This is a genomic window from Hydrocarboniphaga sp., from assembly GCF_028291725.1.
In the GTDB taxonomy this organism is placed as follows: Bacteria; Pseudomonadota; Gammaproteobacteria; order Nevskiales; family Nevskiaceae; genus Hydrocarboniphaga.
On record NZ_JAQGNT010000045.1, the window covers coordinates 57,672 to 109,625 of the forward strand.

At 62.8% G+C, this 51,954-nt stretch carries 42 protein-coding genes and 2 pseudogenes (1 of these 44 cut by a window edge); 13 read left to right on the forward strand and 31 right to left on the reverse strand.

Translation table 11 applies throughout. The features are described from left to right. Positions 1-707 carry the 5' portion of a CoA transferase gene (locus JWQ90_RS13130; protein ID WP_299694661.1) on the reverse strand. Its footprint begins 514 nt before the window's first position, so only the first 707 of its 1,221 coding nucleotides appear in the window; the start codon lies at positions 705-707; the stop codon falls past the left edge of the window. Between the two features lie 2 nt (positions 708-709). Next, entirely contained in the window at positions 710-1,894 is a 1,185-nt protein-coding gene (locus JWQ90_RS13135; protein ID WP_299694664.1) for an aromatic ring-hydroxylating dioxygenase subunit alpha, read from the reverse strand. Between the two features lie 113 nt (positions 1,895-2,007). On the opposite strand from JWQ90_RS13135, the gene JWQ90_RS13140 reads away from it, so the two are divergent. From JWQ90_RS13140 to JWQ90_RS13150, 3 genes are all read left to right on the forward strand, one after another. Then, positions 2,008-2,661 carry a TetR/AcrR family transcriptional regulator gene (locus JWQ90_RS13140; RefSeq protein ID WP_299694667.1) on the forward strand — a complete coding sequence of 218 codons (654 nt, stop codon included), beginning with the start codon at positions 2,008-2,010 and terminating at the stop codon, positions 2,659-2,661. A gap of 85 nt (positions 2,662-2,746) precedes the next feature. Next, a complete protein-coding gene (locus JWQ90_RS13145; protein WP_299694670.1) occupies positions 2,747-3,613 on the forward strand; it encodes an enoyl-CoA hydratase-related protein in 867 nt (288 codons plus the stop codon). Beyond that, positions 3,610-4,308, forward strand: coding sequence for a nitroreductase (locus JWQ90_RS13150; RefSeq protein ID WP_299694673.1), 699 nt, complete (start codon positions 3,610-3,612; stop codon positions 4,306-4,308). Before JWQ90_RS13145 ends, JWQ90_RS13150 begins: the two co-directional genes overlap by 4 nt. Positions 4,309-4,401: 93 nt before the next feature. Here JWQ90_RS13150 and JWQ90_RS13155 read toward each other — a convergent pair whose 3' ends face one another. Further along, entirely contained in the window at positions 4,402-5,826 is a 1,425-nt protein-coding gene (locus JWQ90_RS13155; RefSeq protein ID WP_299694677.1) for an aldehyde dehydrogenase family protein, read from the reverse strand. A 34-nt stretch (positions 5,827-5,860) separates the two neighbouring features. After that, positions 5,861-7,091: pseudogene (locus JWQ90_RS13165) on the reverse strand (acetyl-CoA C-acetyltransferase). A 225-nt stretch (positions 7,092-7,316) separates the two neighbouring features. On the opposite strand from JWQ90_RS13165, the gene JWQ90_RS13170 reads away from it, so the two are divergent. After that, positions 7,317-8,081, forward strand: a complete 765-nt coding sequence (locus JWQ90_RS13170) for a 3-hydroxyacyl-CoA dehydrogenase (RefSeq protein ID WP_299694686.1) — start codon at positions 7,317-7,319, stop codon at positions 8,079-8,081. Positions 8,082-8,104: 23 nt separating this feature from the next. On the opposite strand, the gene JWQ90_RS13175 is transcribed toward JWQ90_RS13170, so the two are convergent. Then, positions 8,105-9,655, reverse strand: a complete 1,551-nt coding sequence (locus tag JWQ90_RS13175) for a long-chain fatty acid--CoA ligase (RefSeq protein ID WP_299694689.1) — start codon at positions 9,653-9,655, stop codon at positions 8,105-8,107. Positions 9,656-9,659: 4 nt separating this feature from the next. Beyond that, positions 9,660-10,727, reverse strand: a complete 1,068-nt coding sequence (locus JWQ90_RS13180; protein WP_299694692.1) for an AraC family transcriptional regulator — start codon at positions 10,725-10,727, stop codon at positions 9,660-9,662. A gap of 339 nt (positions 10,728-11,066) precedes the next feature. Between JWQ90_RS13180 and JWQ90_RS13185 the strand changes: the two genes are divergently transcribed. From JWQ90_RS13185 to JWQ90_RS13195, 3 genes are read left to right on the forward strand one after another with little or no spacing between them, the layout of a single operon-like run. Beyond that, a complete protein-coding gene (locus JWQ90_RS13185; RefSeq protein ID WP_299694695.1) occupies positions 11,067-12,692 on the forward strand; it encodes a GMC family oxidoreductase N-terminal domain-containing protein in 1,626 nt (541 codons plus the stop codon). Positions 12,693-12,731: 39 nt separating this feature from the next. Then, complete coding sequence (locus JWQ90_RS13190) at positions 12,732-14,285, forward strand: AMP-binding protein (protein ID WP_299694698.1); 1,554 nt, start codon at positions 12,732-12,734, stop codon at positions 14,283-14,285. 24 nt (positions 14,286-14,309) lie between these two features. After that, positions 14,310-15,476 (forward strand): aromatic ring-hydroxylating dioxygenase subunit alpha, encoded by a 1,167-nt coding sequence (locus JWQ90_RS13195; RefSeq protein WP_299694701.1) that lies wholly within the window; start codon positions 14,310-14,312, stop codon positions 15,474-15,476. Between the two features lie 54 nt (positions 15,477-15,530). Here JWQ90_RS13195 and JWQ90_RS13200 read toward each other — a convergent pair whose 3' ends face one another. From JWQ90_RS13200 to JWQ90_RS13220, 5 genes are read right to left on the reverse strand one after another with little or no spacing between them, the layout of a single operon-like run. Next, positions 15,531-16,301: an enoyl-CoA hydratase/isomerase family protein gene (locus tag JWQ90_RS13200; protein ID WP_299694704.1), complete on the reverse strand. Its 771-nt coding sequence runs from the start codon at positions 16,299-16,301 to the stop codon at positions 15,531-15,533. Next, a complete protein-coding gene (locus tag JWQ90_RS13205; protein ID WP_299694707.1) occupies positions 16,298-17,806 on the reverse strand; it encodes an AMP-binding protein in 1,509 nt (502 codons plus the stop codon). Before JWQ90_RS13205 ends, JWQ90_RS13200 begins: the two co-directional genes overlap by 4 nt. A gap of 49 nt (positions 17,807-17,855) precedes the next feature. Next, positions 17,856-18,728, reverse strand: coding sequence for a crotonase/enoyl-CoA hydratase family protein (locus JWQ90_RS13210; RefSeq protein WP_299694710.1), 873 nt, complete (start codon positions 18,726-18,728; stop codon positions 17,856-17,858). After that, entirely contained in the window at positions 18,728-19,894 is a 1,167-nt protein-coding gene (locus JWQ90_RS13215) for a hypothetical protein (protein WP_299694712.1), read from the reverse strand. The genes JWQ90_RS13210 and JWQ90_RS13215 overlap by 1 nt, the downstream gene beginning before the upstream one ends. Then, positions 19,891-20,319, reverse strand: a complete 429-nt coding sequence (locus JWQ90_RS13220; RefSeq protein ID WP_299694715.1) for a zinc ribbon domain-containing protein — start codon at positions 20,317-20,319, stop codon at positions 19,891-19,893. The genes JWQ90_RS13215 and JWQ90_RS13220 overlap by 4 nt, the downstream gene beginning before the upstream one ends. A 190-nt stretch (positions 20,320-20,509) precedes the next feature. On the opposite strand from JWQ90_RS13220, the gene JWQ90_RS13225 reads away from it, so the two are divergent. Then, the gene (locus tag JWQ90_RS13225) at positions 20,510-21,148 is read left to right on the forward strand and encodes a glutathione S-transferase family protein (RefSeq protein WP_299694718.1); all 639 of its coding nucleotides are present in this window, start codon (positions 20,510-20,512) and stop codon (positions 21,146-21,148) included. An 18-nt stretch (positions 21,149-21,166) separates the two neighbouring features. On the opposite strand, the gene JWQ90_RS13230 is transcribed toward JWQ90_RS13225, so the two are convergent. From JWQ90_RS13230 to JWQ90_RS13240, 3 genes are all read right to left on the reverse strand, one after another. Beyond that, positions 21,167-22,744 carry a GMC family oxidoreductase N-terminal domain-containing protein gene (locus tag JWQ90_RS13230; protein ID WP_299694721.1) on the reverse strand — a complete coding sequence of 526 codons (1,578 nt, stop codon included), beginning with the start codon at positions 22,742-22,744 and terminating at the stop codon, positions 21,167-21,169. Positions 22,745-22,869: 125 nt separating this feature from the next. After that, positions 22,870-24,060, reverse strand: a complete 1,191-nt coding sequence (locus JWQ90_RS13235; protein WP_299694724.1) for an aromatic ring-hydroxylating dioxygenase subunit alpha — start codon at positions 24,058-24,060, stop codon at positions 22,870-22,872. A gap of 237 nt (positions 24,061-24,297) precedes the next feature. Next, entirely contained in the window at positions 24,298-25,002 is a 705-nt protein-coding gene (locus JWQ90_RS13240; protein ID WP_299694727.1) for a TetR/AcrR family transcriptional regulator, read from the reverse strand. A 187-nt stretch (positions 25,003-25,189) separates the two neighbouring features. On the opposite strand from JWQ90_RS13240, the gene JWQ90_RS13245 reads away from it, so the two are divergent. The 3 genes from JWQ90_RS13245 to JWQ90_RS13255 all read left to right on the forward strand — a co-directional run bounded on the left by JWQ90_RS13245 (position 25,190) and on the right by JWQ90_RS13255 (position 29,782). After that, positions 25,190-26,029 carry a TetR/AcrR family transcriptional regulator gene (locus tag JWQ90_RS13245; protein ID WP_299694730.1) on the forward strand — a complete coding sequence of 280 codons (840 nt, stop codon included), beginning with the start codon at positions 25,190-25,192 and terminating at the stop codon, positions 26,027-26,029. Positions 26,030-26,201: 172 nt separating this feature from the next. Next, positions 26,202-28,535 (forward strand): enoyl-CoA hydratase-related protein, encoded by a 2,334-nt coding sequence (locus JWQ90_RS13250; RefSeq protein ID WP_299694733.1) that lies wholly within the window; start codon positions 26,202-26,204, stop codon positions 28,533-28,535. 23 nt (positions 28,536-28,558) lie between these two features. Then, a complete protein-coding gene (locus tag JWQ90_RS13255) occupies positions 28,559-29,782 on the forward strand; it encodes an acyl-CoA dehydrogenase family protein (protein ID WP_299694736.1) in 1,224 nt (407 codons plus the stop codon). 102 nt (positions 29,783-29,884) lie between these two features. On the opposite strand, the gene JWQ90_RS13260 is transcribed toward JWQ90_RS13255, so the two are convergent. Genes JWQ90_RS13260 through JWQ90_RS13280 form a run of 5 tightly spaced genes read right to left on the reverse strand, consistent with a single transcriptional unit; the run spans position 29,885 to position 35,656 of the window. Further along, on the reverse strand, positions 29,885-31,435 hold the full coding sequence (locus JWQ90_RS13260; protein WP_299694739.1) for a class I adenylate-forming enzyme family protein: 1,551 nt from the start codon (positions 31,433-31,435) through the stop codon (positions 29,885-29,887). Positions 31,436-31,460: 25 nt separating this feature from the next. After that, positions 31,461-32,222 (reverse strand): enoyl-CoA hydratase/isomerase family protein, encoded by a 762-nt coding sequence (locus JWQ90_RS13265; protein WP_299694742.1) that lies wholly within the window; start codon positions 32,220-32,222, stop codon positions 31,461-31,463. A gap of 19 nt (positions 32,223-32,241) precedes the next feature. Further along, entirely contained in the window at positions 32,242-33,192 is a 951-nt protein-coding gene (locus JWQ90_RS13270) for a nitronate monooxygenase (protein ID WP_299694745.1), read from the reverse strand. Between the two features lie 20 nt (positions 33,193-33,212). Then, the gene (locus tag JWQ90_RS13275; protein ID WP_299694747.1) at positions 33,213-34,394 is read right to left on the reverse strand and encodes an aromatic ring-hydroxylating dioxygenase subunit alpha; all 1,182 of its coding nucleotides are present in this window, start codon (positions 34,392-34,394) and stop codon (positions 33,213-33,215) included. A gap of 38 nt (positions 34,395-34,432) precedes the next feature. Then, on the reverse strand, positions 34,433-35,656 hold the full coding sequence (locus tag JWQ90_RS13280) for a cytochrome P450 (RefSeq protein ID WP_299694750.1): 1,224 nt from the start codon (positions 35,654-35,656) through the stop codon (positions 34,433-34,435). Positions 35,657-35,783: 127 nt separating this feature from the next. On the opposite strand from JWQ90_RS13280, the gene JWQ90_RS13285 reads away from it, so the two are divergent. After that, a complete protein-coding gene (locus tag JWQ90_RS13285; protein WP_299694753.1) occupies positions 35,784-36,452 on the forward strand; it encodes a TetR/AcrR family transcriptional regulator in 669 nt (222 codons plus the stop codon). A gap of 14 nt (positions 36,453-36,466) precedes the next feature. On the opposite strand, the gene JWQ90_RS13290 is transcribed toward JWQ90_RS13285, so the two are convergent. The 5 genes from JWQ90_RS13290 to JWQ90_RS13310 form a co-directional block, all read right to left on the reverse strand. After that, positions 36,467-38,977 (reverse strand): TonB-dependent receptor, encoded by a 2,511-nt coding sequence (locus JWQ90_RS13290; RefSeq protein WP_299694755.1) that lies wholly within the window; start codon positions 38,975-38,977, stop codon positions 36,467-36,469. A gap of 624 nt (positions 38,978-39,601) precedes the next feature. After that, positions 39,602-40,411: an enoyl-CoA hydratase-related protein gene (locus tag JWQ90_RS13295; protein WP_299694758.1), complete on the reverse strand. Its 810-nt coding sequence runs from the start codon at positions 40,409-40,411 to the stop codon at positions 39,602-39,604. Next, positions 40,408-41,538: an acyl-CoA dehydrogenase gene (locus JWQ90_RS13300; RefSeq protein WP_299694761.1), complete on the reverse strand. Its 1,131-nt coding sequence runs from the start codon at positions 41,536-41,538 to the stop codon at positions 40,408-40,410. Before JWQ90_RS13300 ends, JWQ90_RS13295 begins: the two co-directional genes overlap by 4 nt. 17 nt (positions 41,539-41,555) lie before the next feature. Beyond that, entirely contained in the window at positions 41,556-41,729 is a 174-nt protein-coding gene (locus JWQ90_RS13305; protein ID WP_299694764.1) for a hypothetical protein, read from the reverse strand. 17 nt (positions 41,730-41,746) lie between these two features. Continuing rightward, complete coding sequence (locus JWQ90_RS13310) at positions 41,747-42,973, reverse strand: cytochrome P450 (protein ID WP_299694767.1); 1,227 nt, start codon at positions 42,971-42,973, stop codon at positions 41,747-41,749. 166 nt (positions 42,974-43,139) lie between these two features. Here JWQ90_RS13310 and JWQ90_RS13315 point away from each other — a divergent pair, with 166 nt between their 5' ends. After that, positions 43,140-43,460 carry a 2Fe-2S iron-sulfur cluster-binding protein gene (locus JWQ90_RS13315; RefSeq protein WP_299694770.1) on the forward strand — a complete coding sequence of 107 codons (321 nt, stop codon included), beginning with the start codon at positions 43,140-43,142 and terminating at the stop codon, positions 43,458-43,460. 19 nt (positions 43,461-43,479) lie between these two features. Here the strand turns inward: JWQ90_RS13315 and JWQ90_RS13320 are convergent, their stop codons facing one another. The 7 genes and pseudogenes from JWQ90_RS13320 to JWQ90_RS13350 form a co-directional block, all read right to left on the reverse strand. After that, positions 43,480-45,228, reverse strand: coding sequence for an acyl-CoA dehydrogenase (locus JWQ90_RS13320; RefSeq protein ID WP_299694773.1), 1,749 nt, complete (start codon positions 45,226-45,228; stop codon positions 43,480-43,482). Further along, positions 45,225-47,342 carry an acetate--CoA ligase family protein gene (locus JWQ90_RS13325; protein WP_299694775.1) on the reverse strand — a complete coding sequence of 706 codons (2,118 nt, stop codon included), beginning with the start codon at positions 47,340-47,342 and terminating at the stop codon, positions 45,225-45,227. Before JWQ90_RS13325 ends, JWQ90_RS13320 begins: the two co-directional genes overlap by 4 nt. A gap of 46 nt (positions 47,343-47,388) precedes the next feature. Next, on the reverse strand, positions 47,389-48,234 hold the full coding sequence (locus JWQ90_RS13330) for a hotdog domain-containing protein (RefSeq protein WP_299694777.1): 846 nt from the start codon (positions 48,232-48,234) through the stop codon (positions 47,389-47,391). Positions 48,235-48,236: 2 nt separating this feature from the next. Beyond that, complete coding sequence (locus tag JWQ90_RS13335) at positions 48,237-49,751, reverse strand: aldehyde dehydrogenase family protein (protein WP_299694779.1); 1,515 nt, start codon at positions 49,749-49,751, stop codon at positions 48,237-48,239. A 45-nt stretch (positions 49,752-49,796) separates the two neighbouring features. After that, on the reverse strand, positions 49,797-50,117 hold the full coding sequence (locus tag JWQ90_RS13340; RefSeq protein WP_299694781.1) for a 2Fe-2S iron-sulfur cluster-binding protein: 321 nt from the start codon (positions 50,115-50,117) through the stop codon (positions 49,797-49,799). 32 nt (positions 50,118-50,149) lie between these two features. Continuing rightward, entirely contained in the window at positions 50,150-51,352 is a 1,203-nt protein-coding gene (locus JWQ90_RS13345; RefSeq protein WP_299694783.1) for a cytochrome P450, read from the reverse strand. A gap of 237 nt (positions 51,353-51,589) precedes the next feature. Next, a pseudogene (locus tag JWQ90_RS13350) lies at positions 51,590-51,954 on the reverse strand (hypothetical protein); the annotation flags it as partial.

Consider the following 51,954-nt stretch of genomic DNA (forward strand, 5'->3'; position numbering starts at 1 on the left):
CTGTTGTAGAAGCCGGGTCGCGTATGCAGCAAGGGCTCGTTCAACACCGCATCGACGCCTTCGGGCAGCCAATGCGCCGCAGATTCCGCTCCGGTGACTTCGATCAAAGCGCCCTGCCCGCAGCGCTGCGCGCGCACCACCGCCGCCAAGGTTCCGAGCGCCGCGTTCAGGCCCATCGCATGCATGCCGATCGGCGCCCAGTCGGTGCGCGCGCGCTCTTCCGGTGACAGTCCATAAGGATTCTTCGATGACAAACCGCCGAATGCGTCAAAAGAGGGCCCATGCGAACCCAGTCGGCAGTAGGGCCCGCTGCGGCCCAGGCCCGAGATCGAGCAGAACACGATGCGCGGATTGAGCTCGCGCAGCGTCTCATAGCCCAGGCCTAGGCGATCGAGCACACCGGCGCGCATGCCTTCAATGACAACGTCGGATTTTTCGGCAAGGTCGCGGAACAGTCTTGCGCCGGCTTCAGTCTTCAGATCGAGACCCACGCTCTTCTTGCCACGATTCCAGCGCAGGTGTAGCAGACTCGCGCCGTCGGCGGCGCCGACCGCGGGCGTGCTGGTATGTCGCAGAGGATCGCCGTCCAGGCCTTCGACCTTGATGACCTCCGCGCCCATGTCGGCCAGGTAGCCACCGAGGCTGGAGGGGCCAAGCTGCGCGACTTCGAGAACGCGGATGCCCTGAAGAAAATCATATCCACCCATGCTCAGCCTCCGTTGCCGGCTAAGTCTGCAGCTAGCTGCAGATGCAGGTGCTGACACGACACCTCACTGCGGCCATAGCGAAACATCCCATCGGGAGCGGCTTCAGCGTTCTGCTGTATGTAGCGTTCCATCGGCCAGTCTTCCTTGGTCGCGGCGTTCTCGAGAATTTCCCAGCTTTTCTGCAGCCGTTTCTCGATCTCTGGCGTGAGGATCTCCGAGCGCACCAGAAAGCGGATTTGCGTTATAGATTTCGACGGACTTTCTATCGAAGGCCACACCGTCCAGAACTCGATGTGATCCGGCGCCGCGATCATCATCGCGTTCGGATAGATCACCAGATTGGAACCGATATACTTGGAGCCGCCGTTGAGTTCGACTCCCGCTTTGATCAGTTTGCGCAGCTTGGTGCGCGCGCCGAAGTGCTGGCCGTGACGGCCGTAGCGGCGATAGACCCCGACATTGGTCTCGATCAACTCGCCGACGCCGCCGACGTGCAGAAAGCGCGGATGCAGGATGTCGATAGCGCCATCCATCACCAGTTTCCAGTTGATGTCGAGCGTGAAAGTCCTTTCCAGATAGATGCTGGATTTCTCCAGCTCCCAAGGTGTGATTTGAGCATCGACCTCGCCGCCGAGGTAGTCGGCTAGCGACCGCTCGCGATCGTTGGACATGTCGACGAAGATCAGGCCGTGCCGTTGCTCGGTCTTGTAGCGATGCAGCCCGTTGCAGCCACGATCTATCTGGTCAAAAGAGCTTTCATAGGGCACGTTGCGCAGTGCGCCGCTGTCGCGCTCATAGGACCAGCCATGGTACTGACACATGAAGACGCGTTTGGACCCCGAAGGCTTGGTTTCAACACGCCCACCGCGATGGCGGCACATGTTCAGATAGGCCTGCACGCCACCGGCGCTCTGTCGCACAATGAGCAATGCAACTCCCAGCACTTCACGCGTCACGAAATCGCCCGCGTTCGGGATCTCGGAGCAATGCGCCACCAGCAGCGGCAGCGTTTTCATTAGTGCGATCTCAGCTTTTGCACGAACCGGGCTGACGAAATGTTCGATCGGCACATGCAGATCCTGATCAGCAAGATCAGTGGTGTCGTCGCGAAGGTGGGTTATCAGCCGGGCCGATACGTCGGCTTGCACCCGCACATCGCGCTTGACCTCGGACAGGTCTTCGGACATTCCACTCTCCTCCATCGTCTGCGACGGTCGCCTTGTGCCGTCGCTTGGGTATCACCGCAAGCTCAAGTTATACAAATTACGTAATTTGTCAACTTGTATACTCAACGACATCAATGACCCAGGAAGCCGGCGGCGTGAGCGCAAAAGTGCAGAGGAAGCAACCGTTGAGCACGGCGGACGAGAAACCGACGACCGCTGAGCGTATCGTCGCCGCGGCCTATCGCTGCTTCGACGATTACGGCATTGCCAAGACCACGATGGAGGACGTTGCCACCGCGGCGGGACTGTCACGCGCCTCGGTCTACAAGTATTTCGGTTCCAAAGACGAGATCGTTGCCCATATAACCGATCTGGAGATCGGCAAGATCAACGCCGAGGTAAGACGGCGCTTCGTGCGCAGGGCGACGATCGCCGAATCCCTCACAGAGTGCCTCTTCCTGGTGGTAAGGGCCGCCATGCGCAATCACTGCCTGCGCATGGTGCTGCAGACGATCGACTATCCCTCGCGTGCCGCTGATCCTGGCAGCGAAGCACACCGCAAACAGCGCGGCTGGTGGGGCACGCTGCTCGACGATGCCTTGAGGACTGGAGAATTCGCCCGTGATCTGAGTGTGGACGACATCGTGTCCTGGCTAACGCTGGCCGAGCAGATGCTCGTAATCAAGGTGGAAGCGGTTGAGATAGGCGACGACGAATTGCGCCGCTTCATCCGCCGCATGGTCATCCTGCCCCTGGTTCAGAAGCCGCGCCAGACTTCGATACAATAGTTAATAATTGTAATGCACCGGTGTTGACCGGGATCTTAAATCGAGGCCAGCCCCTGTTGACGATGGCGCTCGGCCGGGAGCTAGCGTGATCTACCAGACCTTGCTGCTTAGCCATGAAGACGGCGTGGCGGCCCTTACTCTCAATCGTCCACAGAGCTACAACGCTATCAGCGTGACGATGCTGCAGGAGTTGCTGCTGGTCTTGGACGAAATCGAGGCCGACGACAGCTTACGAGCGGTGCTGATCACGGGCGCTGGCCGTGCGTTCAGCAGCGGCGGCGACCTGACTGGACCGCTCGATCCGGAAATCGACGACCCTTCCGTGATCCCGGGGCTGCCGCCAGAGCACCGCGACGCGGTGCTGGCGCGCATCGGCGACAAGATCGGAGCTAACCTGCGTGCCCATCACAATCCCGTCGCGATGCGCCTGCATACGTTCCCGAAGCCAGTCGTGTGCGCGGTCAACGGTGTCGCCGCCGGCGGCGCAATCGGCATGGCGCTGTGCTGCGACATCGTGGTCGCGGCCCGCTCGGCGCGCTTTGTCCCGGTTTTCACTCCAACACTGGCTTTCGTGCCGGATTTTGCGTGCAGCTGGCACCTGACGCGCCTGCTCGGCGCCGCCCGCGCCTCGGCCCTGGCACTCCTCGGAGAGCCCTTGAGCGCCGAAGACGCAGAACGTCATGGCCTGTTATGGAAAGTATTCGACGACGCCGAACTGGTCGCCGGCGCGATGGATATCGCAAGGCGTGTCGGGCGAAACTCTCGCAATGCCAACCGCCTGACCAAGCAGGCAATGCAGGCTGCACAGCGGAATGACTTGTCGCAGCAGCTCGCTCTCGAAGCCGACTTTCAGCAGCACTGCGGCAGCACGCTGGATTTCATCGAAGGCGTACTTGCATTTCAGCAAAAGCGCAAACCGCAGTTCAACCGTAGCCCGGAACCTCATACATGAGCCGCAATCCTTTTGCGCCGGCGGCCAGTGTCAGCGCCGCCCTGGCTTCACGCCGCAGCGTGCGCGCATTTCTCGATCGCAAGCCCGATCCGCAGCTACTGCGAAGCCTGCTGGAGCTTGCGGCACGTTCGCCTTCCGGAGGCAACCTGCAGCCCTGGCGCATCGTCGTCCTCGGTGGCGAGGTACTCGATCAATTCCGCGCGACGATGATGCAGCGCCTGGCCACGTCGCCGGCGCCGGATGCGCCGCAATACCCGGTCTATCCGGCGAGCCTCGATGAGCCTTATCGCAGCAGTCGCTTCCGTGTGGGCGAGATGCTCTACACCCTGCTCGGCATCCCGCGCGACAGCAAAGCCCAGCGCCTGCAATGGTTCGCCAACAACTATCGCTTCTTCGGCGCGCCCGTCGGGCTTTTCTGCTACGTCGACCGTGGAATGGGCTCGGCGCAGTGGTCGGATCTCGGCATGTACCTGCAAAGCCTGATGCTGCTGCTGCGCGAACACGGCCTGGACAGCTGCCCTCAGGAATGCTGGTCTGTCTACCACACGGTGGTCGACGGCTTCGTCGATGCACCAGCCAATCACCTGCTGTTCTGCGGCATGGCGATCGGCTATGCCGATCCACATGCGGCGGCGAACCAGCTGCAATCGGAGCGGATGGCGCTGGCGGAGTTTGCGCAGTTCCGCGGAATTTGAGCGCGATCGGAACCTGCAGGTGCGGATCGCATTCGCGACTGACACCTGCAAGGGCACAGTCGCGGAATGGGTCTGCTCCTACGGCTTCTGTCTTTAGATCTTCTTGACCGACAAGGTCTGCGGCATGGTGTATTCGAGCAAGCCATGCACGCCGTTCTCGACTCCCAGACCGGACTGCTTATGGCCGGCCAGCGGCACATGCGGCGACAGCGCATGAATCTGGTTGACCCAGACCGTGCCGGCCTGCAGACGCTTGGCGATGGCCAAGCCCTGCTGGTAGTCGCCGGCCCAGACCGAGGCGCCCAGGCCGAATTCGCTGTCGTTAGCCCGTGCGACTGCATCGTCGGTATTGCTGAATTTCAACATCGGCAGGATTGGCCCGAACGGCTCCTCGCGCACGATGCGCGAATCATCGGGCGGGTTGTCGATCAGGGTCACCGGGAAGAAGTAGCCCTTGCCCGCCGGCAGTTCGCCGCCGAGCAGAAACTGGTGCCCGTTCGTTTTCGAGTCTTCGAGCAGACCCTTGAGCCGCTCGTACTGCACGCGATTCTGGATCGGCCCGAGCATTGTGCCTTCGGCCATGCCGTCACCCAGCTTCACAGCCTGGCCGATCTTCACGAACGCCGCGGCCAAGCGATCGTAGACTGCTTCGTGAACGTAGAGCCGCTTGATCGCCAGGCAGAACTGCGAGCTATTGGCGAAAGCGCCCCAGAACAGCGTTTGCGCGAGTTTGTCTACATCGACGTCGGGCATCACGATTGCCGCATCGTTGCCGCCGAGTTCCAAGGTCAGCCGCTTGAGATTCTTAGAGGCACTTTCCATCACGCGGCGGCCGGTCGGTGTCGAGCCGGTGAAGCTGATCTTGTCGATGTCGGCATGCGCAGACATCCACGGCCCCAGCGCGTCGCCGCCGCTGATCACGTTGAGGACACCCGGCGGCAACAGATCGCGCGCGATCTCGCCGAACTTCAGCGTGGTCAGCGGCGTAAACGGCGAAGGCTTCAATAGCAGGGTATTGCCCGATACCAGCGCCGGCGCAACTTTCCAGATCGCCAGCGTCAACGGAAAATTCCACGGCACGATGCCACCGACTACGCCGACTGGCACGTGGCGTACCTGAACCAGCGCCGTGTCGCTATCCTCGATGGTCTCCACCGGCAGATCGATCTTGGCAAACTCGGCCAGCCAGTAAGCCGAAGCCTTGATCTCGGCACGCGCGGCGGACAGCGGCTTGCCTTGCTCGCGCGTCAGCAGTTGCGACAGACCGTCAATATTCGCAATCAGCGCTTTCGCCAGTGATGCGACGGCGGCCTGACGCTGCGCGATCGGTGTCGCGGACCAGCCGGCGAAGGCGCGCCGCGACGAGGCCACCGCGAGATCGAGCTGCTCGCGCGTCGCGTCCGGCGGCGTCGCGATCACCTCCTCAGTCGCCGGATTGACGATCTGCAACGTGGCCGGACTTTCGACAGCGCGGCCGTCGATCGTCATTGTGAAGTTCGCAGTGAAATCGACAGCCATGGATCTTGCTCCGCTATAGCCCGCGCTGCTGCGCTTACATGCGCTCGATGATCGTCGCCGGTGCCATGCCGCCGGCCGCGCACAGCGTCACCAGACCGGTGCTCAGGTCGCGGCGCTCCATCTCGTCGAGCAAGGTGCCGAGGATGATCGCGCCGGTGGCGCCGATCGGATGACCCAGTGCCATCGCGCCGCCGTTGACGTTGACGATCGCAGGATCGATATCGAGATCGCGCATGAACTTCAGCGGCACCACCGCGAACGCCTCGTTGATCTCGAACAGGTCAATGTCCTTGAATCGACATGCCGGCCAGCGCCAGCGCCTTGCGTGCGGCCGGCACCGGCGCGTTCAGCATCAGCGTCGGGCTGTCACCGACCGTCGCCAGTGAGCGGATGCGTGCACGCGGCTTCAGGCCATGTGCCCTGGCGTATTCCGGCGAAGCGATGATCACCGCGCCGGCACCGTCGACCACGCCCGAGCTGTTGCCGGCGTGATGTACATGATTGATCTTGATGTCCGGATAAGCCTGGCGCACCAGCTGGGAATAAGTGGTGCCAAGTTCATCCATCTCGCGCTCGTACAAGGCCTGGAACGCGGGCTTGAGCTGCGACAGGCCTTCGAGCGTGGTCTGCGGGCGCGGGAACTCATCGTGGTCCAGTGCCAGCGTACCGTCGCTCTTGTAAACCGGGATGAGCGCGCGCTTGAAGCGGCCTTCGCGGATCGCGATATCGGCGCGGCGCTGACTTTCTAGCGCCAGGCGATCGACATCATCCCGGCTGAAGCCCTCCAGCGTTGCAATCAGGTCGCCGCAGATGCCCTGGTGCGGCTGCGGAATGCGCTTGCGCAGATCGAGGTTGCCCACATCCATGAACGGGATCGGCTGCAAGGTCGAGGCATGCGACATCGATTCGACGCCGCCGGCGACGACCAGCTGCTGCATGCCGGACATCACACCCATCGCGGCTAGATTGACCGCGGTGAGGCCCGAGCCGCAGAAGCGATCCAGCGACATGCCCGGCGCGAGGAAGTCATAGCCTGCGTCCAGCGCCGACATGCGCGCGATGCACGAGCCCTGCTTGCCGGCCTGGGTGCCGCAGCCGGCGAGCACGTCGTCGACATCGGCGGTGTTCAAGTTGTTGCGCTCGGCCAGCGCCTTCAACACGGTCGACAGGATGCGCTGTGGATGCACGTCCGCGAGGGCGCCCTTACCCACTTTCCCGACGCCACGCGGCGTTCTGGCCGCATCAATGATCCACGCTTCGCTCATGTCGAATCCTGTCTGGTGTGCTGGACTGCCCGTCGTCGAGTATTCCACGCCGTTCTGCTGCAGGCACTGACCCCCGCCGACAACACAATCGACCTCAGGCGACTTTTCCGGCCGGCCGCTCTGTCATCTGCGGTCAATAGCAGGCGCGGCGGCGATCATTGTCAGCGCCTGCCGCGCTTATCAGACTCGGCGTCTCATTCGCGATTCCAAACCAGAGCAAGCAAGATGAAGATCGAAAACAGCGTGGCGATCATTACCGGCGGCGCCTCCGGCCTGGGCAAGGCCACGGTCGAAAAGTTTGCCGGCATGGGTGCCAAGGTCGCGATTTTCGATATGAACGAGGAAGCCGGTAGCGCCCTCGCCCGACAGCTAGGCGAGAACGCGGCTTTCTTCAAGGTCAACGTCGCCGACGAGGCTTCGGTGCAGGCTGCGGTCGCGCAGACCGTCGAGCGCTTCGGCGCGCTGCATATCTGCATCAACTACGCCGGTATCGGCAATGCGTTCAAGACCGTCGGCAAGAATGGGCCGTTCCCGCTGGCAGAATTCAACAAGGTGATCCAGGTGAACCTGGTCGGCACGTTCAATGTGCTGCGCCTGGCTGCCGAACAGATGGTCAAGAACCAGCCGGTCGACGGCGAGCGTGGCGTGATCATCAACACCGCCTCGGTTGCCGCGTATGAAGGCCAGATGGGCCAGGCCGCCTACTCCGCGTCCAAGGGCGGCATCGTCGCGATGACCTTGCCGATTGCACGCGATCTGGCTTCGTACAACATCCGCGTCAACACCATCGCGCCGGGACTGATCCACACGCCGCTGTTCAACGGCTCGCCGCAGAACGTGGTCGACGCGCTGGCGGCGCAGGTGCTGAATCCACAGCGTCTCGGCCAGCCTGCCGAAATCGCGCACCTGGCGACCTGCATCGTCGAGAACGCCTACATCAACGGCGAGACCATCCGCATCGACGGCGGCATCCGCATGCAGGCCAAGTAATCAGCCGACGCCAGCAGCCGGGCTCAGACAGAGCCTCGCTGCTGCCGAGCTTGATCGCGCAATACGTATTTCAGGATCTTGCCGGCGCCGGACAAGGGCAGTTCGTCGCGGAATTCGATGCTGCGCGGCGCCTTATAGCCGGCGATCAACTCGCGGCAATGAACGATCAGGTCGGCCTCGCCACAGTCTGCACCGGGTCGCCGCACCGCGACCGCATGCACACGCTCGCCCCAGACTGGATCGGGCAAACCGATCACGGCACACATCAGCAGTGCCGGATGGCGCATCAGCGCATTCTCGACCTCGCCCGAGTACACGTTCTCGCCGCCGGTGATGATCATGTCTTTAATGCGGTCGACCACATACAGAAAGCCGTCGGCGTCCAGGTAGCCGACATCGCCGCTATGCAGCCAGCCATCGCGCAGCGCGCTCGCGGTCTGTTCGGGCTTGTTCCAGTAGCCGAGCATGATCGTCGGCCCACGCACGCAGATCTCGCCGACTTCGCCGACGCCGCGCTCCGCACCGCGGTCGTCGATGACACGGATTTCCGCGGTACTCACCGGTCGCCCGGCCGCACCAAGTTTGCTAGCGAGCGCTCCGTCCAGGCAGTGGTATGCACCGGGCAGTATCGTCACCACCGGCGAGGCCTCGGTCTGGCCATAGGCCTGCACCAGCTGGGTCAGCGGCAGCAGGCGCAGCGCCTGCTCCAGCAGTGCTCGGTCGATCGGCGCCGCGCCGTACATAAGAGTTCCCAGGCTGCTTAAATCGCGCATGGGAAAATCCGGATGATTCAGCAGCAGGCTGATCATCGTCGGCACCATGAAGCTCTCACCGATCTTTTCGCGCTCGATCGTGGCCAGCGTTCTGGCCGCGTCGAAGCCCGGCAGCAGCACGTGACATGACAGACGCAACGCCAACTGAAGCACAAAGCACAGGCCGCCGACATGAAACAGCGGCGCCACGTGCAGGGCCACCGATCGGGAGGGCCGCGGAGCGGCTGCCAGCGTCGCCAGCGCATCGAGCGCCAGATTGTCGTGGCTCAGCATCACGCCCTTGGGCTGGCCGGTAGTGCCGCCGGTGTACAGCACGGCCGCCAGGTCACTGCCCTGCCGCTGCGCATCCGCGACCGGCTGCGCGGACGCGAGCTGGCTTTCGTAGTCGAGCATGCCGTCCGGTGTCGCCATGTCTCCGACGTGGATCAGCGTCACCAGCGCTTTCGAACGCTCGCGCAGCATTGGCGCGAGGCCGACGAAGGCATCATCGATCAGCAGCACTTTGCAATCGCAGTCATCCAGAGAATATGTGATTTCGGCCGCACTCCAGCGATGATTGACCGGGTTGAGGACGGCGCCGGCCCACAGGCTGCCGAACAGGAATTCGATATAGCGGTCGGAGTTCAGGCCGAGCATGCCGACCCGATCGCCTCGGCGAACGCCGACCCTCTGCAGCACCGCGGCGAGCCGCGCGACGCGATCGGCCAGTTGCGCGTAGGTGTGGCGCCGCTCGCCACAAATCGTGGCCAGCGAAGCCGGGCACTCGCGCAACGCCTTGTGCAGCGACTGGGTCAGCTGCACGGCGCTACGCCGACAAGGGCATGCCGACGGGCTGGTTTTCGCGACGTCGCGGCCGCATTTCGGCGTAGGCGTGCGGTGTCATGCCGTTCCAGCGTTTGAACGCGCGTATCAGCGCGCTGGCCTCGGAAAAACCGCAGCGGAACGCGACTTCTTCGATCGAATGCGAGCGCTGCCGCAGATAGTATTCGGCCGCATCGCGCCGCACCTGGTCCTTGATCTGCTTATAGGTAATGCCTTCGGTAGCGAGCCGACGGCGCAGCGTCTGCGGATGCAGTTCGAGCTGCCCGGCGACATCGTCGAATTCGGGCAACTGCGGCAGGTTGCGTGCAACGCGTTCGCGCAGGCGCGTGGTCCAGTCCGCAGTGGCGCGCTGTGGCTTCAGCAGGTTCAGAGGCGCGTCGTGCAGCAGCGCGTCGAGGCTGCGGTGATCCTGGCGGATCGGCTTGTCGAGCAGCAGGCGATCGAAGCGCATCAGCGTGCGCGGCCGATCGAACAAAAGGCTGCCACTGGCGAACAGCCATCGATAATCATCGACAGCCGACGGTGACGCATGCTGGAACTCGACGCTCTTCAGCGGCAGGTCCTCGTCGAGCAGCCAGCAGGCCAGACGGTAGATCGTCGACAGGCTGCGCTCATAGGCAAACGCCTGATAAGCCGCTCCGGTGTCGGCTTGCATGCTGATGCAGGCGCCCATGCCGTCGATGTCGAGGCGCATTTCCTGGCCCCAGTCGAACAGCGAGTAGCAGCGAAGCAGACGGCCCAGGGACTGACCCAGCGTGCCCGGATGCAGCGCCGCATAACAAGCCGTGGACCAGCCGCCGAGCCTGTGCACTCGCGGCGCGTAGCCCAGCGACTCGTCGCGCATCGTCTGCATTGTCAGCATCTCCAGGCGCGCGTAGCTGGCCACTGGCACGCGGGCATCGGCAGCGTGGAGCAGTGCAGGATCAATGCCGCTGCTATGCAGCAGCATGTCCGCATCGATGCCGTGCTCAGCGCTCCGGGCGACCACGCAGCGGACGAAACGGACGGGAACGCGGCCATGCTGACTACCGATATTGCTCAATTGCCACATAGGATTCTCCGCACCGCTTGATTCGCGCTTTATCCGATCGGCTGCGACCGCCCGGCACGCTACACGTTCCACAATATGTAATGCCGACACCCTAAAAGACAACTACTTGACGTGACCGCCAACAGGGCGAGGCGGCAATGGCAGCATCCCGGATATTGTCCGATTGCAGCTTGATCAGCCGGCGGGTCTGAGCTACATTCCTCGAAGAGATACAAATTACATTATTTGTATCATTGATGTGATCAAGCAGCCGGCACGAACCGCCTGCACCGGAGCGAGAACCGTGAGTCCAGCAGCAACATCCGAGTTGTCCGTGCCCGCCGATGCCCGGACCTCGCCATGACGGTGCTGCAAAACGGAGGCAGTGCGGACTACGTCATCGTCGGCGCCGGCAGCGCCGGGGCAGTGCTCGCCTACCGGCTCACTGAAGACCCTACCGTGTCGGTCACGCTGATCGAGGCTGGCGGTGAGGCCAAGTCGCTGCTGGTGCAGCTGCCGGTGGGCTTCGCCAAGCTGGTATCGCATCCGGGTTACGACTGGCGCTACCTGCAGGAGGCCGATCCGACAATCAATGGCCGGCGCTTCATCTGGTCCGCCGGCAAATTGCTCGGCGGCGGCAGCTCGATCAATGGCCAGGTGTACATCCGTGGCACGCGCCGTGACTACGACCGCTGGGTCGAGCTGGGCGCCAACGGCTGGAGCTTCGACGAGGTGCTGCCCTGGTTCCGCCGCTCGGAAGACTGGGCAGGCCCTCCTCATCCGGCCCACGGCCAGGGAGGACCGCTGTCGACGGCGCCGATGCAGGATTTTCACCCGCTGTGCCATACCTTCATGCAGGCTTGCAATGAACATGGCCTGCCGACATTGGCCGATTACCACGGCGGCGATATGGAGGGCGTGTATCTGACCTCCGCTTCGCAGCGCGACGGATGGCGCTGCAGCACCGAGAAGGCGTTTTTGCGCCCCGCGCGCAAGCGACCGAATTTGCGTGTGCTGACCCATACCGAAGTCGAGCGCATTCATTTCGACGGCAGCCGCGCGATTGGGGTCGATGTTGTCAGTCGTGGTCTCAAGCAGCGGATTGAGGCACGCGCCGAAGTCATCGTCAGCTCAGGGACGGTCGGCAGCTGCGCGCTGCTGATGCGCTCCGGCATCGGCGCTGGCGAAACCCTGCGGAAGGTGGGTGTCGACGTCGTCCGCGATCTGCCCGGCGTCGGCCGGAACCTGCAGGAACACGCCAGTGTCGGTCAGAACAAATTCGTGAATCTGCCGACCTTGAATTCCGAGCTAGGCGCCTTCGACATGATCCGTCATCTGCTGCGCTTCGCCGCCGGCAAGAAAGGCCCGCTCGGCGCGCCGGCGGTACAGGCCATGGGGCTGGCGCGCACCCGCCCCGAACTCGACGAGCCCGACGTGCAGTTGCATTTCCTGCCGCTGGCCTACGACATCGCTGCGGATACTGTCTCCACCGCCAGCGCGTTAATGCCGAAAGAGCCGACGGTGACGATCAACGCGACCATCTGCCAGCCACGCAGTCGTGGCCGCGTCGAACTCGACGCTCAGCGCCGGCCGAAGATTCTGCATCGATTCTTCGACGACGAGCGCGACGTCGCAACGCTGGTCGGCGGCCAGAAGTTGATTGCGAAGCTATTCGATACGCCGGCGCTGCGCCGTATCGTCATCGCCGACCGCGCACCGGCGTCGCCGCCGGCCGACGATGCGGCCTGGGCCGACTACGTACGCAACAAGGCAGCGCCGGCATACCACCCGGTCGGCACCTGTCGCATGGGCCGCGATGACATGGCGGTGGTCGATCCGGCAACGCTGAAAGTGCATGGCATCGACGGCCTGCGCGTGATCGATGCCTCGGTGATTCCGAGCATCACCAGCGCCAACACCAATGCCGCGGCGATCATGATCGGAGAACGCGGCGCCGACATGATTTCCCGCGTCGCGCGCCGCTAGCGCCGCGCGACGATCGAACGCTTAAACACGGAGTTCACGATGCATTTCGCGCGCTACCTCAATTTCTGGTTCCGCCGCAACGGCAGCAAGCTGGCACTGGCCTGTGAAAACGACACACTGAGCTGGGCCGAGCTCGATCGCGCCTCGGCCTCGCTGGCAGCCTATCTACGCGACAGCGGCCTGAAGGCTGGCGATCGCTTCGGCTGTCTTATGACCAACTCGCTGCCCTGGTGCGTGGGCTACTGCGCCTCGCTGCGGCTGGGTACGATCTTCGTACCCCTGAACCCGATGTTCGGCAGCTTCGAGTTGCAGCTGATCGAAAGCGATGCACAGTGCGCGGCAATCCTGTCGACGCCGTCGCAGATCGGCAAGATCGGGACAGCGGACACTCGCAGCGATGCCGGCAACGATGTCGATCAGCCGCGCCTCTATCACCGGCGCGGCGGCGTGCGCTCTGAAGCCTACGCCGACATCGTTGCCAAGAACCGGCAGTTCGTGGATCCACCGCTGTCCGACGACGACGTGATGGTGATCAGCTACACCTCGGGCACCACCGGCCTGCCCAAGGGCGCCGCGCTGACCCACCGCAATGTCGATGCGGCGATGCAAGGGCTTATCCTGTGCTTCGGTCTGCGCGGCGGCGAAGAGCGCTCGCTGATTCTCGCGCCGCTGGCCTTCACTGGCGGCGTGATTTCGGCGCTGACGCCGGTGCTGACCATCGGTGGCAGCGCCTGGATCGAAAAGAGCGTCGATCCGAACCGCGCGTTGCGCCTGCTACTGGAACATCGCATCACGATCTTCGGTGGCGTACCCGCGCTGTGGGAAAGAGTCGCGCTGGCGCCGGGCTTCGCCGAGGCCGATCTGTCTACGATCAATGCCGCATTCACCGGTGGTGCACCGGTACCGCGGCCGCTGCTGGAAACCTTTCTGGCCAAGGGCATCACGATACGTCAGCAGTACGGCTTTACCGAGGCCTGCGGCGGCGTGTCGGCACCGGACAAGGAGTCAGCGATCGCCCGACCGTCTTCCTGCGGCCACGCGCTGCCCGGCATCGACCTGGTGATACGCAACGAGCGCAACGAAAAGGTCGAGGCCGGTGAAGTCGGCGAAGTCCAGGCTCGCGGAGCACAGATGATGAAGCGCTACTGGAACAAGCCCGAGGCGACCGCCGATGCATTCAACGGCGAGTGGTACAAGACCGGCGATCTGGCGACGTACGACGCCGAAGCTGCGATCGTCGTCGTCGATCGCAAGAAAAACATGTTGATCTCCGGCGGCGTGAACATCTACCCCGCCGAGGTCGAGCGGGCGATGGCCCAAATCACCGGTGTCGCCGAAGTCGTCGTACTCGGAATCGCCAGCGCGCAATGGGGCCAGGAGGTAGCCGCAATGATCTATGCGCCTACGCTGAGCAGCAGCCACGAGGTGATGCAGCAGGCGCGCGAACTGCTCGGCAGCTATAAGGCACCCAAGCACATTCGGCTCAGCCCGCAGCCTCTACCGAAAACGGCATCGAACAAGATCGCGCGCACCGGTCTGAACGAATTGTTCGATCGGCTTTCCGCCGAAGCCGCCGGAACCGTACAGGCCTGACCAGCCGATTCTCAGGAGCACCGCATGTACTTCAGCTCAGAACGCAACGCCAGGCTCGCCGCCAAGCTGTTTCAGCACATCGAGCAGACCACGACCGACCGTCTCGACGGCCTGCTCGAATACGACCTGGCAATCTACACTTGCCCGGACACCGCCAAACGCGAGCGCGACAAGATTTTTCAGAAAGCGCCGATGATGGCGGCGCACTCCGCACAGATTCCAACGCCCGGCAGCTTCATCACCTTGCAGCTCAATTCCAGCAACGTGCTGCTGACGCGCAAGCAGGATGGCAGCGTCGGTGCGTTTCTGAACATCTGCCGGCACCGCGGCACACAACTGGTCGGCGCCGCCTGTGGCGAGCGCAGCCGCTTCACATGCCCTTACCATGGCTGGACCTACAGCAACGACGGCAAGCTGCGCGGTATCGGCTTCCAGGACTCCTTCGGCATCAAGCCCGGCGATGAGCAAGGCCTGGAACGGGGCTTGGTCGCGCTGCCAGTGGAGGAGCGGCACGGCTTCATCTGGATCGTCGAAGATCCGAAGGGCGCAATCGACGTCAGGGCGCACCTGGGCGACGGCATGGACCAGGCGCTGGCCGAGTACGGACTCGACCAGTGGTTCCACTACAAGACCCATGTGTTCGATTTCCCGCAGAACTGGAAAGTGATGATGGATGGCCTGATTGATGGCTATCACGTGCAGTTTCTGCATGGCAAAACCATCAGTCCGTACTTCTATCCGAACATGATGGGCATCGAAATTCTGGGTCGCAACGCGCTATGGGGCAACCCGCGCCGGGCGATGGAAAAGATCATGCATGAGCCACCGGGCGAAAACTCGCTCGACAAGTTCGCGATCATCGGCAATCTGTTCGTGCCCAATGCGGTGATGGTGATGCATCCACACCACATCGAGTTCTGGACCGTATACCAGGACCCGAACAACACCGCCGCCTGCCGGGTGCATCTGCGTTATCTGACGCCGAGCGGCGACTATGACGAGCGCATCACCGGAATTCTCGAGAAGAACTGGAAAATCGCGACCGACGCGATCATCAACGAGGACGTGCCGGTCGGCAATTCGATCCAGGCCTCCTCGGCCACACCCAACGCCGGCAGTGTCTGCCTGGGGCGCAACGAGGTCACCAACCAGCTGTTTCACCTGGCATATCGTGACTACATGAGCGCCTGATGTTTTTCGGTGGCGGGTCGCGGCCCGCCGCCCGCCGCTCCGTCATCGCGCGAGCTACTTCTTCAGAAACTTCTCGAACGACTGCGCCGGCGGCGCCGGCTTGAGTTCATTCATCATCACCGCATTCTCCGCGCGATAGGCCTCCTCGTAGCCGCGACCAAAGTTGTCGTGCATCAGCGCCTTTACGTGATAAAGCGCTTCCGACGAATGCGCGGCGATCAGCGCGGCGATCTCGACCGCTTTGGCCAGCAGCTGATCGTCGGCGACGACGTGATTCAGCAGGCCTGCCTGCAGTGCCTCGGTCGGCCCGATGTTGCGGCCGGTCATGATGAATTCCTTGGCCTTGGCCAGGCCTACGACCTTCGGTAGCTGCCAGGTGTTGTTGGCGCCGCCGTAGTTGATCGCGGTGAAACGAAAATCGCTGCGGCTGCAGCCGACACGGATGTCGAGTGCTGCAGCGATAATCGCGCCAGCGCCGTGGGCGTGGCCGTTGATCGCACCGATCAGCGGCTTGGGATACTGCGCTATCGCCCAGATCCACGGCTCACGCCGCAACTGCGCCAGCATCAGCGCTTCGGTGTCGAAGTGCTGCATTTCCTTCAGGTCGTAGCCGGCGCTGAAGGATTGATCGCCGGCACCGGTGATGACGATCGCGCGTACGTTCTCGTCGGCCGCCAGGCCACGCAGCGCCTCGTCCAACTGCTGCTGGGTCGCGATGTCCAGCGCATTGCGCGCGGCCGGGCGATTGATCAGCACAAGCGCAACGCCATCGGCCGGCCGCTGTATCAGCAGCCCCGGCTCCGTCGTAGACGTCGCCGCAGTCATCGAACGCGCTCCATCGACGCCACCAATGGCAGGTACTTGCTCCTCAGCGCGGGTTTGGCGATCTTGCCGGTCGCCAGCCGCGGCAGCGGCTCCAGTTCGATGACGACATAGCGCGGCACCTTGAAATCGGCCAGGCACCGATTGCAGTGCGCGACCAGTGCTGCGGTATCGAATACTCCGGTCGCATGGACGATAGCCAGCGGCGTTTCACCGAACTTGGCGTCCGCCGCACCGATCACCGCGGTCTCCAGCACACCTTCGAACTCTGCAATCGCCCTTTCGACTTCGGCGGCGGAAATATTCAATCCGCCCGAGATAATGATGTCCTTCATGCGATCGACGAAGCTCAGGTAACCATTCTCGTCGACACTGCCGAGATCTCCGGTCCTGAGCCAGCCGTTGACGATGGTCTTGGCGGTCGCCTCGGGATCGTTCCAGTAGCCTTTCATGATCGTTGGGCCACGCAGCACAATCTGCCCCAGTTCATTCGGCCCGAGAAACTCCCCCTGCTCGTTGATCACGCGCACTTCGGTGAAGATGCCGCCGCGCCCCGCCTTCTCGGGGTGCTTGACCGCGTCACGCTTGCTCATGATCGTCGACGAGCCGCCAGCCTCGGTCTGGCCATAGATCTGCCGCAGCAGGCAGCCCTTCTTCAGCCAGGTATCGAGCAGCGAGGCCGGCACGCGCGAGCCGCCGACGCTGGTGAACTTCAGGCGCGACAGATCCGCGGTCGCAAAACCCGGGCAGGCCGCAATGCGTTCAAAGAACAGCGGCACCCCTTGGAACACCGCGATCTTCTCGCATTCCAGCAGCTTCAGTGCGCGCTCCGCGTCGAAGCCAGCCTCGAAGTAGATCGTCGCACCCAGCGATACGAACTCGATCAGTTGCACGAAACCGCCCGAGGTGCTTAGCGGAGACAGTGCCAGCGCGTGCGAGCCCGGGCCGGTGAAAGGTTCTTCAATCGCGAATTCGGCGGCGTAGCTGAGCATGGAGCGGTGAGTGAAGACCACGCCTTTCGGGCGCGCAGTCGAGCCGCTGGTGGCGATGATGCCGACCGCATCTTCCGGGTCCATTTCCCAGTCAGTGGCGACATAGCGGGCATCGCGCAGCGCGTTGATGCTCTGCAGTGCCAGCCGCCAGCCGACGACATCGGCCAGGCCGGCATGCTTGCCGAGCTGATCCTCGTCCATGAAAACGATGCGTGGCGTGACGTGCTGGTAGAACTCGCAGATCTCGCGCTCAGATAGTCTGGTGCTCAACGGGGACACGATGGCACCGGCGCGTATCACACCGAACATCAGCGCGCACTGCTCGATCGAGCTGGCGCCCATGACGCCGATGCGATCGCCCCGGTTGATGCCTTTCCCGACCAGGAAACTGGCGATGTTGCTTGCCCAGCGGTCAAGGTCCGCGTAACGGATCGAGGCATCGCCTATGCGCACCGCCTCGTTATCGGGAATTTCCTGGGCCCACCATTTCAGGGCGCTGCTGATCGTCGCTGCCATCTTCTAACTCCTTTAGCCGGAACCCGCTGTGGAACAGTGTCGGCGCACGCTAGCGGTACTGAACTTCTTCCCACCACGGGAAAAAATCGGGCATGTCTTCCGAGACCTTGTCCGGAAACTGGGCCGGACGCTTCTCCAGAAACGAGTTGACGCCTTCGGCCGCGTCGCCGCTGGCACTGCGCGCCAGCACGCCGCGGCTGTCGATGCGATGCGCCTGCATGGGATGATCCATGCCGAGGCCGCGCCACATCATCTGCCGGGTCAGCGCTACCGACACCGGCGACGAATGCTCGGTCATCTCACGCGCCATCGCGTAGGCGGCCGGCAGCAGCTCGGCCGCCGGATACACCGCCTGGACCAGGCCGCCCTGCAAGGCTTCCTCGGCGCCGAACACACGGCCGCTGCAGCACCATTGCAATGCGCGCGAGATACCGACCAGCCTAGGCAGAAAGTACGACGATGCCGCTTCGGGCACGATCCCGCGCCGCGCGAACACGAAGCCGAAGCGCGCGCTATCACTGCACAGGCGCACATCCATCGGCAGGCTCATGGTCGCGCCGATACCGACGGCCGGCCCGTTGATTGCGCCGATCACCGGCTTCAGGCACTCGAAAATCCGCAACGTCAGACGGCCGCCGCCATCGCGCGCCTTGTCGCTGGAGTAGTCCGGTGCAGCACCGCTGCCGTTTTCGACGACGAAGGCGCTGGTGCCGCCCGACAGATCGGCTCCGGCACAGAAGCCGCGGCCTTCACCGGTCACCACCACGGCGCGCACTTCGTCGTCGGCATCGATGCGATCGAAGGCATCGATCAGCTCATGCATCATCGGCACATTGAATGCGTTGAGCAGCTTCGGGCGATTCAATGTCAAAGTCGCGATACGATCCACGACCTCATATTTCACCATTTCATAACTACGCATCAGGGTCGCTCCGTTCCAAAGATCGCCGAACTCACCGTCGGCGCACCGGGGCCACCGGCGAGCAGGCAGGTTTTTGCATTCGGCACCGGATTGCTGGATTCGCCGCGCAGCTGACGTACCGCCTCGATCGCCATGCCGATGCCATGAATGAAACCCTCGGCCAGATTGCCGCCCGAAGTATTGACCGGCAGCTTGCCGCCCGGCGCGATCAGGTTTTCGAAGCGCACGAACTCGGCGACATTCTCGTAGGTGCAGAAACCGTGATCGATCAGCGACGCAACACCCTGCGCGCTGAAATTCTCATAGAGCTGCGCCACATCGATATCGTTCGGCTGCAGGCCGCTCTGCTGCCACAGCCGTCGCGCAACCGATTCGAAGCCGGCCGAAGCATAGTGGTCGTCGTTCTCGAGCAGATCACCCCATCCGCGGCCCGCACCCTGGGTCACACCCAACAAGTACACGGGCTTGTTCTTCAGGTCTTTCGCCATTTCGCTGGACACCATCAGCAGCGCGCCGGCGCCATCGTTCTCGCGCGAGCAGTCGAACAGACGGAAGGGCTCGGTGATCCAGCGCGCGCTGCGATAGGCCCCGAGATCGAGTTCCTTGCCATAGCTGACCGCATTGGGATTGCGTGCGCCGTGATAGTAGGACGCGCGCACCAGTTCCTCGGCAACCGACAGCGGCACGTGGTGATGCTCGAACATGCGCTGCGCGCGCAGCGCACAAGGCTGTGCTGGCGAGACGATGCCGGCCGCGAGCAGATGATCGTTCATGTGATGCGCCATTACCGCACCGGAAAGACGGCCACTGTCACCCTGCACCAGCGTGCGAAAGATGATCACCGCCCTCGCCTGCCCGGTCGCAATCGCCGCCGCAGCGGAACCAAAGGCAGCGGCGATACCGCCGCCTCCGCCGCCCCAGATCATGCTCGACCAGCACAGTTCCTTGGTGCCCAGGTCGGACATCAGCCGCACCGGCTCGTTGTTGCGATCGTCGCCGTAGGAGACGAAGCCATCGACGTCAGCCGGATCCAGGCCCGCATCCTCGCAGGCATCGACGATCGCGCGTATCAACACGCCGCGCTCGGGCATCGGCGCCTTGCCGCGCTTGTACTGACGCAGGCCGATACCGGCAACCGCGGTGGAGCCTGAGAAGGTTCCGATCATGCGCCGCGCTCCGCATTGTTCAGAAACCAGTGCATCGCCGGAATCGGCGTTTCGCCAACCAGGGTGGAGGCCGCGATACCCTTCACTTCGGCGCCAATCGCGAGGTCTCTTTCGTCACCACGCAGTAGGCCGAGCACGCGACGGCCTCCGGCCTGCGGCAGCTCGACCACCAGGGACACGTAGGGAACCGCAATGCCCTCGGCGCCGGCAAACGGGTGCCAGCTTCGTGCATAGCTGAAAACCTGACCCTGCATCGCCAGTGAATGCCAGGCCTGCGACCAGCTCCCGCAGCTGCCGCAGCGAAACACCGCCGGCCAATGCCAGCGGCCGCAATCCTCGCACCGAGGCAATTCCAGGCGGCCCGCAGCCATTGCCTGCCAGTACGGCCCGTCGGCGCCGGTGGTGGGACGCGTCGCGCTCTCCATCCGCTTCTCCTCGGTTGGTTCTCGTGATTTCTTCCGACGATTACCAGTCAGCAGTATGGCAGTCGTTCGCGCTGACTGACAGTCAGCCTAATGTTCGTAGATAATAGTAGCGATGAGCGCTGTCCAGGTCCATTGAAAATGTGAATCCCTGACGCTCAAGCACGCACAGAAACATCACCGAGGAGATGTCGTGATCGAGCTCTATCATTGCCAGGACGCAAGATCGTTCCGCTGTCTGTGGATGCTGGAAGAAATTCAGCAGCCTTATACGCTGAAGCCGCTGCAGTATCCGCCCAAGCTGACCGCGCCGGAGTACCTGAAGATCAATCCGGCCGGCACGGTGCCGCTGCTGCTCGACGAGGACGCGGTGATGTTTGAGTCCTCGGCGATCCTGCAGTACCTGGCGGTGCGCTACGCCCCGGATCAACTCGCGGTGTCGTCGGCCGATGCCGCCTACGCGGGCTGGCTCAACTGGCTGCATTTCGGCGAGGCGACGCTGACGGTGCCACTGGGCACGATGTTCCGCTACGCCTATACCGAGCCGGAGGCGCGCCGCCAACCCGCCGTCGTTGCGGACCAGAGGGCCGTGCATCTGGATCGCCTGCAACTGGTCGCCAAGGCGCTGCAGGGTCACGATTATCTGTGCGCCGACCGCTTCACCGCAGCCGACATCAGCGTCGGCTATGCGCTGCTGCTGGGCCGCACCCTGGGCCTGCACGGCGAGTATCCGGACACGGTGCTTGACTACTGGAAGCGGCTGCAGGAGCGGCCCGCGTTCAAAGCGGCCAAGGCCGCGCAGAAGCAGGCGTTCGCTCCAGCAAGCGCTTGAAGCTGGCGACGCCGCCGCTCAGGCGCGCAGGATCAGGTCCGCGGCGCGCCAGGCCATCGCCATTGTCGGGCCATTGGTATTGCCCGACGGAATCTGCGGGATGATCGAGGTATCCATCACCCGCAGATTGTCGACACCGCGGACGCGCAGTTCCGGATCGACCACCGACTCCGCATCCGATCCCATGCGACAACTGCCCACAGCGTGAAACCCGCAGGAGCCGAACTTGTCGTAAGCGGCGATCAGTTCGTCATCGGTCGTCGCGGCCGGGCCTGGATAGGTCTCGACTTCGATCAGAGCGCGCAGCGGTGTCTGATTCGCATACTGACGCGCGACCTTGATCAAATCGATCATCGTCCGGCGGTCTTCGGCGGTCGAGTGATAATTCGGCTTCAGGATCGGCATGTCGCCCGGATTCTTCGAGCGGATGTTGATCTCTCCGCGCGAGGTCGGCCGCAGAGGATAGGCAACCGTATGGATGCCGTGAAAGGGCTCCAGCTTGGTGCGCTTGGACGCGAAGTCGAAGCTGAAAGGTGCCAGCAGAAACTGCAGATCCGGCCGAGGCAACTCCGGGCGGGACTTCAACCAGGCGCCGACTTCGTAGGCAGCGGACGCCATCATCCCCGTCCTTTTCATGAAGTATTGGGCGGTAACACCCAGCAATCTCAGGCCGCTGAAGTGCAGGTTCTGCGACAGCGGCTCGCGCAGCTTCCACTGCATCAGGAGGGCGCGATGCTCTATCAGGTTCTGGCCGACCTGCGGACTGTCGTGTACGACGCTGATACCGTGCTGCTTCAGCAGATCGGCAGGGCCGATCCCGGAGCGCTGCAGGATCGTCGGCGAAGCCAGCGCGCCACCGGCAATGATGATCTCGCGCTTCGCCGCAAACGTCTGCGACGCATCGTCGACGCTGGCCAGCACCGACGTCGCTCGCTTGCCGTCGAACAGCACGCGATCGACCATTGCATTGGTGATGATGGTCAGGTTCGGGCGCTTGCGGATCGGATCGATGAACGCGGTCGCCGCGCTTTCGCGCCGGCCCTTGTAGATCGTGCGTGGAGCGTAGCCGACAGCGGGGCCGTTGTCGGGCGCGTTGACATCCAGCTTGCGCGGCAGGCCCATTGCCTCACCCGCGGCGATCATCGCCTCGCTGAGCCTGTCCTTCATCACCGGCATCGATACGCGCAGCGGACCCTTGGCGCCGCGCGTTTCCGCGGCGCCAAGTTCATGCGATTCCAGCGCCGCATAGGCGGCACCGATGTGCTGCCACGACCAGTCGTCGCTGCTGCGAGCCGCAATCTCGTCAAAGTCGGCCGGCTGGCCGCGCACGTACATCATGCCGTTGACCGAGGTCGATCCACCCAGCACCTTACCGCGTAGCCAGTACTCGACTTCACCGGCCGTGCCATCCTCGGGCTCGGTCGGGAACGGCCAGGTGAACTTGGGGCTTTGCAAAATCTTGCCCAGCCCTTTCGGCATGTCGATGAAAGGATGCCGGTGACTCGCGCCGGCCTCGATCAGCGCCACGGAGTTTTTCGGGTCCTCTGACAACCGATAAGCCAGCACACAGCCGGCCGCGCCGGCGCCGACGATCACATAATCGAAAGTCTTGATGACGCGCTCTCCTCGTGCCGCGTTTGCCGCCGGGATTTCGTCGATCCGTTGCGGCTGGTATTGATTTTTCTGCGCGCCGGGATGGCGGCACGCCGCGCATCGCGCCGCTAGCGCGACGTGGCACCTTCGGCGTGTACAAACTCTTCGATGATGTCGTGAAAGCGGCGCACGCCCTGCTCCATTCCGCCGAGCGTCAGTGCCTTCAACGCACCGGTCTCCAGGCCTTTCTGGCTCAGTTCCGCGGCCCTGAAATCCTCGTTGCCGAAAGCTTCTGACATCAGCGCATAAGAGCGTTCGTACAAGCTCTCCTGCTCGGGCACGTCGCCCTTGCCGTCAACCATCATCATGTAGCGGATATAGGTGCGGTCCGCCGACACCGGCGAGGTGAACATCAGACTGACGTAGGCTGGACTGGTGACGACGACAACATTCGGAAAGGCGATGTACGCGTAAACCACCGACTTGCGCAGCTCGTCCCAGACCGGGCTGACATCGGCTCGGTTGAAACCGCGGCGGCTGCCGGAGCTTTGCCGCAGATGCCGTCCGATACGCTCGATCGACTGCGGCGCGTCGACGAAGAAACGCGCCAGCGTCTTCGCATGCAGGCGGATCACATGATAGCCCTCGAGAAATGCATCCTCGATGAGCTTCCAGTTGGCGGCGACCTCGAAATTCTGTGCCCGGAAAATACGCATGTCGCCCAGGCCAATCGCGTCGAAATCGCCGATCAGCTCGCGGCCGATGCTGTCGTCGTCGACTGCGACGTCCGGGTCCAGCGATACCCATACCAGGCCCCCGGCTTCGCGACACGGCAGTGCTTTCAGGCTGTAAGCGGCCTTGTCGAAATCGGTGAACAGCTCCTGGCGCGGCACGCCGATCAGCTTGCCGTCCAGGTTGTAGGTCCAGGCGTGATACGGGCAGCTGATCTTCAGAGCGCATTCGCTCGCACCCGGCTCGGCGAGCCGAGCACCGCGATGGCTGCAAGCATTCAGAAACGCCTTGACTTCGCCGGCCTTGTTGCGCGTCAGCACCACGGCGAGGCCGGCAATATCAATGCTCAGGTACGAGCCCGGCTGAGGCAGCTCCTTGGCCGAGGCGACCGCGATGGGCAGCTTGCCGAAGATTCGCGATTTTTCCTGTGCGAACAACTGCGGGCTCAGATAAGCCTCGGCGCTGACATAACTGGTGCAGGCATCGATCGCGCCGGCGTCCATTTCGCTGAGCAGCACCGCTGCGTCGAACTGACCGGCCGAAGCCCGGCGCCGCTCGGCCATGCCCATCACAGCGTCGTCGACCACGGCCAGCTCCATTTACCTTGTGTCATTAGATTATTGCAATCGACGCGGGCGTGGTCAATCGGCAACACCGACAGCCGGGCAGGCATAGGTATTTACACATCTCCAAAGATGGATAGACCCGAGTAGGTTGGGGTGAGCGCAGCGAACCCCAACATCGGCGCGGGACAAACCTTGGGGTTCGCTGCGCTCACCCCAACCTACACGCCTACATGAACCACCCGCGGTCGAAGCGCGCGATTACGCCTTGCGCTTTACCGGCTTCTTCTTTGTGGCGACGACCTTGGACATCTTCTTTGCGGTACCGGCGGGTTTCGCCTTCGCAGTCGCTGCTGTCATCGATGCTGCAACGGTTTCAAGCCCGATCAGGAAGCTGCGCAGCGTGGCCATGAACAGCTCTTCCTCGCCAAGCAGGTTGGCGCGCATCGCAGCGGCCAGATGCGGCAGCTTGGTGCGATCGAACAGGGGCATCGGTTCGATCGAACGTGCACGATACGCGGCTTCGAACAAAGCGGCGCCGAAAGTCAGCTTCTCGGTGCCTTCAAGCATCACCAGGTGAAGTTCCGGCGGCAATGGAGAGGGCGCGAGCCAGTAATCGTAGGCTGCCAGCAGCGTATGGCGCGGGAAGAATTGCAGCAGAAGCAGAGCGGCATTCGGATGCGCAAGGATCGAGCGCCGGGTCGCAACCGACAGCTCGACCATTGCCTCTTTCCAGTCGAGGGTCTTCGGGTCTGGGGCCTTCACGTCAAGCAGGATCAGTCTCGCCACTTCCTCCAGTAGTTCGGCCTTGTGCTTGAAGTGGTAGTACAGCGACGGCGCCTTGACGCCAAGTCGGCTCGCCACCATCTCCAGGCTCAGTGCATCGAGCCCATGCACATCGATCACGCCCAGCGCAGCGCGCGCGGCACGCTCACGCGATATCAGCGGTTTGACAGGTCGACCCAAAACCCAGCACTCCTGGCGATGCCGTCGGCGCTCCGGCGCAGCCGGCAGCCAAGGCGAATGGATGAGTAAACTTGAACATTACGGGATGCAAGCGGATGCAGCCAGCGCGGCCCCGCCAAATTAGTCCGACTAAACTTGCCTCTTCGCTTGCCGGGCAAGCGGACCTGTCGTCCGGCACGATGGTGGCTTGGAGCTTCAGCAGTGGCAGCTTCTTGCGTTAGGCTGCTGCATTACGCTGGTAACGCCGACCGGCAGAGGCCGGGGCGCGCTGCGGTTTCTCAATACAGGACTATCCGTGGGCAGGCCAGCGAAGGCACTCATTTCGCGCGAGAGCGCGGCACGCGCGGCGCTCAAGCTGATCGACGAGCGCGGGCTAGACGTACTCAGCCTGGAGCTGATCGCCAAGCGTCTCGGTGTAAAAGCACCGTCGCTGTATCACCATTTCCATGACAAGGCCGAGATCCTGGCCGAGGTGGCGCGCCTGCTCCTGCTCGACGTCCGCATCCCGGCGTCGACCGGCGACGACTGGAGGGATCGTGCAGTCGAGGTGAGCCTCCGCACCCGGCGCTCGATTCTCGCCCACCCCAATGCGGCGCTGCTGCTGCTGCAGTTCTTCCCCCGGTATCAGCTACTGGGGGCCTACGACTACTGGGCCGGCCAGTTTTCACTACCACCGGATCAGCGCCTCACTCTCATTGAGGGCCTGGAGAAACTGACTTTCGGCTCGGCGCTGTTCGAGGCCAGCAGTATGGCGCGCGGCATCGAGCCGATGCCGGCGGTCGACCCAGTGCAGCTACCGGATCTGGCGGCTGCGGTGAAGGCGAATCAGCTCAGTAGCGAAGGCATGTTCGTCGACTCGATCCGGCGGCTGATCTCTGGCTTCACTGTCGAGCCGGCTGCTGGTCAAAGCGGCGCCGTGGAGAAGATCGCCGGCAAACGCAAGATCGCCGCTACGCCCGGGCGAGCTGCATCAACCCGTGCTTCTACAGGCAAATCCGGCACGAAGCGCTCCGGCAAGACCCGATAACGCGAGCATGCATGCCGGTGACGCATGCTTGCTTGTCGCCGGCAAGGGCCACGGCTAAGATTATCTAATAATCATAGGCTCGAATTCCTTCGCCACGACATTCCGATGTCGCGTTCTGGACCTACCCGCTTTTTCCGGGCCGACATCAGCTAAAGCCGCACAGGAGAGATGCATGGCAGCGCCCGAGACCACAGCGGTGATCGTCGGCATCGGTGAATTCGTCGATCGACCCGAGCGAGCGGCCGACGCACTGGAGCCGGTGGCCCTGATGGCGCAGGCACTGCGAGCCGCCGATGCCGATAGCGGTGGCACGCTGTTGCAGCAGGTCGAATCGCTGGAACTGATCGGCCTGGTTTCCTGGCGCTACCGCGATCCGGTGAACCTGCTGTGCGAGCGGCTCGGCATCCAGCCGGCGCGCCGCGTCAATGCCAGCATGGGCGGCGAAACACCGATCCGGCTCATCCATGAAGCGGCGGTGCGCATCAGCCAGGGTGAGCTGACGACGGCGGCAATCGTCGGCGGTGAAGCGATGCATGCGGTGACGCGCTCGCGAAAGGAAGGCGTGAAGCCTGCCTGGACGCCGCTGGCGTCAAAACAGGACGCGGTGCGCTTTCCGTCGAGCAGCTTCGAGACCAGCCCAATCGCAAGGCAGATCGGCGTGACCGATCCGGCGCAGATTTACCCCCTGTACGAAATGGCGACTCAGGCGGCGTGGCAACAGTCGCCGGTCGAAGCGCAGCGGGAATCAGCGCAGCTCTGGGCGCAGTTCGCCGGCGTCGCCGCGGACAATACTCACGCCTGGATTCGCAGTGCGCCCTCGGCCGATGCGATCGCGACCGTGTCGGAGCAGAACCGGCTGATCAACTGGCCCTACCCGAAATTCATGGTCGCCAATCCGATGGTCAACCAGGCGGCGGCGGTGATCGTCACCAGCCTCGCGCAGGCTCGCAAGGCGGGCATACCGGAGAACCGGCTGATCCATATCTGGGGCGGTGCCAGCGCGAAGGAACCGGAAGACTATCTGAAGCGCGACCGCTACGATCGCAGCAGCGCGCAGAGCGCGGTGTTGAAAAAGGTCGTCGACATGGTGGGCGGCGATGCTCGCCGCTTCGATCGCCTGGAGCTGTATAGCTGCTTCCCGGTGGTGCCGAAGATGGCGCTGCGTACGCTCGGCCTGGATCCGAAACAGCACGCGCCGACAGTCACCGGCGGCCTGAGCTTCTTTGGCGGACCGCTGAACAACTACATGACGCATGCCGTCTGCGCAATGGTGCGCACGCTGCGCGAACATCCGTCCGAGATCGGCCTGCTCTATGGCCAGGGCGGCTTCGTCAACAAGCATCACGCGCTAATCGTCAGTACGCAGCCGCCGGAGACGGCGCTCGCTGCTGACTATTCGGTGCAGGACGTCGCCGATCAGAATCGCGATATCGTGCCGCCGCTGGCCGACGCCGGCTATCATGGCCCGGCCACGGTCGAGACTTATACGATCCTGTATGGGCGCGATGGCGAGCCGCTGCAGGGCGTGGTCGTCGCGCGCAATCCGGCCGGCGAGCGCGTGATGGCGCGCGTACCGACGCGTGACGCCGCAAGCCTGCAGTTGCTGGCTAGCAATGAGCGCTCTGCGGTCGGATCAGAAGGACAGGTGCGGATCGACACCTTCAATCTGCCGGTATGGGAAGCCGGCGCCGCGCCACGCGACCGCCAGCGCATTGAGCGCCAGTTCTGCAAAGTCGAGCGCGAAGGTCCGCTGACCATCGTCACGATCAATCGACCCGAGGCGATGAATTCGCTGCATCCGGACAGCAATGCCGAACTGGCGGAAATTTTCGACGAGTTCGAGTCCGACTCCGAGCAATGGGTCGCGATCATCACCGGCGCCGGCGACCGCGCGTTTTCCTCCGGCAATGATCTGAAGTACATGGCCAAGGCGATGGCGTGCGGAGCCAGCATCGAGCCACCGGCGAAAGGCTTCGCCGGCCTGACCAACCGCCACAGCCTGAACAAGCCGGTGATCGCGGCGGTCAACGGCATCGCGATGGGCGGCGGTTTCGAAATCGCCTTGGCTTGTGACCTGATCATCGCATCGAGCAACGCGAAGTTCGCACTGCCCGAGCCGAAAGTCGGCGTCGCCGCGGTGGCCGGTGGCCTGCTGCGCCTGCCTCAGCAGATCGGCATCAAGCGCGCGATGAGCCTGATACTGACCGGCCGCAGCGTATCGGCAGAGGAAGGCCTGGAGCTGGGCTTCGTCAACCAGGTGACCGCACCCGAAAACCTGATGCAGGAGGCTAGGCGCTGGGCCGGCGAGATTGCGGCCTGCAGTCCGATGTCGATCCGCGCCTCCAAAGAGATCGTGCAGCGCGGTCTCGACGAACCGACGCTGGCCATAGCCTACGAAAACCAGATGACTTATCCGGCCGCACGCGCGCTGTTCCGGTCATCAGATTTTCGCGAAGGGCCGATGGCGTTCGCGCAGAAGCGCGCACCGCGATGGAAAAGCGAATAATGCAGACGAGCAGGAGCCGCAAAATGGATCTGATCTGGAGTGCCGATGACCTCGCCTTTCAGCAGGAAGTACGAGCTTTCTTCGACTGCGAAATGGATGGTGATCTGCGCCAGGCCGGTCAGCGCATGACCAGCGTCTACGCCGACCACCATGCCTCGATCGCGCTGCAGAAAAAGCTGGCCGCTCGCGGCTGGGGGGCGCCGATGTGGGCAAAGGAATACGGCGGCTGTGACTGGAGCGTGGTCCAGCGCTATCTGTTCACGCGCGAACGCCTTGCCGCTGGCGCGCCTCATCCACCTTTCGGCATTCACATGATCGGTCCCTCGCTGATCGCGTACGGAACGGACGAACAGAAAGCCTATTTTCTGCCACGAACGCTGAGCGGCGATATCCTGTGGTGCCAGGGCTACTCGGAACCGGGTTCCGGCTCCGACCTCGCCTCGCTACAGATGCCGGCGATCGACGACGGTGATGACCTGGTTTGCAGCGGCTCGAAGATCTGGACCACGCATGCGCACGTCGCCAACTGGATGTTCGGCCTGGTGCGCACATCCACGGAGTCAAAGCAGCAGCAGGGCATCACTTTCGTGCTGATCGACATGCACAGCCCTGGTGTCAGCGTGCGACCGATCGTGATGTCGTCCGGCGAGCATATCCAGAACCAGGTGTTCTTCGACCAGGTGCGCATTCCGAAGAAGAACGTGCTCGGCTCCATAGGCGGCGGCTGGAGCATTGCCAAGTTCCAGCTCGAATTCGAGCGCAGCAATCTGGCTGCCGCGCCGGAGCTGCAGCTCCGCATCGACGAGCTACGCGCCTTCGCCGCAACGGTGCCGGGCGATGACGGCGAATGGCTGATCGACGAGCCGGCGTTTGCGCACAAGCTCGCGAGCGCGCGCATGCGCGCTTCGACTCTGGAGATCTACGAACTGCGTGCGCTGTCAGCAATATCGAGCGGCGCTTCGCCCGGCCTCGCCGCTTCAGTCATGAAAACCCTGGGTACCGAGCTGAGCCAGCATGTGACCGAGCTGGCGCTGGAAGCCGCCGGCCATTACGGCCGCGCCTATCAGCCGCAGCAGCTGCGTGCGGGAGGTGATGTCGTGCTCGCACATGGCAAGGGACAGACCGTAGGCCCGCTGCCGGCCGCGCTGGCACCGCTGCGCTACCTCAACGACCGGGCCGGCACGATCTACGCCGGCTCCAACGAAATCCAGCGCAACATCCTGGCGAAAGCCGCGCTCGGCCTGTAGACGCGGGCTTGGCTTTGAATCCAATGTAGGGCCTGCTGTGGGGCGACAGTCGAGGTCCAGGATCGAACTTGAAGTTCTCGTGAAATAGCCGACGCGCCAGCCCTACTTGCCGCCAGCTATCGCGCGCGGACAGTCGTGCAAGGATCGATAAAGCGCATCGAGATCGTGCCGGGGCAATTTTCCGGTGGTGGTTCTCGGCAGCGGCTTGGGGCTGAGAATGATTTCGCGGGGCGCCTTGTAATCGCCCAGCAGCCGCCGGCTCTCCTTCAGCAGGGTCTCGGGGTCCAGCGTCGCAGGACCATGCACGGCGGCCACTACGCGCTCGCCCCAGCGCTCGTCGGGCCGGCCGAAAACCAGCACCTCGGATAGCCCCAGTAGTTCTCCCATCGCGCGTTCGACTTCCGCCGGGTAGACGTTGACGCCGCCGCTGATCAGCATGTTCTTCTTGCGGTCGACTACCTGCAGATGGCCCTCGTCGTCGACGATGCCCATGTCGCCAGTCTGAAACCACCCGTCGTTCCAGGCGCTCCGATTGGCGTCGTCGTTTTGCCAATAGCCCTGCATCACCTGCTGACCGCGAATCTGGATTTCGCCGGCCTCGTTCGGCGCACACGCCGTGCCGTCGTCACGGCAGAGCTTCAGGTCGATTGACTGCAGCGGCCAGCCGCAGCTCCATGGCTTGCGACGCGCGACGTCCGCGTTCGGAACCGCGATCAATCCACAACCTTCGCTGCAGCCGTAGACCTGTCGCAGCAGCACGCCTTTGGTGAGCCAGGTCTGCAGCAGAGCCTCCGGCACCGGAGCGCCGCCGATCATCGACGTGCGCAGCTTGCGGATATCGGCGTCCGCAAACCCCTTGCAGGCGGCGATGCGCTCGAACAGCACCGGCACGCCGGCCAAGCAGGTGATGCCTTCGGTCACGAACAGGTGCAGGGCCCGTTCGGCGTCCAGCCCCTCCTCGATATAGATGCAGCCTCCGACGATATAGGCCGGCATAAACACGCTGATCACGCCGCCCGTGAACGCGAACGGCGCCAGCATCAGCACCCGCTCATCGCTGGTCCATTCCAGCGCAGTGATCTGACCCAGCGCGAAGGTCTGGATGTTCTGGTGAGTCAGTACGACGCCTTTGGGCAGGCCAGTGGAGCCCGAGGTGAAGCAAAGCGCGGCGGCATCGTCCGATGCGACGGATGTCAGCACCGGTCCCGTAAAGCTCGCCACTGCTTGCTTCCAGCGCATTGGCGGCACGCCGGGCCTGTCGACCGTGTATAGGCTCACTTCGTCGCAGTCGGATTGAAGATCCGCCTGTTCGGCGCCGAGTTTGCCGATCAGCGATGGCAGCGTCACGACCAACTTGACCGATACCTGCGCCGCGATCTGCCGCAGTTCATGTTCGCCGTAGCGGGTATTGAGAGGAACGATGATCGCGCCTGCCTTCAAGGTCGCGATCAGCGTGATGGCCCATTCCATCGAGTTCGGCAACATGCAGCCCACGCGATCACCCGGCATGACGCCAAGCCTGATCAAGCTCGCGGCCACGGTATCGGCGGCCCGATCGAGTTGTGCCCAGGTCATGACTACGCCCTTGTGCTGCAGGGCCGGGCTGTCGGCGCGGAACCGCGCCCAATAATCCGAAAAGCGGCCAAGATTCATGCGGCAAGATCCGGTTGCAAGTGGGTCAACGTTGGGGGTGTTCTGCAAGGAAGGCCTCAAACAACTTGCCGGGCCGGCCTGGCCGCAGCGGACCGTTCATCAGCGCATTCTCGGCCGCGTAGGCGTCCGGGTAACTGCGCCCGACGTTGGCCTGGATCATCGCCTTGTGCCCGCAAACGGCCGCAGCGGGATTGGACGCGATCAGCGACGCGATCTCGATCGATTTCGCCAGTACCTGATCGTCGGCGACCACGTGATTCAGCAGGCCCGCCTGCAGCGATTCATCGGCACCGATGCGCCGGCTGGTCATCGTGAATTCGAGCGCCTTCGCGTGGCCGACGATCTGCGGCAACTGCCAGGTATTGTTGACGCCGGCGTAGGCAGCCGCGGTGAAGCGGAAATCCGTGCGGCTGCAACCGACGCGGATATCGAGCACCGACGCCAGGATCGCACCGCCCCCGTGCGCGACGCCGTTGATGGCGCCGACCATCGGCTTCGAGTAGAACGCCACTTCGCCCATCAGGTTCTGACGCTCGACATAGTTGACGAGCATGCGATCTTCGTCATAAGACTCAAGCTCCTTGACGTCGTAACCGGCGCTGAAGGCTTTTTCTCCGGCACCGGTGATGACGATCGCGCGGACCTCGCGATCGGTTTTGAGCAGCCGCAGCATTGCGCCGAGATGGCGTTGCAGCGTGGTGGTGATCGCATTGCGGACGGCGGGCCGGTTCAACGTGATTAGCGCCACGCCTTCCGCCGGCCGCTCGAGCAGCAGTTCCTCGTTCATCGATGTCTCTCCGGCTTCGTCATTCGGGTGTTGCGGCCTGGTATTGCTGCTCGACGATCCGTACCAGATCTTCGACGCTTCGGATCGAATCGACGCCCGCAACGCTGTGCCCCGCACTCCAAAGATCCGTCCATCGTCGCGGGCCTTCCGCCGATGCGCCACTGCCGTACATCTCGGCGGCGATCTGCGCGGACGTCCCCTCCGACAACTTTTCCGGATCCAGGCCGCAGGCCACGATCGACGGGCGCAGCATGTTCGTCGGCAAGCCGGTGAATGCGGAAGTCAGCTGCACATCATCCAGCGATCCACTCAGCAGCATCTGCTTGTAGCCATCGGAGGCAAGGCTCTCGGTCGTCGCAATGAACCGCGTGCCCATGTAGGCCAAGTCGCATCCCAGGACGCGCGCCGCTCGCAGCGCGTAGCCGTCACTGATGCCGCCGGCAAGAACCAGGGGACCATTGAAGAAGGCGCGAACCGCACGGGCGAAGGCGAATCCGTTGGCCCAACCGGTCTGGCCTCCGGCGCCCGCGGTCAGCAGGATCAGGCCGTCCGCTCCCGAGGCCAGCGCCTTCTCTGCATGACGAACCGAGGCCACATCGGCGAACACCGTGCATCCGATATCGTGCAGCTGCCGCACGGCGGGTGCCGGGCTGCCGACGCTGGTGATGACCATCTCGACGCGATGGCGCACCAGGCAGGCCAGCTCCTGCCGCAGATTGTCACGCCGCATGATCAGGTTGGGGCAAAACGGGGCCGGCTCGACGCCACTGCGATCCTGTGCCTGCTGCAGGTTCAATCGTATTTGTGCCAGCCATGCGTCCAGTTCGTCCATGGATCGGCAATTGGCCGTTGGAAACGCGCCGATGACGCCGTTGATGCAGGCCGCCGAAACCAGTCCGGGGCCGGACACGCGGAACATCGGCGCCGCGATCAGCGGCAGCCGCAAACGCCGGGCCCAGGTCGACTGCATGGGATCGATTTCCGGACCGGTCAGAGCTTGGCCGGCCGCAGCACGGGGATGCCGACGGCGCGCTCGTACTGCCTATAGAAGAACTGGTTGGCGATCTCGTTGCGGCCCAGCAGCAGCGTGCCCATCTGTGGCGTCGCGGTGCCTGCCTGTACGGCCTCGCCGATCGGGAGGTCTTCATCGCGCACTGCCGACATCAGGATCTGCCAGCTACGTTCGATCGTGGCTTCCTGCTCCGGTGTTTCGACCTTGTCGGGTGTCAGGAACAACACGCGATAGATCGATTTGGTGGTATCGGTCGGATGCGGAGTGAAGGAAACGAATTCGAGATGATTCGGCTCGATGGTGATCTCCAGATTGGGGAACACCAGGTGCCCACCGATCACATAGCGGAAGGCGTCCAGGGTCGGCAGCTCCTCGGCCTGCACCTTGTCGAGCTTCTTGCGTGGGACACACCAGCGCGCGTGCTGCCCGATCGGATCGAAGGCCATGATGCCGCCGTGGAGATAAGGCCCGATGCTGTTGGCGTGGAGGATGTTCAAGTGATAAACGTCCATGTAGCCGTCCATGCCGGCTTTCCAGTTCAGCTCGACGTGCAGCTCGGTGCTGCGGGCGTAGTGATAGCCCGCCACGCCGTAATCTTCGAAGAACTGGCAGAAGCTCGGGCCGAGAAACGAGCGGATATCGAGCTGGCCCTGCGGGTTTTCCAGCACCCAGACGAGCCCGTGGAATTCTTCGACCGGAAGCCGAATCAGGTCGCGCTGCGGGCAGGGTTCCATGCCGAAGGACTGGCGCTGCGGCATCGCCTTCAGGGCGCCATCGTCGCTGGAATAGGCCCAGGCGTGATAACGACAGCGGAACAGAGGCGTATTGCCGCTGGGCTCGAAAACGAGCTTCGCTCCGCGGTGACGGCAGACATTCATGAACGCGCTGACCTGGCCGTCCGGCCCGCGCGTGATGACCGCACTGGTTCGTGCCAGCTGCACGACGATGAAATCGCCGGGATTGGCAATCTGTGAACCATGACAGGCCAACACCGGCATCTTCTGGAAGATGTTCGCGAACTCCAGCTCTGCCAGCTTGGGATCGCTGTAGATCTTAGGGTCGAATTCGACCACGGCGTCGGCCAGATCGGTGGTCTTGTTGTCAATATGCTGACGCAGTCGCGTCGTGTAGTCGCGATTTTTTTCGGCGGTGAACTTCATTTAAGACTCCGTAAATTCTTGGTACGCCGATGCCTGGGCTACCAGCGGGCGTCAAGCCGCGCAACACCGCGCATCAAAGCCGTTTCACGAAACGGCGGATCCAAGGTCTTCAGCTGCAGATCGGGAAGGCGACGCAACAAATGCGTATAAGCAACCTCAAGCTCCATGCGCGCCAGCATGTTGCCCAGGCAGAAATGGCCGCCCCCGCCAAAGTTCAGCAGCCTCGCCGTTGGCTTGCGGCCGAGGTCCAGACGATCCGGCTCCGGATAGACGCTGGCATCGCGATTGGCGGCGCCGATGTAGCCGATCACGAAGGAACCTGCCGGAATCGAAATGTCGCCGAATTGGATATCGGCCATCGCGATGCGGCCGGTGGCTTGGCCGGAGGCGTCGTAGCGCATCAGTTCGGGTACCGCGGTCGTGACCAGGGACGGGTTGTCGCGCAAACGTTGCAGTTCATCGGGGTTGCGATGCAGGGCCAGAAGCCCGAGGCTCAGGGCTCCGGCAGAGGTCTCGTGCCCGGCGATGTAGATCAGGATCGCATTGGATATGAGTTCCTCATCGCTGATGCCCTTGTCCTGATCGGCACATTTCACCAGCGCCGAGAACAGGTCCGGACCGGGCTCGCGTCGCCGGTATTCCTGCAGCTCGCGGAAATACTCGGTCAGCTTCTCGACCGAATCGTTGACCTTCTGCAGGGTATCCGGCGACATCGGCAGCCATTCGAAGACCGCATTCAACGCATAGGCAATGTCGCCGATGCGATCGTGATCCTTTGCCGGTATTCCGAGCATGTCGCCGATCACGCGAACGGGGAACTTGAAGCAGAACTCCGCAACCAGATCGCCTTCACGCCGGTCGATGAAGCCGTCGATGATCTCGTCGGCGCCGCGCTCGATGGCGGAACGCAACGCGGAAATTTGCTTGGGGCCAAAGGCCTGATTGAATAGGCTGCGAATCCGATCGTGGTCCGGGTTGTCCAGCACCACGATCATCTTGCGCAGCGCCTTGAAGTAAGGCTCTTCGAGAACCTGCAAGCCCATACGCGCGGTCTGGGCACTCACGTACTGCAACTGCAGGCGTTCGCCTTCGCCCAGAAACTGCGCAACGTGAGGATAGGACGTCAGAATCCAGACGCCCAGTTCCTTGCAGAAATAGACGGGCTCCCGGTGACGCAAATGAGCATAGTCCAGATAAGGATCCACCCTCAGGTGGGGAGAAAGTGGGTTGAAGCTGAAAGAATCGGGAGGCGCTGAGTTCATCTTTGGCTCCAACGAAGTGCCGCCTGAGTACGGTTGCTAATCTTATATAGGGATGTGACAAATATCAATTTTTGTCTCGAACGGATTGCACTTTCTTTTATGCATCGGAGCGATCTACTGCGTTAAAGTGACCGAACTCGAATCCACCGTCGATCCAATGCCAAAGGTCACCAACGTTCCCTTCACCCGCGATATCCGCGTCGAAGACCGGATCGTCAACGCAGCGATCGAATGCTTCCAGCGCTCGGGGATCGATGGGACGTCGATGGACACCATTGCGAAAGCCGCACGCATGGCGAGGCAAACCATGTATCGATACTTTCCTTCGCGCCATCATCTGGCGGTCGAGGTATTGGTCAGGGAAATTCGTGATCACACCCGGATGTTGACCCCGCTATTGCGACAATATTCTTATCCTCCAAAGGCGATGACCGAGGCGCTGGTGCAAGGCGTCGTTAGTGCGCGTCGGCACCCTTCTACGCAGATCATCGTCAGCGATATCGGCGCCGAACTGATGTCCAAAGTTCCGGGTAGCGACCGCGCCATGCTGGACGCGATGTCGGAGCAATGGCTGCCGACGCTGTATCGGTGGAAAGAGGCGGGATATCTGCGTCCCCAGGTCAAATTCGACGAGCTTCTGTTGTGGATTACGATGTTTCTTTTCATCAGCATCAGCCGAGGAACACTGCTAGGTCTGAACGTCGACATGCTGAGGCAGCTCATCACGAACCAGATGCTACCCAGCCTGTTTGATCTGGAGAGACTAAAACTGGACTTTCCAGCCGAATTCCAGTGATTGAGGGACAGATTCTAAAACTCCCAACTCAGGGACAGGCCATATGAGCGCGGCGGTGCATAGTAGGAATTGGTAGAAAAATCGTTGGGAAAGCGGTTGTAGTAATACTGCGTGTCAGTCAGATTTCTGACAAAAACCTGGATTCGCAGGTTCCACGGCTCATACAAGTAGCTAACCCGAGCATTGGTAAGTCCGTAGGCTTTCTGATTGACGGTGTTCTGGGTGTCGTAAAAGTATCCAGAGTTGTAGTAATAATCAGCGGCGATTTCAATTGGACCTCCAGGGGCTTCGAAGGAGTACGAGAGACCGGTGTTAATTGTCCATTTAGGAGTTCGGGTAATTCTGTTCCCGCTGAAGTCGCGGCCTGGTTGAAGGGTCAGGGAACCTGGGCCAAAGAACAGGCCAGTAGTTTCGTCGAAGCCACTGGCGTTCGGGAACGACCCGTAAATGCCGTGGAGATAGGCGCCACTAAGTGTGGCGACCAGGCCCGGAAGCGTTTCCGGCAGCATCTGCCAGCTCGTGTCGAAGTCGAAACCGCGAATCCGTGCCGATGCCGCATTCGACAATCCTACTGTGCCTCCACTTTGCAGCGAGATGATGAGCGTCTGCAGGTCCTCGATGCGGGTGTCGAATGCGGCGATACCGTATTTGACGGTGCGGTCGAAAAATGCCCCCTTATTTCCCAATTCGAAAGATTGAAGTTTTTCGGGCTTCACATAAGTAGGCGGCGAGTAAATCGCGACCGGGTTGTACGTGCCGCTCTTGTCGCCTCTTTGCGCCGTGAAGTAGAACAATTGGTCGTCCGACGGTTTTACCTCAAGACTGATCTTGGGCGAGAATGTCCGGTTGATGGCATGCGCCTCACCGAAATTCAGCACCGGCAGAACGCCCGTCGCAGTGACCAAGCCGGTGGTCGATTTCACGCGTCCGCGGTTTTCATCCTGGTATCGCCCGCCGACGGTGATGCCGAAGAAATCGCTGCGGTCGAGAATCGTCTTGTCGAAGCTCTCGAGGGGCCTCCATGTGAACTGGCTATAAGCTGCATAAGCCTTGGTGTCGACGACTCCCGAAACCGCCAGCGACGCACCACCCACCGGAATCGGCAAGCCCAGCGCGCTCAACGGGGCCAGTACGCCATCGATGATAGCCTGGGCTGCGGTGCCTACATTGGGATTGGTCACATTTCCCACCAAGGCGCCTAGCGAGGCGGGATCCAAGACAACCAGTCTTATAGGGTCGTAGCCAGCGGATTGTTTGAAGTAGTAAAGGCCCGCGGTGACCGTTAAGGAATCGGGAACCAACCCGCCGGGCTTGGACAGCAGCTGCAATTCGGAAGTCGTGATCTTTGCAAATTGGTAGTCAGGAGCGAATAGGACTGTGGGCTGCTTGGATGCGTCGTAGTCGTATAGCCCGCTGGCTTCCACCTGCTGATGGCTACCCAGCAGCTTGACGTCGAACCAATCGGGCCTCCAGGCAAACACACCATAATAAAGCCGGTTTGTGACATCGTTGGTAGGTTTTACGTTGTCTTCCACCTCGTAAGGACCCAAGGCTCTCACGCCAACTGCTTTGCCCAGAGGCTTTGGGTCCTGCGCCGTGTTGATGAAGCCACCGCCGCCGAACTGGTTGACGAACAACGCATTGAGCTGAAGCGAGAGATCGGTTGTTGGCTCCCAGCGGAGTTTCAAATTTGCGGCTTTTGTCACCTCGTGGTACAGGCTGCGCACGACCGACTCGTCGGTCACATGGTTGTACTGCTCCTTGTTGCTATAGATCGCGGCCAGGCTGACGCCGATCGAGTCGACCGGATGGCCACCGATGTAGGCCTTCGTACTGTACTCATCAAGACTGGTGGCCTCTCCGGACAATTTTCCTGAAAACTCTTCGGGAATGTCCTTGGTCACGATGCTGATAGCGCCGCCGGTCGAGTTCCTGCCGAATAGCGTGCCCTGCGGGCCCTTCAGGACCTCGATTCTCTGCAGCGGCACGAAGTCCTGGGCCAAGCTGAAATTGAATGGCAGATAAATTCCGTCGAGATAGGTGGCGACACTGGTATCGGCCGAGGGCACAAAGACCTCGGTGCCTACCCCGCGCAGATAGATGATGGAGTAGTTGTTCAAGTCCGAATAGGTCATGCCGGGTGTCGCAGCGGCCAGACCCTTTGGATCGGAGATCCCGCGAGCCTCGAGGGCGTCGGCGGAGAACGAGGTGATTGCGATCGGGACGTCCTGTAGCTTCTCCTCACGCTTCTGAGCCGTAACGACTATTTCTTCGACAAAACGGTTGGCGGAACTCGGCGTTCGTTCGATTGTGGGTTCGTCAGCAATTGCTGTCTCAACTGGAATAACGGGAACAGTCTCGGCAGCTTCGGCTTCACGCGCCAGGGCTTCGGGCCCAGGGACCTCAGGCGCTGGGGCTTCGGACGCGGGGGCTTGGGAATCCACCCCCGCAGTGCTTACCTCCGAAGCGTCGGCAGTTGATAACAGCCCAGCCGAAAGCATGGCGCAAAGAATGCCGATCCGCATCGTCTCTCCTCCTCTATCGACCGCATGACAACAACTAACTTGTTGTCGGGTTCTAATTGGTTCGCACGGGATCTACCCATGCGCCGCAATATCCTATATCGGAAGTGACAAAACTACAATATTGTCATGAACCGTGAGAAAATATACGAACCAATCTTCGGTCCGGTGTGGGGTTTGTGTAGTCGTAGCGCAGGCCGAAAAGAAGATCAGGCACCCTGGGATGCCGCCTAAATCGTCTCCGCTCTGGTGGCAAGCAGCAATGCTACAGCCGGTGAAATCTTTCCAAATTGGTCGCCACTGGCCGATCGGACGGAGCCTACCGCAGCAACGTCAACCGGAGTGCGGGCACTCGCGCGGTAGATTGCACTTGCCTTGCTAGACTCCAATCTCGTTGGCACTTAAGAAAACGAAATCGGTCTAATTGTTGTGTGTTACATATTTTTACTATTGTACCGTGCTGAGATCGAGGCCGGCCTAGCCGCTGGCGCGCACAGGAGGAGAGAATCGATGCTGCAGAGCCTCAAAGGCGTCAGTTGTAGGTCGGCAATCCTTTGCCGACATGAAAAGCCCGATGCGCAATCGAGGCCTGGCGTCGGCAAAGGATTGCCGACCGACCAAAGCGACTTACTTCTGCTCGAAGCGTGGTGCGCGGCGCTCGAAGAATGCCTGCATCTTCTCGCTGGCGTCGGCCGTGGTCTGCGACACGATCACCGCGCGGTTCTCCATCTCGATCGCGGCCTCCAGGCTACCGGCACTCTGGTTGAAAACCAGCGACTGCTTGGTCATCCACACACCCATCGGCACGTTGACGATGATGCTGCGCGCCAGCTCCAAGCTCGCGTCCATCAGCAGCGCGTCGTCGACCGCACGCAGTACCAGGCCGATGCGCTCGGCCTCATCCGAAGATACCGGGCGCGCGGTGTACAGAATTTCGGCGGCGCGCTGCGCGCCGACGATACGCGGCAGCAGGTAGCTCAGGCCGAATTCGTGGCCGGTTGCCGCATTGTGTATGGCATTGATGAATTTGGCCGAACGCGCGCACAGCAGCAAGTCGGCGGCCAGCGCGAGCGCGAACCCGACACCGGCGGCCGGCCCGTTGACGGCGCAGATCACCGGCTGCGGCAGGCTGCGCATCAGCAGCGGAATCTGGCTGACTTCGGCCATGAAGAATTTCTTGTAGTGCAGCCTACCGACGCGCTCGTCTATCCACGGCGCATGGCCGTCGATGCGCAGATCGTGGCCGCTGCAGAAGCCGCGGCCGCGGCCGGTCAGGATCACCACGCGCGCCTCGGCGTCGTTGCGCAGTGCACGCAGGCATGCGATGAGCTGCGTGTACATGTCGAACGTGAAAGCGTTCAAAGCCTCCGGACGATTCAGGCTCAGCCTTACGACGCCTTCTATAGGACGGTCGACCTGGACCAGGTCGTTGCTCACGCGGCGGCGCTCCGCTCCAGCCGCGCATGGCGAGCCAGGTGCTGATCGACGCTGCCGAATTCGTGCTCGATCATCGTCGCCCGCTTGAAGTAGCTGCCGACCGGCAGCTCTTCGGTCATGCCGATACCGCCATGTAGTTGCACCGCGTTCTGGCCGATGAACCGGCAGGCTTCGGCGACCGTGACCTTGGCGGTGGAGGCGGCAAGCCCGCGCTCCCTGTCGTCCGCATCCAGCGACAGGGTCACGCGGTAGCTCGCCGATACCGCCATCTCGATCTGCAGATACATGTCGACCAGACGGTGTTGCACAACCTGAAAGCTGCCGATGGTCTGACCGAACTGCTTGCGCTGGCGCGCGTAGTCGACGGTGTCGTCGAAGAGCCGGTGCATAACGCCGACCGCTTCGGCAGATTGCGCGGCGATCGCTACATCGCCGAACCTTTGCAACAGGGGCTGCGCGATGCCGGGCTCGGCCATCAGCGCGCATCTGGGCAGCAGCACCTGATCGAAATGCAGATCGGCGGCGCGACGGCCGTCGACCGTCGGATAGTGATGCGCCGTGATGCCCGGCGTTCTGCAGTCGACCGCGAACAGCGCGATGCCCTCGCCTCCGATCCTGGCGGTCACCAGCAAGGTTGACGCCCAGGATGCTGCGATCACCATCGCCTTGTGGCCCTGCAGGCGCCAGCCATCGCCGCTGCGCGTCGCGGTCGTCGTCGATGCGCGATCGAAGCCGAAGCGCGTCGCCGGTTCGCTCCACGCTAGTGTCGCAACGGATTCGCCGCTGGCGATGGCGGTGGCCAGCGCATCGGCGCGTTCGCTGCGGATGCACGCCAGCAGGCCGGCCGTGAGCACCACCGACTCCAGATACGGCTCGACCACCAGCGCCCGGCCCAGCTCCTCCATGACGATCATCGTCTCGACCGCGCCGCCGCCACTGCCGCCGATGCGTTCCGGCAGCGCGGCTCCGAGTACGCCGAGTTCACCGAGTTCGCGCCACAGCTCAGGCCGCCAGCCGCTATCCGAGCACAGCACGGCAGATCGCATGTCGAAACGATACTGCGCGCGCAGAAATGACTGCAGACTATCGCGCAGCAACTGCTGTTCGGTGGTGAAGCTGAAGTCCAAGGAAGCTTCCTTTGCGCTCAGAAACTTCTGAGACGAGCGTAGCGATTCGCCATCGCTGCGGCCTTGCCGTGCAGCATCTCGGCAACGCGCGCGTACTTCAGATAGCACCCGGCGACACGGGCGTTGGTCATGCCGATGCCACCACCGCCGGTGACGAACACCTGCTTACCGGGGAAATCGAAGCGGATCATTCAGCGCCTGTGCCCGCTCAGCTCTTGGGCGTCCACTTCAGTTTCAGCGATTCCAATGACATCACCATACCGGCGCGGTAGCTCGGCTCGTAGCCCTCGGCCAGAGAGAACTCGCCGACCTGCTCGATCCACTCCTTGTACAGGATGCGCAGCTCGGTACGCGCCAGGAAGTGGCCGATGCACAGATGCGGCCCGGTGGAAAACGTCAGGTGCGAGCGGATCTTGCGATCGATATCGAACTTCGCGGGATCATCGTTCTTGCTGTCGTCCCAACCCGCCATTGGCAGCGCGCACAGCAGCATGTCGCCGGCACGGAACTTCACCCCGAAACGCTCGCAGTCCTTGGTGACCAGGCGCGGCGTATTGACCACGCCGTACAGTCGGATCGACTCTTCCACGAACGGCGCCAGCAACTCCGGTTCACTGCGCAGACGCGCCTGCAAGGCCTTGTCGGTGGCGAGGTAACGTGTCGAGAACGTCAGCGCATTGGTGACGGTGTCCAGGCCTCCGAGGAACAGCAGGAACAGCATCGCGACCAACTTTTCGAACTGGATCGGTTCGCCATTGATCTTGGCGTCCATCATGATCGAGATCAGGTCGCTCTCGCCGCTGGCCTTGGCGCCGCCAGCGCGCGAACCCACCACGCCGGCCAGTTCCTGCACGATCGCCTGCGAAGCGGCGCCGATTTCGGTGGTACCGACGGCGCGGAAGAATCCTTCGGCCAGCGCGCGGAAATCATCGAAGCGCTCGGTGGGCAAGCCCATCATGCGCATGAAGACGGTCACCGGAAACGGCGCGGCGACGTCCTTGACGAAGTCGCATTCGCCGCGCTTGGCGACGTCGGCGACGATGCTTTTCGCGAAAACTTTCAGATCCGCTTCCATCGCCGCCACCGACTTGGGGCCAAAAAACGGTGCGAGCGCGCCGCGGTACCACATGTGCTCCGGCGGATCGAGATTCAACGGGATCATCAGCGGCGGATTATCGATACGCGGAATCTGCGATTCCCGCGCCGAAAAGTGCTCGAAGTCCTTGACCACTTCGGCCATCAGGTCGAGCCGCGTCACCATCCAGTGACCGCCGTTACGCGGCGTGTAGAAGATGCCGTTCGGCGCCTCACGCTGCAGCCGTGAATACGAGGCGTGCAGATCCTTTTTCAGCGCGGCGTCTTCGTACATGTCGAAGTCGAACACGCGCTCCGATGCGACGTGATCCGGAACTCCGGTGGGGGCCTGTGTCTGCATGAGGGGTTCCTCGAACGTAGTGATGTCGTGTTTTTGCGTGGCCGGTTTTTGCGTCGGCGACCGCGATAAATATAATACAATTAGATTATGGAATGTCGGCGGTCGAGCGCACATCAGACGTCGGCGAAATCGAAAAGCAGTCGTCTATAAATATTAGGTAATAGCCATGGTCCATCTCGTTTTCCAGACCCGGAACGGCCAGCAGTTTCCTTTGGAAGCCGCTGCCAAGCAGTCGCTGATGAACGCGGCGGTGGCCGCCGGCATTCCCGGCATCGACGCCGACTGCGGCGGCTCCATGGTCTGCGGCACCTGCCATGTGCATATCGCTCCGCAGTGGCGGGACCGGCTTCCCCCGATCTCCGACATGGAACAAGCGCTGCTGGAATGCGTGCCGCAGCCGCACCCCGACGCACGGCTGTCCTGCCAGATCCCTGTCAGCGAACAACTGCAGGGCCTGGTCGCGCTGATTCCGTCGGCGCAGCGCTGATTCGGTGCTGGCGTCGGCGCTAGTCATCGGCAAACAAAACCTCGTCGGGTAGTGCGAGGCAGCCCTCGCCGCCACGCATCGCGGCGAGGCGATAGAAGCTCTCGGGGAACAGCTGCGCAAAATAGAATTCCGCGGTCGCAACGCAACTGCGGCCTGCATCGGACAGCGGTGCGCGCTGCGCTGCCTCGATGAATCGCCAGGCCATGACAGCGTGGCCGAGAGCGCGAAGAAAATGCGCGGCGACGGCCCCGACCGAAGTTGCGCCCGGCAGCCCGCTGCGCAGCAGCTCCTGCAAGGCCGCGATCAGCGCGGCCAGCTGCGCGCTCATCGCGGCGATTGTTACCGAGCTGCCGACGACTTCGACGGTTTGCAGCATTCGGGTAAGTAGAAGCTGAAGTTTTTGGCCGCCGTCGGCGAGCACCTTGCGGCCCAGCAGATCCAGCGCCTGAATGCCGTTGCTGCCTTCGTACAAGGAAAAAACGCGAACGTCGCGGAGCATCTGCTCGACGCCGTGCTCGACAATGTAGCCGTGGCCGCCGTAGATCTGCACTGCCAGACTGGCGACCTCCAGCGCGTTGTCCGACAGAAAAGCTTTCGCCACCGGTGTCAGCATTGATAGGGCCAGCGCCGCCTCGGCACGCTGCGCCGCATCAGGATGCGCGTTTTCGATATCGAGTTGGATTGCCAGCCAGTAGCTGAGCAGTCGCGCGCCCTCGGTCCAGGCCTTCTGCGTCAGCAGCATTCTGCGAATATCGCCGTGCACCAGCAGCGGCTGCGCATCGCCGGATGTACCGACACGCCCCTGGCGGCGCTGGCGCGCGTAGTCCAGGGAATATTGATACGCCAGCTCCGAGGCACCCAGCGCCTGCAGACCGACGCCGAGACGCGCCGCATTCATCATGACGAACATGCAGGCCAAGCCGCCGCCGGCTTCGCCGATCAGCCAGCCGAGCGCGCCTTCGAACTGCAGCGCGCAGGTGGCGCTGGCCCGAATGCCCATCTTGTGCTCGAGCCCGACCACGCTGATGCCGTTGATCGCAGGGTTCAGACCATCGCCTTGCGGCAGACGGCGCGGAACCAGGAACAGCGACAGCCCGCGCGTACCGGCCGGCGCGTCCGGCGTGCGCGCCAGCACCAGATGCACGATGTTCTCGGCGGCATCGTGATCGCCGCCGGAGATAAATATCTTGGCGCCGCTGATCTGATACGCACCGCCCGCAGCCGGTTCGGCCTTGGTCCGCACCAGGCCCAGATCGCTGCCGGCCTGGGCCTCGGTCAGGCACATGCTGGTGGTCCATTTGCCGGAAGCGATCGGCGGTAGATACCGCGCCTTCAGTTCGTCCGAGGCATGTGCGCGCAGGCAATCGTAGGCGCCGTGGGCGATACCCGGGAACATGCTCCAGGCGGGATTTGCCGAGTTCAGTACTTCGAGCAGCACGCTATGCAACAGCATCGGCAGCCCCTGTCCGCCGTGGCCTTCCTCGCAGGCTAGACCCGCCCAGCCAGTGTCGACAAAAGCGCGATAGGCCTCGACATGGCCGGGCGGCAGCAGCACGCGACCATCGATCAGCCGGCAACCCCTGTCCCCCGACATGCGGGTCGGCGCCAGTACCCTGGCGGCGAAGGCGCCGGCCTCGGTCGCGACACGATCGATCAGCGCACGATCGACACCAGCGTACGGTGGCAATGCCGCCAGCGTGCGCTCTACGTCCATGACCTCGTGCAGCACGAAGCCGATGTGACGCAGCGGGGGTGAATACAGCGTCATTGCGTGGCGGATACCGAAGCCGGCGCCTCGTCCCAGATCGCCAGTGCGTCCAGCGCTTCGACTCGGCTGCCGCTGACCAGAATAGGATTGATCTCCAGCGACACCAGTTGCGGGCCGAGCGCCAGCGCGGCGTCGCCGATCGCGGCAACGACGGTGGCGACGGCCTTGCGATCGATCGCCGGCGCACCGCGGAAGCCATCCAGCAACTTGCTGCCGCGCAGCTCGCCGAGCATCTCTTCGACGTCGGTCACGGTGACAGGCAAAAGGCGCAGGCTGGTGTCCTGCAAGGCTTCGACCCAGATGCCGCCGAGTCCAACCGCGATCGCGGCACCCCAGCGCGGATCGCGCATCGTGCCGACGAAAAGCTCGACTCCCTGGCCGCGCATCGGCAACACCACGATACCGTCGATACGCGCCCCGGGCTGCGCCTTCATCACGCTGGCGAGGATGCGCTCGTAAGCTTCGCCGACCGCGGCGTCGCCTGATAGCCTCAACACCACACCGCCGATATCGGTCTTGTGCGCGATATCGGGCGAGGCGATCTTCAGCACAACCGGCTCGCCGATCGCGCGCGCTGCCTCGATCGCCGCCTCGCGACTGTTGACGATGCGGGTCGGTATCACTGGCACGCCGCGCGTGGCGAGAAATTCCAGCGCCTGCTGCTCGGACTGCGGGCGCTGCGTGGCGGGCTCGATCGCCGGCATCTTCGCTACACCCTGGCGCTGGCGCCGCGACCAGCGCGACGCCGCAGCGAAACCAAGCACCGCCTGATGCAGGCCGCAGGGCAGATAGTTGACGCCGGTCGCGGCGATCACTTCCTGGGTGACGGCGGTCGCCGGCCGCATCACATGGCTGACCGCCAGGCTCGGCAAGACGCTGCGCTTCTGTCCGGCGGCGACGTGCTCGACGATGACGCGACTGAATTTCCCGTCGTCATAGGTGTCCGACGGCGCGTCCGCCACGGCCAGCACTGCCGCAAAGACTGGGTCGGAGGACATCGCGTCAATCGCCTGCTCGTACAGCTCTGGCTTCAGCATCGCCGCGCCGGTGATGTCCAGCGGATTGTGCGGCGTGCCGAAATCCGGCAAGGCTGCGCGTAGTTTCTCGACCGTGGCCGTCGACAGTTCCGGCAGCGGCATGCCCAGCGCTTCGGCATCGTCGGCCGCGATCTCGCACATACCGCCGGACATCGACAGCACGCCGAGGCCGCCTTCACGCAGCGGGCCCGTGCGTGCCATCAATTCGGTGGTCACGATCAGCTGCTCCAGCGTCTTCACGCGCACCAGGCCATAACGGCGACAAGCCGCGTCGAATACGCGGTCGTCGCCGACCAGGGAGCCGGTGTGCGCCTGCGCCGCCTTGGCGGTGACTTCGCTGGTGCCGATCTTCAGCACGACGATGGGTTTGCCAGCCTGTAGCGCGCGCTCGGCAGCGCGGCCGAAGCCCGCTGCATCGCGCACCGTCTCCATGAACAGTGCGATTGCCTGGGTCGCCGGATCGTCGACCAGATAATCGATAACTTGGGCGACGTCGATATCGGCCTCGTTGCCGGTGGAGACCATGTAGCTCAGGCCCAGCCCCTGCCATTGCACGAAGTACGACATCTGGCCGGCGAGCGCACCGCTCTGTGACACGATCGCAAAACGCCCCGGCAGCACCGGCCCGCGAATCGGCACGGTCCACACCGGAATGCGATCGACGAAATTGACGAAGCCGAGGCAGTTGGGACCGAGCAGCCGAATACCGGCGCTGCGCGCCGCGTCCAGCAGCATCTGTTGCTGCAGCTGACCGCCGGCACCTGCCTCGGCGAAACCCGAACTCAGCACCACCGCATTGCGAATGCCGGCGCTCTGCAGGTCGGGCAAGGTGTCGATCAGAAACTCGGACGGCACCATCAGCAGCGCCAGATCCACGGGCTCGCCAATCGCGGTTGCCGACGTCGCGGCCACCTTGCCCAGCACTTCGCCGCCGCGGCGGTTTACGTAATGAAGCTTGCCTTCGTAGTTCAGCACTTTGACGTTAACGCGCGCAGCGCGCGTCCAGATTGAGCGTTCGGTAGCACCGATGAACGCGATCGAGCGCGGCTTGAAGAATGAGTCCAGCGGGTGCGACATGTTGCGCGGCTCCGTGATGATCGCGGCGCGCCGCCGCGATCGTTTGCTAGTCGATGATGTGATCAGTGATCTGAAAGTGTCCGAACAGCTGCGCGGTCGGTAGTGCCGCATCGGCCTGCCAGGCGTCGACGCGCAGCGCCGCGATTCGTCCGCCCAGCCGCGTCGCCGACACCCGCGCCCACAGCGGCGATGGCCCCGACAGGCGCAGGTAGTTCGTCGTTATATTGATCGTCTTCAACCGACGCCCGAGCCGCTGGCGCAGATACAGCTGCGCGACCGCCTCCAGGTAGGCACCGATGACGCCGCCGTGCGCCTGCATCAGCTCCCAGTTGCTGACCACGCGCGACGAGAACGGCAGCCGATACAGGGGCACGCCATCGGCCGACGCATCGATGCCGATGTTGAGCCAGTTGCAGAACGCATCGGTACCGGCGACCTCGGGACGCTGCGGCTGCAGGTTGTCGCGTTCGGGCAGCGCGCCCTGCTCGCCCCCGCGCCTTAGCTGAATGAAGTTTCCGATCGATGTCGCCACCAGCTGCGAGTCGCCTGCAACTCGGATATCGGTCTGCACCGCCAGGTAAGGCGCGCGGCCTCCGACGCAATGCGCGCTGGCGATCAGCTCGCTGTCGGCCGCGACATCGCGCAGGTGATCCACGCGCAGATCCAAGGTCGCGTTGTCACCGAAATGCAGGCTGGCCAGCAGGCCAGCCGCGGTGTCCACCAGAATGCTGATCGCGCCGCTGTGCAGATCACCATCGCGATTAGCCAGATGAGCGTTGGCGGGCAGTCGCAGCACACAGCCGCCAAGATCGCCGCGCTCGGCCAGCATGCCGAGTTCAACGCAGGGCGGGCTCGCGGCCATCATTGCGCCAACGCTGGCGTCGGCGGACATCTTCAGCGCCGAGACGACGGCATCGCCGTCTGCTTCTTGGCGAGCTTGTCGAGGCCGCCGCGAACCATCATGTCGAACAACTTGCCGTAGGGCGGCAGCATCACGCGCATCAGCGACTGCGGACCGCCCTGTTTGTATACCGAGCGCGCGTGGCTGAAGCGACGGAAACCCTCGATGCCGAAACTGTAGGCACCCATGCCGCTGCGGCCGATACCGCCAAAAGGCAGATCGGGCACGCTGTAGTGGAACATCGCATCGTTCAGCGTCACTCCACCGGAGAAAGTGCGGTCGAGCACGTACTGGCTGAAGCGCTTGTTCTTTGAGAAAACGTATAGACCCAGCGGCTTGGGCATACGGCGCAAGCTGGCGCAGACCTGCTCCGCATCGTCGTAGGTCGTCATTACCCACACCGGGCCGAACAGCTCTTCGGTGGCGGCACGGCTGTCTGCTGGCGGATTGACGATCAGATGCAATGCAAGGCGATTCTGCGCTGCGTCGTTGATAGGCCCATCATTGGCGTCGGCACCGATGCTCAGCACTTGTGCCCCGAGCTCGCGAGCGTCTTCGATGATCGCTGCCAGGCGCTGGTAGTAGCGTGGGCTGACCAGCCCGCAGTAGTTCGGGTTCTGTGTCGAGCCCGGATACAGTTTGTGCATCGCCTTGTCGAGTTCGGCGATGAAGGCATCTGCGGACTGCTTGGGCACGTACAGCAGATCCGGCGCCAGGCAGGCCTGGCCGCCGTTCATGGTCTTGGTGTTGATCAGACGTTGCGCGACTTCGGCGACATCGGCGTCCGGGCCGACGATCACCGGACATTTTCCGCCGAGTTCGAGCGTGACCGGCGTCAGGTTCGGCGCCGCCGCTTCCATCACGAGCGCGCCGACCTGTGGGCTGCCGGTGAACATCAGGTGATCGAACGGCAGGCGCGCGAACGCCTTACTGACGTCGAGTCCACCTCGCGCCACCGCGATCTCACTACGATCGAAATACGCAGCGAGCGCTTCTTCGAGCACGCGCGCACTCTCCGGCATCATGTCCGACGGGCACAGCATCGCGCGGTTGCCAGCGGCCAGCGTCGTCGCCAACGGCACCAGCACCAGATTCAACGGCGCGTTCCACGCCCCCATGATGCCGACCACACCCAGCGGCTGATACTGGATTTCGGCGCGCGCGCCAAACAGATTGAACGGCATCGGCGCAGATCGCCGTTGCGGTCGCATCCAGCGCCGCAGGTTTTTGCGGGCGGACTGGAAGACCTGTACAGGCGCGAAGATTTCGGTCAGCAGCGACCACTGGTTGCCACGCTGCGCGAAGTCCTGCATCACCGCGTCGAGCAGCGGCTTGCGAAAGCTCAGCAGCATCGCCAGCGCCCGATCGAGCCGGTCCTGGCGCGTCTGCAGGCTGACCGGATATTCGCTGAGGAAGGCATTGCGCTGCAGCGTCAACAGCTGGTTCAGTGCCGCCAGCTGCGGCGATGCGTCGTACGCCTGCGATACCGGCATGCCATCTTCCGCCATTTGATCTCTCCTTTCGATGTCGGCCACAGCAGTTGCTGTTGGCAGCTAGCGCTGGCTAGCAGGCAATTTGACGACCAGGCCGGCGAGTGCCTCGGCGACCCGCACCTGGCAACTCAGGCGCGAGCTGTCGTGGCGCTCCTCCAGCACTTCGAGCATGTCCGACTCCTGGCTGCCCGGCTCGCCGACTCTCACCTTGTCGGCCGCGTCGAAAAATACGTGGCAGGTGGCGCAGGCGCAGGCGCCGCCGCAATCCGCGTCGATGCCCGGAATCATGTTGTCTTTGGCGCCGTCCATCAGTGTGGTGCCGATCGCAAGATCGACGCGATGCTCGATGCCGTTGTGTTCCACATAGGTGATCTGAATCATTCTGCTTGGACCTTGTATGGTGGCTTGCTGGACTACTGTCCGGTCTTGAGTCCCGGGGTGAAATCGACCAGCAACTGCTTCATGCCACGGGCTTCGCCGACCAGATATTCCGGCTCGAAGTCGTCGGCGACGCGGTAGTCGCCGAGACGAGCCAGCACGGTTTTCAGAAGGATTTCGATTTCCAGGCGCGCCAGGTTGCGGCCCAGACAGACATGCGCACCGGCGCCAAACGCGATGTGTGGATTCGGCGCGCGGTCGAGCAGGCATTGATCGGCCTGCGGGAACACGCTTTCATCGCGATTGGCCGAGCCATGCAGACCGAGAATGCGATCGCCGCTCTTCAGGCTAGCGCCTTCCAGTTCGACATCGCCTGTGACGGTGCGGCGCAGACCCTGGATTGGAGAGGTATAGCGGATGAACTCCTCGATCGCGGTCGGCCAGCTCAGTTCACCCGACACCAGGCGCTGCCGCGTTTCCGGATGGCGCGCCAGATACAGCAACGATTCCAGCATCACCGCACTGGTGGTATCCAGGCCGCCGAACAGAATGATCAGCAGCGTGCGGTAGATGTCTTCGTCGGTAAAAGGTTTGCCGTCGATCTGTGAGTCGAGCAGCATGCCGAGCACGTCGTCGATCGGCGGCATCGTGCGGCGCTTGGCGATCTGCGTCATCAGCACGCCGGCAATCGCCTCGCCTGCCCGGGCGACTCCCTCGATGTCGCTGGCGCGGCCGCGCGTCATCAGCTCGATCCACTCGCTGATCTGCTGCTGCGATTCTATCGGCGCGCCCAGCAACGGCAGCACAATGGTCGGCAGCAGAGGCCGCACCAGTTGCGCAGCCAGGTCGGCTTTGCCGGTGGCAATGAAGCCGTCGATCAGATGATCGATCGCGCCCTGGATCTCGGCCTGCTTGGTCGCGACCGATTCGATCGTGAACTTGCGATTCAGAATGCGGCGGAATTTTGCCTGCAGCGGTGGATCCAGATCGATCGGAAACATCCGGTACGGGTGATCCGGAATGGCGACGCCGGACGTTGATGAGAACGATGAATAGTCCTCGAATATTTTCTTGACCGTCTCGTAACGGCTGGCGACATGAAAGCCGCCGTGCTGCGCCGAGCGCCCGACCGGACACTGGCTCCGGAACGCCTGATACATCGCGTACGGCTGGTTCATCTGCTCAGGCGAGGTGTGATCGAATTTCTCGACCAGCTGCTGACCGGTTTGCTTGCCCATCGGACCCTCCTTGCTGTTGCTCGCACCTCGGCGCGGATGTCTCCACGCGATCGATTCGCGCCGAGTCGTAGCACCTTGGGTATGCGTCGGTGCGCCCGCGGCGCCCGACATCTGCCGTCGACGATGTTACACGATACTAATAATGTCAACTGTATTTATTCGGCTCGCATCAGCTCTTCGCCGAACGCCTCGGCGCCGCCGGTTTCAGCGTAGGTGAAGAGCGAAGGTGCGCGCCGATCAGCCTGCAGGCTTACCACGCGCCTGTAGAGTCCATAAGCGCGCCAGATCACGCGATCCGTCGTTGCCCTGCACGCCCGCCCATGTCTTCTGTGCCTGATCCTTCTTACCGCCCACCAGGTACGCATAGCCCAGGTGCAGCCTGGCCTGGTCGAGCAGCTTGATACCGCCTTTCTTGATGCCCGCCTCAATCAGCGGAATGCCCTTGTCGGCCTGGCCGTAGCCGACGTAGTTCAATCCGGTGTTGATTAGTGCGTCGCCGGTTGCTTGCGCGGTGGCAGCCTTCTCGCCTTCGGCCAGCGTCGCCTTGTCCTCGGTCATTTTCTTGGCTACCAGTTCTTTCAGCCGCTGATGGCGGCTGGCGT

Coding starts and splice junctions, on each gene's coding strand:
- JWQ90_RS13135 (WP_299694664.1), bottom strand. CDS start 1,894: ATGTCCGAAGACCTGTCCGAGGTCAAGCGCGATGTGCGGGTGCAAGCC.
- JWQ90_RS13140 (WP_299694667.1), top strand. CDS start 2,008: ATGACCCAGGAAGCCGGCGGCGTGAGCGCAAAAGTGCAGAGGAAGCAA.
- JWQ90_RS13150 (WP_299694673.1), top strand. CDS start 3,610: ATGAGCCGCAATCCTTTTGCGCCGGCGGCCAGTGTCAGCGCCGCCCTG.
- JWQ90_RS13155 (WP_299694677.1), bottom strand. CDS start 5,826: ATGGCTGTCGATTTCACTGCGAACTTCACAATGACGATCGACGGCCGC.
- JWQ90_RS13170 (WP_299694686.1), top strand. CDS start 7,317: ATGAAGATCGAAAACAGCGTGGCGATCATTACCGGCGGCGCCTCCGGC.
- JWQ90_RS13180 (WP_299694692.1), bottom strand. CDS start 10,727: ATGTGGCAATTGAGCAATATCGGTAGTCAGCATGGCCGCGTTCCCGTC.
- JWQ90_RS13185 (WP_299694695.1), top strand. CDS start 11,067: ATGACGGTGCTGCAAAACGGAGGCAGTGCGGACTACGTCATCGTCGGC.
- JWQ90_RS13190 (WP_299694698.1), top strand. CDS start 12,732: ATGCATTTCGCGCGCTACCTCAATTTCTGGTTCCGCCGCAACGGCAGC.
- JWQ90_RS13195 (WP_299694701.1), top strand. CDS start 14,310: ATGTACTTCAGCTCAGAACGCAACGCCAGGCTCGCCGCCAAGCTGTTT.
- JWQ90_RS13200 (WP_299694704.1), bottom strand. CDS start 16,301: ATGACTGCGGCGACGTCTACGACGGAGCCGGGGCTGCTGATACAGCGG.
- JWQ90_RS13205 (WP_299694707.1), bottom strand. CDS start 17,806: ATGGCAGCGACGATCAGCAGCGCCCTGAAATGGTGGGCCCAGGAAATT.
- JWQ90_RS13210 (WP_299694710.1), bottom strand. CDS start 18,728: ATGCGTAGTTATGAAATGGTGAAATATGAGGTCGTGGATCGTATCGCG.
- JWQ90_RS13215 (WP_299694712.1), bottom strand. CDS start 19,894: ATGATCGGAACCTTCTCAGGCTCCACCGCGGTTGCCGGTATCGGCCTG.
- JWQ90_RS13220 (WP_299694715.1), bottom strand. CDS start 20,319: ATGGAGAGCGCGACGCGTCCCACCACCGGCGCCGACGGGCCGTACTGG.
- JWQ90_RS13250 (WP_299694733.1), top strand. CDS start 26,202: ATGGCAGCGCCCGAGACCACAGCGGTGATCGTCGGCATCGGTGAATTC.
- JWQ90_RS13255 (WP_299694736.1), top strand. CDS start 28,559: ATGGATCTGATCTGGAGTGCCGATGACCTCGCCTTTCAGCAGGAAGTA.
- JWQ90_RS13260 (WP_299694739.1), bottom strand. CDS start 31,435: ATGAATCTTGGCCGCTTTTCGGATTATTGGGCGCGGTTCCGCGCCGAC.
- JWQ90_RS13265 (WP_299694742.1), bottom strand. CDS start 32,222: ATGAACGAGGAACTGCTGCTCGAGCGGCCGGCGGAAGGCGTGGCGCTA.
- JWQ90_RS13270 (WP_299694745.1), bottom strand. CDS start 33,192: ATGCAGTCGACCTGGGCCCGGCGTTTGCGGCTGCCGCTGATCGCGGCG.
- JWQ90_RS13275 (WP_299694747.1), bottom strand. CDS start 34,394: ATGAAGTTCACCGCCGAAAAAAATCGCGACTACACGACGCGACTGCGT.
- JWQ90_RS13280 (WP_299694750.1), bottom strand. CDS start 35,656: ATGAACTCAGCGCCTCCCGATTCTTTCAGCTTCAACCCACTTTCTCCC.
- JWQ90_RS13290 (WP_299694755.1), bottom strand. CDS start 38,977: ATGCGGATCGGCATTCTTTGCGCCATGCTTTCGGCTGGGCTGTTATCA.
- JWQ90_RS13305 (WP_299694764.1), bottom strand. CDS start 41,729: ATGATCCGCTTCGATTTCCCCGGTAAGCAGGTGTTCGTCACCGGCGGT.
- JWQ90_RS13310 (WP_299694767.1), bottom strand. CDS start 42,973: ATGCAGACACAGGCCCCCACCGGAGTTCCGGATCACGTCGCATCGGAG.
- JWQ90_RS13315 (WP_299694770.1), top strand. CDS start 43,140: ATGGTCCATCTCGTTTTCCAGACCCGGAACGGCCAGCAGTTTCCTTTG.
- JWQ90_RS13320 (WP_299694773.1), bottom strand. CDS start 45,228: ATGACGCTGTATTCACCCCCGCTGCGTCACATCGGCTTCGTGCTGCAC.
- JWQ90_RS13325 (WP_299694775.1), bottom strand. CDS start 47,342: ATGTCGCACCCGCTGGACTCATTCTTCAAGCCGCGCTCGATCGCGTTC.
- JWQ90_RS13330 (WP_299694777.1), bottom strand. CDS start 48,234: ATGTCCGCCGACGCCAGCGTTGGCGCAATGATGGCCGCGAGCCCGCCC.
- JWQ90_RS13335 (WP_299694779.1), bottom strand. CDS start 49,751: ATGGCGGAAGATGGCATGCCGGTATCGCAGGCGTACGACGCATCGCCG.
- JWQ90_RS13340 (WP_299694781.1), bottom strand. CDS start 50,117: ATGATTCAGATCACCTATGTGGAACACAACGGCATCGAGCATCGCGTC.
- JWQ90_RS13345 (WP_299694783.1), bottom strand. CDS start 51,352: ATGGGCAAGCAAACCGGTCAGCAGCTGGTCGAGAAATTCGATCACACC.